Annotated in this window: 50 protein-coding genes, 2 pseudogenes and 1 riboswitch (2 of these 53 running past the window's edge); of the genes and pseudogenes, 33 read left to right on the forward strand and 19 right to left on the reverse strand. The window is 74.0% G+C overall.

The window, feature by feature from the left end; all coding sequences use genetic code 11:
- Window positions 1–358, reverse strand: partial view of an alpha/beta hydrolase gene (locus ACZ7JZ_RS04725; protein WP_470933153.1) — the start only. It extends 422 nt beyond the left edge of the window; only the first 358 of its 780 coding nucleotides appear in the window; the start codon lies at window positions 356–358; its stop codon lies off the left edge, out of view.
- A gap of 200 nt (window positions 359–558) precedes the next feature.
- On the opposite strand from ACZ7JZ_RS04725, the gene ACZ7JZ_RS04730 reads away from it, so the two are divergent.
- The 6 genes from ACZ7JZ_RS04730 to ACZ7JZ_RS04755 all read left to right on the forward strand — a co-directional run bounded on the left by ACZ7JZ_RS04730 (window position 559) and on the right by ACZ7JZ_RS04755 (window position 5,993).
- Window positions 559–1,359 carry a lysophospholipid acyltransferase family protein gene (locus ACZ7JZ_RS04730; protein ID WP_470933411.1) on the forward strand — a complete coding sequence of 267 codons (801 nt, stop codon included), beginning with the start codon at window positions 559–561 and terminating at the stop codon, window positions 1,357–1,359.
- 34 nt (window positions 1,360–1,393) lie between these two features.
- Window positions 1,394–2,614: a MacS family sensor histidine kinase gene (gene macS, locus ACZ7JZ_RS04735; protein ID WP_470933155.1), complete on the forward strand. Its 1,221-nt coding sequence runs from the start codon at window positions 1,394–1,396 to the stop codon at window positions 2,612–2,614.
- Entirely contained in the window at window positions 2,611–3,297 is a 687-nt protein-coding gene (locus tag ACZ7JZ_RS04740) for a response regulator (RefSeq protein WP_470933157.1), read from the forward strand. Before macS ends, ACZ7JZ_RS04740 begins: the two co-directional genes overlap by 4 nt.
- A gap of 148 nt (window positions 3,298–3,445) precedes the next feature.
- Window positions 3,446–4,474, forward strand: a complete 1,029-nt coding sequence (locus ACZ7JZ_RS04745; RefSeq protein ID WP_470933159.1) for a 6-phosphofructokinase — start codon at window positions 3,446–3,448, stop codon at window positions 4,472–4,474.
- A 123-nt stretch (window positions 4,475–4,597) separates the two neighbouring features.
- Complete coding sequence (locus ACZ7JZ_RS04750) at window positions 4,598–5,602, forward strand: 2-hydroxyacid dehydrogenase (protein WP_470933161.1); 1,005 nt, start codon at window positions 4,598–4,600, stop codon at window positions 5,600–5,602.
- 40 nt (window positions 5,603–5,642) lie between these two features.
- Entirely contained in the window at window positions 5,643–5,993 is a 351-nt protein-coding gene (locus ACZ7JZ_RS04755; protein WP_470933163.1) for a hypothetical protein, read from the forward strand.
- Here ACZ7JZ_RS04755 and ACZ7JZ_RS04760 read toward each other — a convergent pair.
- On the reverse strand, window positions 5,920–7,842 hold the full coding sequence (locus ACZ7JZ_RS04760) for an anthranilate synthase family protein (RefSeq protein WP_470933165.1): 1,923 nt from the start codon (window positions 7,840–7,842) through the stop codon (window positions 5,920–5,922). The two genes, ACZ7JZ_RS04755 and ACZ7JZ_RS04760, sit on opposite strands and share 74 nt — an antisense overlap.
- Before the next feature lie 98 nt (window positions 7,843–7,940).
- Window positions 7,941–7,997, reverse strand: a complete 57-nt coding sequence (locus ACZ7JZ_RS04765; protein ID WP_470933413.1) for a trp operon leader peptide — start codon at window positions 7,995–7,997, stop codon at window positions 7,941–7,943.
- Between the two features lie 119 nt (window positions 7,998–8,116).
- On the opposite strand from ACZ7JZ_RS04765, the gene ACZ7JZ_RS04770 reads away from it, so the two are divergent.
- On the forward strand, window positions 8,117–9,472 hold the full coding sequence (locus ACZ7JZ_RS04770) for a class II 3-deoxy-7-phosphoheptulonate synthase (protein WP_470933167.1): 1,356 nt from the start codon (window positions 8,117–8,119) through the stop codon (window positions 9,470–9,472).
- A 155-nt stretch (window positions 9,473–9,627) separates the two neighbouring features.
- A complete protein-coding gene (locus ACZ7JZ_RS04775; RefSeq protein ID WP_470933169.1) occupies window positions 9,628–9,876 on the forward strand; it encodes a (2Fe-2S)-binding protein in 249 nt (82 codons plus the stop codon).
- Between the two features lie 31 nt (window positions 9,877–9,907).
- Here the strand turns inward: ACZ7JZ_RS04775 and bfr are convergent, their stop codons facing one another.
- Complete coding sequence (bfr, locus tag ACZ7JZ_RS04780) at window positions 9,908–10,384, reverse strand: bacterioferritin (RefSeq protein ID WP_470933171.1); 477 nt, start codon at window positions 10,382–10,384, stop codon at window positions 9,908–9,910.
- Between the two features lie 166 nt (window positions 10,385–10,550).
- Here bfr and ACZ7JZ_RS04785 point away from each other — a divergent pair, with 166 nt between their 5' ends.
- Window positions 10,551–11,183 (forward strand): sulfite oxidase-like oxidoreductase, encoded by a 633-nt coding sequence (locus ACZ7JZ_RS04785; RefSeq protein WP_470933173.1) that lies wholly within the window; start codon window positions 10,551–10,553, stop codon window positions 11,181–11,183.
- A gap of 43 nt (window positions 11,184–11,226) precedes the next feature.
- Here ACZ7JZ_RS04785 and ACZ7JZ_RS04790 read toward each other — a convergent pair whose 3' ends face one another.
- From ACZ7JZ_RS04790 to thiO, 5 genes are all read right to left on the reverse strand, one after another.
- Complete coding sequence (locus ACZ7JZ_RS04790; RefSeq protein ID WP_470933414.1) at window positions 11,227–12,084, reverse strand: deoxyribonuclease IV; 858 nt, start codon at window positions 12,082–12,084, stop codon at window positions 11,227–11,229.
- Between the two features lie 71 nt (window positions 12,085–12,155).
- Window positions 12,156–14,096, reverse strand: a complete 1,941-nt coding sequence (gene pknB / locus ACZ7JZ_RS04795; protein WP_470933175.1) for a Stk1 family PASTA domain-containing Ser/Thr kinase — start codon at window positions 14,094–14,096, stop codon at window positions 12,156–12,158.
- Between the two features lie 142 nt (window positions 14,097–14,238).
- Entirely contained in the window at window positions 14,239–15,033 is a 795-nt protein-coding gene (locus ACZ7JZ_RS04800) for a thiazole synthase (RefSeq protein WP_470933177.1), read from the reverse strand.
- Window positions 15,034–15,038: 5 nt separating this feature from the next.
- Window positions 15,039–15,260 carry a sulfur carrier protein ThiS gene (gene thiS, locus ACZ7JZ_RS04805; RefSeq protein ID WP_470933179.1) on the reverse strand — a complete coding sequence of 74 codons (222 nt, stop codon included), beginning with the start codon at window positions 15,258–15,260 and terminating at the stop codon, window positions 15,039–15,041.
- Entirely contained in the window at window positions 15,257–16,483 is a 1,227-nt protein-coding gene (thiO, locus tag ACZ7JZ_RS04810; protein WP_470933181.1) for a glycine oxidase ThiO, read from the reverse strand. The genes thiS and thiO overlap by 4 nt, the downstream gene beginning before the upstream one ends.
- Window positions 16,481–16,593: riboswitch (TPP riboswitch) on the reverse strand. (Overlaps the previous gene by 3 nt.)
- A 215-nt stretch (window positions 16,594–16,808) precedes the next feature.
- Between thiO and ACZ7JZ_RS04815 the strand changes: the two genes are divergently transcribed.
- The 5 genes from ACZ7JZ_RS04815 to ACZ7JZ_RS04835 all read left to right on the forward strand — a co-directional run bounded on the left by ACZ7JZ_RS04815 (window position 16,809) and on the right by ACZ7JZ_RS04835 (window position 21,215).
- The gene (locus tag ACZ7JZ_RS04815; RefSeq protein ID WP_470933416.1) at window positions 16,809–17,978 is read left to right on the forward strand and encodes an NAD(P)/FAD-dependent oxidoreductase; all 1,170 of its coding nucleotides are present in this window, start codon (window positions 16,809–16,811) and stop codon (window positions 17,976–17,978) included.
- 89 nt (window positions 17,979–18,067) lie between these two features.
- Window positions 18,068–18,433: an Rv2175c family DNA-binding protein gene (locus ACZ7JZ_RS04820; protein ID WP_470933183.1), complete on the forward strand. Its 366-nt coding sequence runs from the start codon at window positions 18,068–18,070 to the stop codon at window positions 18,431–18,433.
- 106 nt (window positions 18,434–18,539) lie between these two features.
- Window positions 18,540–19,208, forward strand: a complete 669-nt coding sequence (thiE, locus tag ACZ7JZ_RS04825; RefSeq protein ID WP_470933185.1) for a thiamine phosphate synthase — start codon at window positions 18,540–18,542, stop codon at window positions 19,206–19,208.
- Window positions 19,209–19,310: 102 nt separating this feature from the next.
- A complete protein-coding gene (metF, locus tag ACZ7JZ_RS04830; RefSeq protein ID WP_470933187.1) occupies window positions 19,311–20,225 on the forward strand; it encodes a methylenetetrahydrofolate reductase [NAD(P)H] in 915 nt (304 codons plus the stop codon).
- Between the two features lie 42 nt (window positions 20,226–20,267).
- On the forward strand, window positions 20,268–21,215 hold the full coding sequence (locus ACZ7JZ_RS04835; RefSeq protein WP_470933189.1) for a hypothetical protein: 948 nt from the start codon (window positions 20,268–20,270) through the stop codon (window positions 21,213–21,215).
- A gap of 153 nt (window positions 21,216–21,368) precedes the next feature.
- On the opposite strand, the gene ACZ7JZ_RS04840 is transcribed toward ACZ7JZ_RS04835, so the two are convergent.
- The 5 genes from ACZ7JZ_RS04840 to ACZ7JZ_RS04860 all read right to left on the reverse strand — a co-directional run bounded on the left by ACZ7JZ_RS04840 (window position 21,369) and on the right by ACZ7JZ_RS04860 (window position 25,579).
- Complete coding sequence (locus tag ACZ7JZ_RS04840; protein ID WP_470933191.1) at window positions 21,369–22,805, reverse strand: phytoene desaturase family protein; 1,437 nt, start codon at window positions 22,803–22,805, stop codon at window positions 21,369–21,371.
- Window positions 22,806–22,827: 22 nt separating this feature from the next.
- Entirely contained in the window at window positions 22,828–23,466 is a 639-nt protein-coding gene (locus tag ACZ7JZ_RS04845; protein WP_470933193.1) for a DUF4126 domain-containing protein, read from the reverse strand.
- Window positions 23,467–23,566: 100 nt separating this feature from the next.
- On the reverse strand, window positions 23,567–23,971 hold the full coding sequence (locus tag ACZ7JZ_RS04850; protein WP_470933195.1) for a DUF3040 domain-containing protein: 405 nt from the start codon (window positions 23,969–23,971) through the stop codon (window positions 23,567–23,569).
- A gap of 281 nt (window positions 23,972–24,252) precedes the next feature.
- Entirely contained in the window at window positions 24,253–25,011 is a 759-nt protein-coding gene (locus ACZ7JZ_RS04855; RefSeq protein WP_470933197.1) for a methyltransferase, read from the reverse strand.
- A gap of 97 nt (window positions 25,012–25,108) precedes the next feature.
- Window positions 25,109–25,579: an SAV_6107 family HEPN domain-containing protein gene (locus ACZ7JZ_RS04860; RefSeq protein ID WP_470933199.1), complete on the reverse strand. Its 471-nt coding sequence runs from the start codon at window positions 25,577–25,579 to the stop codon at window positions 25,109–25,111.
- Window positions 25,580–25,718: 139 nt separating this feature from the next.
- On the opposite strand from ACZ7JZ_RS04860, the pseudogene ACZ7JZ_RS04865 reads away from it, so the two are divergent.
- From ACZ7JZ_RS04865 to ACZ7JZ_RS04875, 3 genes and pseudogenes are all read left to right on the forward strand, one after another.
- A pseudogene (locus ACZ7JZ_RS04865) lies at window positions 25,719–26,510 on the forward strand (ATP-binding cassette domain-containing protein); the annotation flags it as partial.
- Between the two features lie 382 nt (window positions 26,511–26,892).
- Window positions 26,893–28,974, forward strand: coding sequence for a YhgE/Pip family protein (locus ACZ7JZ_RS04870; RefSeq protein WP_470933201.1), 2,082 nt, complete (start codon window positions 26,893–26,895; stop codon window positions 28,972–28,974).
- A gap of 19 nt (window positions 28,975–28,993) precedes the next feature.
- Window positions 28,994–29,641, forward strand: a complete 648-nt coding sequence (locus ACZ7JZ_RS04875) for a TetR/AcrR family transcriptional regulator (protein ID WP_470933203.1) — start codon at window positions 28,994–28,996, stop codon at window positions 29,639–29,641.
- An 854-nt stretch (window positions 29,642–30,495) separates the two neighbouring features.
- Here the strand turns inward: ACZ7JZ_RS04875 and ACZ7JZ_RS04880 are convergent.
- The 4 genes and pseudogenes from ACZ7JZ_RS04880 to ACZ7JZ_RS04895 all read right to left on the reverse strand — a co-directional run.
- Window positions 30,496–32,907, reverse strand: a complete 2,412-nt coding sequence (locus ACZ7JZ_RS04880) for a transglutaminase TgpA family protein (RefSeq protein WP_470933205.1) — start codon at window positions 32,905–32,907, stop codon at window positions 30,496–30,498.
- Window positions 32,904–34,349 carry a DUF58 domain-containing protein gene (locus ACZ7JZ_RS04885; protein WP_470933207.1) on the reverse strand — a complete coding sequence of 482 codons (1,446 nt, stop codon included), beginning with the start codon at window positions 34,347–34,349 and terminating at the stop codon, window positions 32,904–32,906. Before ACZ7JZ_RS04885 ends, ACZ7JZ_RS04880 begins: the two co-directional genes overlap by 4 nt.
- Window positions 34,349–35,377 (reverse strand): AAA family ATPase, encoded by a 1,029-nt coding sequence (locus ACZ7JZ_RS04890; RefSeq protein ID WP_470933209.1) that lies wholly within the window; start codon window positions 35,375–35,377, stop codon window positions 34,349–34,351. The genes ACZ7JZ_RS04885 and ACZ7JZ_RS04890 overlap by 1 nt, the downstream gene beginning before the upstream one ends.
- Before the next feature lie 192 nt (window positions 35,378–35,569).
- Window positions 35,570–35,686: pseudogene (locus ACZ7JZ_RS04895) on the reverse strand (carbonic anhydrase); the annotation flags it as partial.
- A gap of 353 nt (window positions 35,687–36,039) precedes the next feature.
- Between ACZ7JZ_RS04895 and rsmH the strand changes: the two are divergent.
- The 16 genes from rsmH to ACZ7JZ_RS04975 all read left to right on the forward strand — a co-directional run bounded on the left by rsmH (window position 36,040) and on the right by ACZ7JZ_RS04975 (window position 54,267).
- The gene (rsmH, locus tag ACZ7JZ_RS04900) at window positions 36,040–36,996 is read left to right on the forward strand and encodes a 16S rRNA (cytosine(1402)-N(4))-methyltransferase RsmH (RefSeq protein ID WP_470933211.1); all 957 of its coding nucleotides are present in this window, start codon (window positions 36,040–36,042) and stop codon (window positions 36,994–36,996) included.
- 34 nt (window positions 36,997–37,030) lie between these two features.
- Window positions 37,031–37,783: a cell division protein FtsL gene (gene ftsL, locus ACZ7JZ_RS04905; RefSeq protein WP_470933212.1), complete on the forward strand. Its 753-nt coding sequence runs from the start codon at window positions 37,031–37,033 to the stop codon at window positions 37,781–37,783.
- An 81-nt stretch (window positions 37,784–37,864) separates the two neighbouring features.
- Window positions 37,865–39,835, forward strand: a complete 1,971-nt coding sequence (locus tag ACZ7JZ_RS04910; RefSeq protein ID WP_470933214.1) for a peptidoglycan D,D-transpeptidase FtsI family protein — start codon at window positions 37,865–37,867, stop codon at window positions 39,833–39,835.
- Between the two features lie 9 nt (window positions 39,836–39,844).
- On the forward strand, window positions 39,845–41,569 hold the full coding sequence (locus ACZ7JZ_RS04915) for a UDP-N-acetylmuramoyl-L-alanyl-D-glutamate--2,6-diaminopimelate ligase (RefSeq protein ID WP_470933216.1): 1,725 nt from the start codon (window positions 39,845–39,847) through the stop codon (window positions 41,567–41,569).
- The gene (locus ACZ7JZ_RS04920) at window positions 41,566–42,984 is read left to right on the forward strand and encodes a UDP-N-acetylmuramoyl-tripeptide--D-alanyl-D-alanine ligase (RefSeq protein WP_470933218.1); all 1,419 of its coding nucleotides are present in this window, start codon (window positions 41,566–41,568) and stop codon (window positions 42,982–42,984) included. The genes ACZ7JZ_RS04915 and ACZ7JZ_RS04920 overlap by 4 nt, the downstream gene beginning before the upstream one ends.
- A complete protein-coding gene (gene mraY / locus ACZ7JZ_RS04925; protein WP_470933220.1) occupies window positions 42,981–44,051 on the forward strand; it encodes a phospho-N-acetylmuramoyl-pentapeptide-transferase in 1,071 nt (356 codons plus the stop codon). Before ACZ7JZ_RS04920 ends, mraY begins: the two co-directional genes overlap by 4 nt.
- Complete coding sequence (gene murD, locus ACZ7JZ_RS04930; RefSeq protein WP_470933222.1) at window positions 44,033–45,493, forward strand: UDP-N-acetylmuramoyl-L-alanine--D-glutamate ligase; 1,461 nt, start codon at window positions 44,033–44,035, stop codon at window positions 45,491–45,493. The genes mraY and murD overlap by 19 nt, the downstream gene beginning before the upstream one ends.
- A gap of 53 nt (window positions 45,494–45,546) precedes the next feature.
- Complete coding sequence (ftsW, locus tag ACZ7JZ_RS04935) at window positions 45,547–46,929, forward strand: putative lipid II flippase FtsW (RefSeq protein WP_470933224.1); 1,383 nt, start codon at window positions 45,547–45,549, stop codon at window positions 46,927–46,929.
- A 6-nt stretch (window positions 46,930–46,935) separates the two neighbouring features.
- On the forward strand, window positions 46,936–48,030 hold the full coding sequence (gene murG / locus ACZ7JZ_RS04940; protein WP_470933226.1) for an undecaprenyldiphospho-muramoylpentapeptide beta-N-acetylglucosaminyltransferase: 1,095 nt from the start codon (window positions 46,936–46,938) through the stop codon (window positions 48,028–48,030).
- Between the two features lie 41 nt (window positions 48,031–48,071).
- Window positions 48,072–48,917, forward strand: a complete 846-nt coding sequence (locus ACZ7JZ_RS04945; protein WP_470933228.1) for a cell division protein FtsQ/DivIB — start codon at window positions 48,072–48,074, stop codon at window positions 48,915–48,917.
- Window positions 48,918–49,208: 291 nt separating this feature from the next.
- Complete coding sequence (gene ftsZ, locus ACZ7JZ_RS04950; protein WP_470933230.1) at window positions 49,209–50,429, forward strand: cell division protein FtsZ; 1,221 nt, start codon at window positions 49,209–49,211, stop codon at window positions 50,427–50,429.
- Entirely contained in the window at window positions 50,426–51,163 is a 738-nt protein-coding gene (gene pgeF, locus ACZ7JZ_RS04955; protein ID WP_470933232.1) for a peptidoglycan editing factor PgeF, read from the forward strand. The genes ftsZ and pgeF overlap by 4 nt, the downstream gene beginning before the upstream one ends.
- The gene (locus ACZ7JZ_RS04960; protein ID WP_470933234.1) at window positions 51,160–51,882 is read left to right on the forward strand and encodes a YggS family pyridoxal phosphate-dependent enzyme; all 723 of its coding nucleotides are present in this window, start codon (window positions 51,160–51,162) and stop codon (window positions 51,880–51,882) included. The genes pgeF and ACZ7JZ_RS04960 overlap by 4 nt, the downstream gene beginning before the upstream one ends.
- Before the next feature lie 148 nt (window positions 51,883–52,030).
- Window positions 52,031–52,639 carry a cell division protein SepF gene (locus ACZ7JZ_RS04965; RefSeq protein ID WP_470933236.1) on the forward strand — a complete coding sequence of 203 codons (609 nt, stop codon included), beginning with the start codon at window positions 52,031–52,033 and terminating at the stop codon, window positions 52,637–52,639.
- 73 nt (window positions 52,640–52,712) lie between these two features.
- Entirely contained in the window at window positions 52,713–53,003 is a 291-nt protein-coding gene (locus ACZ7JZ_RS04970) for a YggT family protein (protein ID WP_366478412.1), read from the forward strand.
- A gap of 70 nt (window positions 53,004–53,073) precedes the next feature.
- A complete protein-coding gene (locus ACZ7JZ_RS04975) occupies window positions 53,074–54,267 on the forward strand; it encodes a DivIVA domain-containing protein (RefSeq protein WP_470933238.1) in 1,194 nt (397 codons plus the stop codon).
- Window positions 54,268–54,659: 392 nt separating this feature from the next.
- On the opposite strand, the gene ileS is transcribed toward ACZ7JZ_RS04975, so the two are convergent.
- Window positions 54,660–56,295, reverse strand: the 3' portion of a protein-coding gene (ileS, locus tag ACZ7JZ_RS04980) for an isoleucine--tRNA ligase (RefSeq protein WP_470933240.1). Its footprint extends 1,511 nt past the window's final position; only the last 1,636 of its 3,147 coding nucleotides appear in the window; the start codon falls outside the window, past its right edge; it ends in the stop codon at window positions 54,660–54,662.

Below are 56,295 nucleotides of genomic sequence, written 5' to 3' on the forward strand. Positions count from 1 at the left end.
TGGCCGGGTTCACCACCACGATCCCGCTGATGGCGTCGCCGTACTTCGCGGCCAGCCGCAGGGTCAGCGCCCCGCCCATCGACAGCCCGAAGACGAACACCTGCCCGCACCGGTCCCGCAGCTCGCGCAGCGCCCGGTCCACCTCGGCGTACCAGTCCTCCCAGCCCGTGAGCTGCATGTCCTGCCAGCGGGTGCCGTGCCCCGGCAGCAGGGGCAGGGAGACCGTCAGCCCGCGCTCGGCCAGGAACTCGGCCCAGGGGCGCAGGGACTGGGGCGAGCCGGTGAAGCCGTGGCAGAGGAGGACGCCCACCTCTCCGCCCTCGTGGCGGAACGGCTCGGCTCCAGGGAGGACGGGCACCAGGATCTCCTGTTCGATCAGATGGATGAGGGGGTGCGCTCAGTGTGTACTTCACGGTACGCGACCGGACCGGCACCGACCAGGGCCGTCACGGCGGCTCGGGCCCGCCGCGCCCCCCTGGCGGGCGGGAGCGCAGGCCCGCCAGGGGTTAAGGTCTGTTCGACAGACACAGGAAGGCATTCGAGTTGATCTACGGCGCAATGAAGTTCTCCATCGGGGGATCCCTGAAGCTCGCCTTCAGGCCCTGGGTGGAGGGCCTCGAGAACATTCCCGCCGAGGGGCCGGCGATCCTCGCGAGCAACCACCTGTCCTTCTCGGACTCCTTCTTCCTGCCTGCCGTACTCGACCGGAAGGTGACCTTCATCGCGAAGGCCGAGTACTTCACCTCCCCGGGGGTCAAGGGCAAGCTGACGGCCGCCTTCTTCAAGGGCGTGGGCCAGCTCCCCGTGGACCGCTCGGGGGCCCGCGGCGCGGGTGAGGCGGCCATCAGGAGCGGTATCGAGGTCATCGAGCGCGGCGAGCTCTTCGGCATCTACCCCGAGGGCACCCGCTCGCCCGACGGCCGGCTCTACCGGGGCAAGCCCGGCGGCCTGGCCCGGGTGGCCCTGGCCACCGGCGCCCCCGTGATCCCCGTGGCGATGATCGACACGGAGAAGATCCAGCCGCCCGGCAAGGTGGTCCCCAAGCTCATGCGCCCCGGCATCCGGATCGGCAAGCCGCTCGACTTCAGCCGCTACCAGGGCATGGACGGCGACCGCTTCATCCTGCGCTCGGTGACCGACGAGGTCATGTACGAGATCATGAAGCTCTCGGGGCAGGAGTACGTGGACATCTACGCCACGGCCGCCAAGCGCCAGATCGCCGACGCCGAGAAGGCCGCGAAGGCGGAGAAGGCGGAACTCGAAAAGGCCGAGAAGGCCGAGAAGGCGGAAAAGGCCGAGAAGGCCGACAAGGCTGCCGGGTCTGCGCAGGCCGGCGACGCGGAGGCTGCGGACCGCTAGGTCCGCTGTGGCCCGTACGGGTCTGGGGGTGGGGATGGCCAAGCGCGAGCGGGTCGTGCGCATGTCGGTCGAGCAGCCGCTGTGGCGTGCGCTGACCGCCTACCGCGTGCTGACGCTGGTGTACGCGGTGCTGCTGTTCGCCTCCGCCTACCGGGAGTTCGTCCGCCCGTGGGTGGCGGTGGGCTACCTCGCCGTACTCGCGGTGTGGACCCTGGCCACCCTGTCCCGGGTCTCCGGTGCGGCGGCCTGCACCCGGCGCTTCCTCGCGGCCGACCTCTCCCTCGCGGTCACGGGCATCCTGCTGACCCCGGTGGTGGACTCGGCCGAGCGGATCGCCGCGGGCGGCCCGACCCTGCCCTCGATCTGGACGGCCGGCTCCGTGCTGGCCTTCGCGATCAAGGGCGGCTGGCGCTGGGCCCTGGCGGCCTCCACCCTCGTCGCGGTGGCCAACGTGGCCCAGCGCGGGGAGGTCACCCGGGACACCGTCCACAACGTGCTCCTGGTCTGGGTCGCCTCCATCGCCATCGGGTACGTGGTCGAGGTGGCCCGCGCCAGTGAGGCCACCCTCGCCCGGGCCCTGGAGATCGAGGCCGCCACCCGCGAGCGGGAGCGGCTGGCCCGGGACATCCACGACGGGGTGCTCCAGGTCCTCGCCATGGTCCAGCGCAAGGGCACCGCCCTCGGCGGCGAGGCCGCGGAGCTGGGCCGGATGGCCGGGGAGCAGGAGGTGGCGCTGCGCACGCTGGTCTCCAGCGGGCTGGTGCCCGCGTCCCGGATCTCGCGGGACGCGGCCCGAGGCGCCTTCGTCACGGCCGTGGACGTTCCCGATGCGGAGGCCGCGGAGGCAGCGGAGTCCGCCGAGCTGGACCTGCGGGCCCTGCTGGCCCCGTACGCCGGCCAGAGGGTGAGCTTCGCCGAGCCCGGCGCCCCCGTGGTGCTGCCCGCCCGGGCCGCCCGGGAGCTGGCGGCGGCGGTCGGTGCGGCCCTCGACAACGTCCGGCGGCACGCGGGCGAGGGGGCCGGGGCGTGGATCCTGGTCGAGGACTGGCCGGACGAGGTGATCGTCACGGTCCGCGACGACGGCCCGGGCATCCCGGCGGGCCGGCTGGCCCAGGCCGAGGGGGAGGGCCGGCTCGGGGTGGCCCAGTCGATCCGGGGCCGGCTGCGGGACCTGGGCGGCACGGCCGACCTGGTCTCCGTACCGGGGCAGGGAACAGAAGTGGAGCTGAAGGTTCCGAAGGGGGACGCACGATGAGCGGCGAGAGCACGGCGGCAGGGAGCCCGATCAGGGTGATGGTCGTGGACGACCACCCGATGTGGCGGGACGCGGTCGCCCGCGACCTGGCCGCCGCGGGCTTCGACGTGGCGGCCACCGCCGGGGACGGCCCCCAGGCCGTGCGCCGGGCCCAGGCGGTCGGCCCCGACGTCCTGGTCCTCGACCTGAACCTGCCCGGGATGCCCGGGGCGCAGGTCTGCAAGGAGCTGGTGGGCGCGAACCCGGCCCTGCGGGTGCTGGTGCTCTCCGCCAGCGGCGAGCACGCCGACGTGCTGGAGGCCGTCAAGTCCGGGGCCACCGGCTACCTGCTCAAGTCCGCGGGCGCCGAGGAGCTCATCGACGCGGTCCGCCGGACGGCCGCCGGGGACCCGGTGTTCACCCCCGGGCTGGCCGGGCTGGTGCTCGGCGAGTACCGGCGGCTGGCCACGGACCCGGCCCCCGCCGCCCCCGACCTGCCCAAGGCCCCGCAGCTGACCGACCGCGAGACCGAGGTGCTGCGGCTGGTCGCCAAGGGCCTGTCGTACAAGCAGATCGCCGAGCGGCTCGTGATCTCCCACCGCACGGTCCAGAACCACGTGCAGAACACCCTCGGCAAGCTCCAGCTGCACAACCGGGTGGAACTGGTGCGGTACGCGATAGAACGCGGTCTTGACGACGCCTAGTTCCCCGTACGAGTGAACGGGCCTGCGCAACGACCCGTAATTCCACCGGAATTACCCCTTCACCCCCGTCCGGTGTGACCCGCGTCACCACTAGCGTGGCCGCCGTGCGGGCCCGGCGCCCCGGGCCCCGTGGCGAAGGGACGATTCCATGAAGGTCGGAGTGCTGACCGGCGGCGGAGACTGCCCCGGGCTCAACGCGGTCATCCGCGCGGTGGTGCGCAAGGGTGTCCAGGAGTACGGGTACGAGTTCACCGGCTTCCGGGACGGCTGGCGCGGCCCCCTCGAAGGGGACACCACCGCCCTCGACATCCCGGCCGTCCGCGGGATCCTGCCCCGCGGCGGCACCATCCTCGGCTCCTCGCGCACCAACCCCCTCAAGGTCCCGGACGGCATCCGCCGCATCAAGGAGAACCTCGCCAAGCACGAGGTCTCGGCCCTGATCGCGATCGGCGGCGAGGGCACCCTCGGCGTGGCCGCCCAGCTGTACGGGGAGTACGGCGTGCCCTGCGTCGGCGTGCCGAAGACCATCGACAACGACCTCTCGGCCACCGACTACACCTTCGGCTTCGACACCGCGGTCGGCATCGCCACCGAGGCCATCGACCGGCTGCACACCACCGCCGAGTCCCACATGCGGGTCCTCGTCGTCGAGGTCATGGGCCGCCACGCCGGCTGGATCGCCCTGCACTCCGGCCTGGCCGGCGGCGCGAACGCCATCCTCATCCCCGAGCAGCGCTTCGACGTGGAGAAGGTCTGCGCCTGGGTGGCCTCCCGCTTCAGGGCGAGCTACGCGCCGATCGTGGTCGTCGCCGAGGGGGCCGTGCCCAAGGACGGGGACATGGTCCTCAAGGACGGCACCCTCGACTCCTTCGGGCACGTCCGGCTGTCGGGCGTGGGGGAGTGGCTGGCCAAGGAGATCGAGTCCCGGACGGGCAAGGAGGCCCGTACCAGCGTGCTCGGGCACGTCCAGCGCGGCGGCACCCCCAGCGCCTTCGACCGCTGGCTCGCCACCCGCTTCGGGCTGCACGCCATCGACGCGGTCCGGGACGGGGACTACGGGAAGATGGTCGCCCTGCGCGGCACCGACGTGGTCCGGGTCCCGATCGCCGAGGCCACGGCCCGCCTGAAGACCGTGGACCCCGCGCTCTACGCCGAGGCGGGCGTCTTCTTCGGCTAGGCCGTCTCTTCCGGACCTTGGCGGTCCCCTCCCCCTGCCCCGCCCCGGGGCGCAGACGCGGACCATGGCCCGTATCGTGACAAAAGGTCCATGGTCCGTGATCGGCGGGAAGCGGGTGCAAGCGTGGAGATCCTGGCATTCGGTGTGACGGCCGACGAGAAGCCGCTCCTGGAGAAGGCCTTCGAGGGCGTCCACGAGGTCCGCTGCCTGGAGGTCTTCCTCAGCGAGGACACCGCCCCCATCGCCGCCGGCTACGAGGTGGTCAGCGCCAGCGTCAACGCCGACCTCGGCGCGCGGGTCCTGCGCACCCTCCACGCGGGCGGCACCCGGATGATCGCCCAGCGCTCCACCGGCTTCAACAACGTCGACCTGCCCGTGGCCCGGCAGCTCGGCCTCACGGTCAGCCGGGTCTCGTACTACTCGCCGTACTCCGTGGCCGAGTTCGCCTGGACCCTCGCCATGGCCGTGAACCGGCGGATCGTGCGCGCCTCCAACCGCACCCGCGACTTCGACTTCCGCCTCAACGGGCTCCTCGGCCGCGATATGCACGGCCGCACCGCCGGGGTCCTCGGCACCGGGAAGATCGGCGAGGCCTTCGCCCGGATCGCCCACGGCTTCGGCATGGAGCTGCTCGGCTGGGACACGGCCGAGAACCCGGCGTGCGTGGAGCTGGGCATGAAGTACGTGGCGTACGAGGACAAGGAGCAGCTGCTCGCCGCCGCTGACCTGGTCAGCCTGCACGTACCGCTGCTGGACGCCACCCACCACCTCATCGACGCCGCGGCCCTGCGCGCGATGAAGGACGACGCCATCCTGGTGAACTCCAGCCGCGGCGGGCTCGTCGACACCGAGGCCCTGGTCACCGAGCTGCGGGCGGGCCGCTTCACCGGGGTGGGGCTGGACGTGTACGAGGCCGAGGCGGGGGTCTTCTTCCTCGACAAGTCCCTGGAGGCGGTCGAGGACGACACCCTGGCCCGGCTGATCAGCTTCCCCAACGTGCTCGTCACCTCCCACCAGGCGTACTACACGCACGACGCGGTCGGCCAGATCATCGACACCACCGCCGCCAACGTGGCCGACTACCTCGCCGGCCGCCGCTCGGAGAACACCCTCTCCCCGGCCGTGTGACGTTCGCCGGGCGTTCAGCGGCGGCCCCTACGGTCGCGGTGTGCAGATACCCGACTGGCTCCGCTGGACCCTCGCCGTCTGGGGCGCGCTGCTCGCCGCCGGCACCCTCGACCACCTGCTCCGCGCCCTGCGCGCGGCCCCCGGCCGCGGCCGCGCCCACCGGGCGGCGGAGGCCGGGGACTGGGCGGGCTCCGCCGCCTTCGCCCTGGGGCTGGCCGCCGAGTCCCTGCCCGCCGCGGCCGCGGGGCTCGCCGCGTACGCCGTGCTGGCCGTCCGGCGGCGGCTCGCGGACCGGGCCCCGGCCGGCCGGCCCGGCCCTACGCCGTCCGGGTGGCCGCCGGGCGGATCACCGCCAGCAGCTCGCGGAGCAGGTCCACGCCCTGGAGGGTGAGCACCGACTCCGGGTGGAACTGCACCCCCGCGAACCCGCGGGCCGAGCGCAGCGCGTGCACCTCCCCGCTGTCCGGGTCCCGGGAGACCTCCACCCCGTGCAGCGCCAGCCCGGCCGCCGCCTCCTCGTCGCAGGAGGCCGTGAAGGTGTTGTAGAAGCCGACCGTCCGGTCCCTTCCGAAGAGCCGGACGGTGGTCTGGGCGCCCTGGGCCGGCTCCGCCTTGCGCACCAGCGGCAGCCCCAGCTCCGCGGCGATCAGCTCGTGGCCCAGGCACACCCCCAGCAGGCCGTGCCGGTGCGAGGCCAGCAGCTCCGCCGCCAGCGGGCGCAGCAGCCGCATCCGCGGATCGGCGGGGTCCTGCGGATCGCCGGGCCCCGGGCCCAGGACCACCGGGCCCCCGTGGGAGAGCGCCGCCTCCCGCAGCCCCGGCTCGTCGTACCGGCGGACGGTGACCTCCAGCCCGGCGGCCCGCAGCACGTGCGCCAGCATCGCCGTGAAGGTGTCCTCCGCGTCGATCACCAGCGCGTGCCCGTCCGGCGCCACCGCCTCCTGGTCCTGCATCCGCAGCCAGAACGGCGCCAGCCCGTCCCGCCGCGCGGCGAGCGCCGCCTGCACCCGCGGGTCCCCGGCCAGCCGCGGCCGGTCCGCCGCAGGCTGCGCCGCCCCCGGCCGCACGCCCAGGGCCGCCAGCACCGCGGCCGCCTTGGCGTGGGTCTCGGCCACCTCCCCGGCGGGGTCGGAGTGCCGCACGAGGGTGGCGCCCACCGGGACCTTCAGGCGGCCGTCCGGGGCGATGTCGGCCGTGCGGATCAGGATGGGGGAGTCCAGCGTCTGCGCCCCGGAGGAGTCGTGCCCGAGCAGGGCCAGCGCCCCGGCGTAGTACCCGCGGCCCGCGCCGCCGGGGCCCGCGGGTTCGTGCCGCTCGATGACCCGGCAGGCGTTCTGCACCGGGGATCCGGTGACGGTGGCCGCGAACATGGTCTCGCGGAGCACCTCGCGCACGTCCAGCGAGGACCGGCCGCGCAGCTCGTACTCGGTGTGCGCCAGATGGGACATCTCCTTCAGGCGGGGGCCGACCACCACCCCGCCGCGGTCCCCGACCGTGCACATCATCTTCAGCTCCTCGTCGACCACCATCGACAGCTCCTCGGTCTCCTTGCGGTCGCCGAGGAAGTCGAGGAGGGACTCGGCGGTGGGGCCGCCCGGGGGGTAGCGGTACGTGCCGCTGATCGGGTTCATGACCACCGTCCCCCCGGACATCCGGACGTGGACCTCGGGGCTGGCGCCGACCAGGGTCCGCTCCCCGGTGTGGACCACGTACGTCCAGTACGCCCCCCGCTCGGCCGTCAGCAGCCGCCGGAAGAGGGCCAGCGCGTCGGCGGGGCCGTACCCGGGGATCTCGCCGGTGTACGTGCGGCGGATGACGAAGTTCGCCCCCTCGCCGCGGCCGATCTCCTCCTCCAGCACCCGGCGGACGATCCGCGCGTACTCCCCGTCCGACACGTCGAACCCGCCGCCCTCGACCCGCACCGCACGCCCGGGCAGCGCCTCCAGCACGGAGCCGAGCGGCAGCTCGTACCGCTCCGCGGCCACCAGCACGCTCAGCGGGGTGCCGTCGTCGCGCACGTCGAACCCGCGCTCGCGGATCTGGCGGAAGGGGATCAGGGCCAGGGTGCCGAGCTCCCCGATCGGGATCCCGGCCAGCAGCCCGGCCTCGTGGACCGGGCCGAGCAGCAGCTCGACGGTGTCGTGGCCGCGGCCGGGGGTGCGGCGGCGCAGCAGGGCGAAGGGCGGGCAGCCGGGCTCGGTGAGCCGGGCGAGCAGGGCAGCGGTGTCGCCGACGGGCATGGCGGGGGTTCCTTCCGGTGAAGAGGAGAGGAACGGCCCCGTACATGCAGGAAGGCCGCCCCTCGGGCGGCCTTCGCGTCAGTTTCGGGAACGCGCAGTCAGTGGGCCGCCGGGAGAGCGGTCCACCACCAGTTCTGGTCGGAGTGCGCGTACATGGCGGCGATCGTAGCCCACGGGAGCCGCCACGGAAGGGTTACCGACCGGTCATGAGAACTCCGTCTCACAAGGCGGGCACCGGAGAATCCGGCTCCGGCGAACCCGTACTGTTGTCTGCGTGACCGTGAACGCAGAAACCCACGCCCTCGCCGCCAAGGCGACCTGGCGAGACCTTCCCGCGGCGCAGCAGCCTTCGTACCCCGATGCCGAGGCCCTGCGCGCTGTCGTCGCGGACCTCGAGTCGTATCCTCCGCTCGTCTTCGCGGGCGAGTGCGACCAGCTGCGCGCCCGCCTGGGAGCCGTCGCCAAGGGCGAGGCGTTCCTGCTGCAGGGCGGCGACTGCGCCGAGGCCTTCGACGCCGTGTCGGCCGACCACATCCGGGCCAAGCTGAAGACGCTGCTCCAGATGAGCGCCGTCCTCACCTACGCCGCCTCGGTGCCGGTGGTCAAGATCGGCCGGATCGCCGGCCAGTACTCCAAGCCCCGTTCGAAGGACACCGAGACCCGCGACGGAGTCACCCTCCCGACGTACCGCGGCGACTCCGTCAACGGCTTCGACTTCACCTCCGAGGCCCGCGTCCCGGACCCCGAGCGGCTGAAGCGGATGTACCACGCCTCGTCCTCGACGCTGAACCTGGTGCGCGCCTTCACCACCGGCGGGTACGCCGACCTGCGCCAGGTGCACGCCTGGAACCAGGACTTCGTGAAGTCCTCGCCGTCCGGTCAGCGGTACGAGCAGCTCGCCCGCGAGATCGACAACGCCCTCAACTTCATGAAGGCGTGCGGCACCGACCCGGCCGAGTTCAAGGCGGTCGAGTTCTACGCCTCCCACGAGGCCCTGCTGCTCGACTACGAGTCGGCGCTGACCCGCACGGACTCCCGCACGGGCAAGCTCTACGACACCTCGGGCCACATGGTCTGGATCGGCGAGCGCACCCGGCAGCTGGACCACGCGCACATCGAGTTCTGCTCGCAGATCGCCAACCCGATCGGCATCAAGCTCGGCCCCACCACCAGCGTGGACGAGGCGCTCACCTACATCGACCGCCTCGACCCGGACCGCGAGCCGGGCCGCCTGACCTTCATCGTCCGCATGGGCGCCGACAAGGTCCGCGACAAGCTCCCCGAGCTGGTCGAGAAGGTCACGGCCTCCGGCGCCACCGTCGCCTGGGTCACCGACCCGATGCACGGCAACACCTTCGAGGCGGCCTCCGGCCACAAGACCCGCCGCTTCGACGACGTGCTCGACGAGGTCAAGGGCTTCTTCGAGGTCCACAAGGCCCTGGGCACCCACCCGGGCGGCATCCACGTGGAGCTCACCGGCGACGACGTCACCGAGTGCGTGGGCGGCGGCGACGAGATCTTCGTCGACGACCTGCACCAGCGCTACGAGACCGCCTGCGACCCGCGGCTCAACCGCAGCCAGTCCCTGGACCTGGCCTTCCTGGTCGCCGAGATGTACCGGGACCAGTAGCGATCAGTAGGTAGGTACCTACGAGTGTGGGGCGCGGATCGATGTGATCCGCGCCCCACAGTCGTTGACGGGGCTTTTAGGCCAGGGCCCCGGCGGGTAAGGTTAGGTTAGCCTCACCGAAAGACGGGAAGGCGCCACCGAATCCTGCCCGGGAGGTGAACCGCGTGTACGTCTGCTCTTGTTTCGGGATCACCGACAAGCAGGTCAAGGACCACGCGGAGGCGGGTGCCTGCACCCCCCGCCAGATCGCCTCGGCCACGAAGGCGGGCACGGACTGCGGATCCTGCGTCCGCGCCATCCAGGGCATCCTCGGCCGGGGAGCCTGCCCGCGCCGCCGCCTGCTGGACCAGGACGCCGCCGCGCAGGTGCTCGTCGCCGAGACGGAGCTCGCGGAAGCCGCCTGAGGCGCTCCGCGGCGTACGGGCCGGCCCGCTGCTAGCTGGGCTGCTCGATCAGCTGGGACAGGTACAGGGCCTCGCCCAGGGTCTCGATGAGCTCCAGCTGGGTGTCGAGGTAGTCGATGTGGTGCTCCTCGTCGGCGAGGATCTCCTCGAAGAGGTTGGCCGAGGTGAAGTCGCCCTTGCCCCGCATGACCTCGATACCGCGCTTGAGGCGGTCGATGGCCTCGACCTCCACCTGCCGGTCGGCCTGGAACATCTCGGTGATGGTCTGGCCCACGCGGACGTGGAAGAGGCGCTGGTAGTTCGGCAGCCCGTCGAGCATCAGGATGCGCTCGGTGATCTTGTCCGCGTGCTTCATCTCGTCGATGGATTCTTCGCGGGTGTACTTGGCGAGCTTCGTCCAGCCCTTGTTGTCCTGGATGCGGTAGTGCAGCCAGTACTGGTTGATCGCCGTGAGCTCACCGGTGAGCTGTTCGTTCAGAAACTCGAGGACCTCGGGGTCGCCCTGCATCGCAGAGGCTCCTTCCAAGCGGCAAGAGACCGGGTAGTGCGCGCATCCTTGCACCGCTTCAGGAGGCCGTCCAGTAAGTGCCTCCTTAGTAGGAGATGCTGGTAGTTGCCCTGAATCGGGGCCAACCTGGTCATGACCACCCCGGCCAGTCTGTCACCATGGAGTCATGGGTCAGCCGGAAAGCCGGGAATCTCCGGGAGCAGAGCAGCTGGAGCTCCCGCCGGGGCAGCGGCTCCAGCGCGGATGGCCCGTCACCCACTACGGTCCTGTACCCAAGTTCAAGCCGGACCGCTGGGAGTTCAGGGTCTTCGGGGCCACCGCCGACGGCGAGAAGCACTGCTGGAACCACGAGGAGTTCGCGGCCCTCCCCTTCTCCTCGGTCCTCGCCGACCTCCACTGCGTGACGAAGTTCAGCATGGTCGGCGCCGAATGGGGCGGCGTCCTCGCCCGCACCGTCCTGGAGAAGGCCCCGCCGGCCCCGGGCGTCACCCACGTCATGGTCTGGGCCGAGTACGGCTTCAGCTCCAACATGCGCCTGGCCGACTTCGCCTCGGAGCGCACGGTCTTCGCCACCCACCAGGGCGGCGAGCCCCTCACCGCCGAACACGGCTTCCCGCTGCGGCTGGTGGTCCCGCACCTGTACGCGTGGAAGGGCCCCAAGTGGGTCCGCGGGGTGGAGTACATGACCGCCGACCGCCGCGGCTTCTGGGAGGAGCGCGGCTACCACAACATCGGCGACCCCTGGCGAGAGCAGCGCTTCTCGTACCAGGAGGAGCCGGGCGACGGCCCGGAGCTCTAGGCCGTCCCTCTCCGTCCGTCCCTCTTCCGTCCGCGCGCGGGCGCTACGGGATCTCGCGGAGCCCCTTCAGCCGCGCCACGTCCGCCGCGTGGCCCTCCTTGCCGCCCGGGGTCTCGATCACCAGCGGCACCCCCGCGGTCTCGGGATGCGTGAACAGCTCCCGGAAGCCGTCCTCCCCGATGTGGCCCGCGCCGATGTTCGCGTGCCGGTCCTTGTGCGCGCCCACGCCCTCCTTGGAGTCGTTGGCGTGGATCAGCTTCAGCCGGCCGGGGCCCACGGTCTGCGCCAGCAGGTCCAGGGTCTCCTTCGTGCCGCCCGGCGCCGCCAGGTCGTGGCCCGCGGCGAAGACGTGGCAGGTGTCCAGGCAGATCCCGAGCTTCGGATGGGCCTCCAGCGCCTCGAAGTACGGGCCGAAGTCCCAGGTGCGCGAGCACAGCGAGGAGCCCTGCCCGGCCGTGGACTCCAGCAGCAGGAACGGGTCGTCCTCGTGCACCAGTTCGTCCAGCAGCGGCAGCATGTGCTCCCGTACCTGCGCGAAGGCCTCCTCGCGGGGCCGGCCCCCGGTCGCCGAACCGGTGTGCACGACCACGCCCAGCGCGCCGATCTCCCGGCCCCGGCGCAGCGAGTGGCGCAGCGACTCCACCGACTTCTCCACGGTGGCCGCGGTGTGCGAGCCGAAGTTGATCAGGTACGGGGCGTGGACGTACGCGGGGACGCCCTCCCGGGCGCAGGCCTCGCGGAACAGCTCGTCCTGCGCCGGGTTCCCGGCCGGGGTGGCCCAGCCGCGCGGGTTCGCGACGAAGACCTGTACGGCCTCGGCACCCATCTCCCGCGCGTACGCCATTCCCACCCGGTCCAGCCCCCCGGCCACGGGAACGTGCCCGCCCACCGGATTGCGCAGGGCGGCGGTGGTGCGGCCGACGGCGGTCTCGTTCGCCGTCTCCGTCTTCGTCTTCGTCGTCATGCGGAGGTTCACAGTCCCTTGATGCGGAGGGTGACGGTGCTGCCCTCGGGGGCGCTCTCGCCGCCCTTGACCGACTGGCTCGCCACGTCGTCGCTGAAGGAGATGAAGGGCTTGTCCACCTTCACCTCGAAGCCGGCGTCCCTCAGCAGCCGCCTGGCCTCGTCCACATGGCGGCCGGTGACGTCCGGCACCTGGACCATCCGCGGGCCCTTCGACACCGTCAGCACGACCGTGTCCCCGGTGGCGGCACGCGAGCCGGCGGCCGTGGACTGGTTGGCCACGGCGCCCGCGGGCTGCGGGGAGTGGATCCGCTCGGGGGCCGTCGCGACCTTCAGCCCCAGGGCCTCCAGGGCGGCGCGGGCCTGCTCCTCTGAACCGCCGACCACGTCCGGTACGGTCACCGGCCGGCCCTTGCTGACCAGCAGGGCGACCGCCGTGTCCGGGGCCCGGCGGGTGCCGGCGGGCGGGTCGGTGCCGAGCACCGAGCCCGCCGGGACGTCCTGGCTGAACGCCTGCGTGACCTGGCCCGGGGCCAGCCCCGCCGCCTCCAGCTCGGCCTTCGCCGCCGCCAGGCTCCGGCCCTTCACGGCGGGGACGGTCACGATCTCGGGCCCGCGGGAGAGGGTCAGAACCACGGAGCCGTTGCCGCGGATCCGGGCGCCGCTGCCGGGGTCGGAGCCCATCACGGTGCCGCGCTCGAAGGTCCCGCTGAACTCCCGCCGGACCTCCTTCACGTCCAGTCCGGCCCCCGAGAGCCGCTCCCGGGCCTGCGCCTCGGTCTTCCCGAGCAGGTTCGGCACCCGCGTGAACTGCCCGGTGCTGATGTACCAGACCCCGGCGCCCAGCCCCAGGACCAGCAGCACGGCGGCCGCCACCAGGGCCGGGCCGCGCGGCGGCCTGCGCAGCCGGACGCGGCGCGGGCGCCCGGCGGGCGCGGCCGGGGCGGCGGGCGGCGGGGACTGGAGCCGGGCCGTGTGGTGGACGGAGGCGCGCTCGGCCGCGACCGGGCGGGGCAGCACGCCGGTGCGGTCCTCGGAGCCGGTCCGCTCCCACGCGGGTCCCCTGCCGCCGCGGGCCTGCGGCGGTACGGCGTCCAGCTGCTCCTCCGTCAGCCCGGAGCGGGCCTGCCGGGCCAGGCCCAGCAGGGCCACCGCGTCCTGCGGGCGCCCGGCCGCCTGCCGGGCGGCCGCCGCGGCGACCAGCGCGTCCAGGGCGGCGGGCAGCCCCGGCACGGCGACGGAGGGGGCGGGCACGTCCTCGTTCAGGTGCCGGTAGAGCACCTGGGCGGGGGTGTCCCCAGAGTGCGGCTTGGTGCCGGTCAGCATCTCGTAGAGGACGACACCGCAGGCGTACACGTCGGCGCGGGCGTCGGTGAGACCGTTCTCGATCTGCTCCGGGGCCAGGTAGGAGATGGTGCCGAGGACCGAGCCGGTGGTGCTGGTGACGGCGTCGACCGAGCGGACCAGGCCGAAGTCGGCCACCTTGACGCGGCCGTCGTCGCCGATCAGCACGTTCTCGGGCTTCATGTCGCGGTGCACGAAACCGGCCCGGTGCGCGGCGCCGAGCGCGGCGAGCACGGGCTCCAGGATGTCGAGGGCCGCCCGCGGCTGGAGCGCACCGCGCTCGCGCAGGACGTCGCGCAGGGTGCAGCCGGACACGTACTCCATGGCGAGGTAGACGTACGGGCCGTCGGTGCCCTGGTCGAAGACGGCGACCACATTGGGGTGCGCGAGCCGCGCCACGGACTTGGCCTCGCGGATGAAGCGGCCCACGAAGGCGGTGTCCGCGGCCAGGGCCGGGTGCATCACCTTCAGCGCGAGGACGCGGTCGAGGCGGAGGTCCACGGCGCGGTAGACCGTGGCCATGCCGCCGACCGCGATCCGGGCGTCTATGCGGTAGCGGCCGTCGAGCGTCTGCCCGACGAGCGGGTCGTCCAGGGTCGTGTCCACCCCGGAATTCTACGAGCGCCCCCACCCGCCCCCGCCCGCCCGGCCCGCCTTGCGGCACGACTGTGACGCGGCTCAACAACCGCGGGCCGCTCCCGAAGACCCGCCCCGGACCCCCGGGACCGGCCCCGCCCAGCGGAGCCGGTCAGAAGGCCGGGCGTTCCGGGTCGAGGGTGGCGCGGCCCTCCGTGGGGGAGGAGGCCAGGGCGAACCGGCGTACCGGGATCCGCCCGGCCCGGTACGCCAGCCGCCCCGCCGACACGGCGTCCCGCATCGCCGCAGCCATCAGCACCGGCTCCTGCGCCCGCGTCACCGCCGAGGCCAGCATCACCGCCGCACACCCCAGCTCCATCGCCAGCGCCGCGTCCGACGCGGTCCCGGCCCCCGCGTCCAGGATCACCGGGACCCCGGCCCGCTCCACGATCAGCTCGAAGTTGTGCGGGTTGCGGATGCCGAGCCCGGAGCCGATGGGGGAGCCCAGCGGCATGACGGCCGCGCAGCCCACGTCCTCCAGCTTCCGCGCCAGGACGGGGTCGTCGTTCGTGTAGGGGAGGACGGTGAAGCCCTCGTCCACGAGGACCTCGGCCGCGTCGAGCAGCTCCACCGGATCCGGCAGCAGCGTCCGCTCGTCCGCGACCACCTCCAGCTTGATCCAGTCCGTCCCGAGGGCCTCCCGCGCCAGCCGCGCGGTCAGCACCGCCTCGCCGGCCGTGAAGCAGCCTGCCGTATTGGGCAGCACGTCGATGCCGAGCTTCGAGAGCACGGAGAAGACCGAGCCCTGCACGGTGGGGTCCAGCCGGCGCATGGCCACGGTCGTCAGCTGGGTGCCGGAGGCCGCCAGGGCGCGTTCGAGCACGTCGAGGCTGGGGGCCCCGCCGGTGCCCATGACCAGCCGGGAGGAGAAGGTCCGCCCGCCGAGGGTCAGGAGGTCGTCCGCCATCGCGCTCAGCCCCCCTGCACTGCGGTGAGGACCTCGACGCGGTCCCCCTCGCCCACCGGGGTCGCGGCCCACTGCCTGCGGGGTACGACGGTCTCGTTGAGGGCCGCGGCCACTCCGGACGGGGCCTGCGTGAGGGTGGCGACCACCGCGTCGAGGGTGGTGCCTTCGGCGAAGGAGCGGGACTCCCCGTTGACCGAGACGTTCAGGGGGGCGGCCGTGGCGGTCATACGAGGAACTCCTCGGGAGCGGTGGAGCGGGGGGCGGGCACGGGGGCGGCCGGGCGGGCGGCCGTGAAGCGTCCCGGGGTGAAGGGCCGTACGGTCTCGGGTAGTTCGCCGCCCGTCAGTACCTCGGCCAGTACCTCCCCGGTCAGCGGGGTCAGCAGCACGCCGTTGCGGTAGTGGCCGGTGGCCAGGTGCAGTCCGGGCAGGGCCGAGGGGCCCAGCAGCGGGGCGTTGTCGGGGGAGGCCGGGCGCAGTCCGGCCAGGGTCTCGGTGAGGGGGAGTTCGGTGATGCCGGGCACCAGCTCGTGGGCGTCGCGCAGGAGTTCGTACACCCCGCCCGCGGTCACCGTGGTGTCCCAGCCCTGCTCCTCGCTCGTCGCGCCGACGACCAGCTCGCCGTTCTCCCGCGGTACGAGGTACACGTGGCTGCCGCGCACCACGGCCCGTACGGTCCGCTGGAGGAAGGGCGCGTACGACGGGGGCACCGCCAGCCGCAGCACCTGCCCCTTGACGGGCCGCACCGGCGGTACCGCCTCCGGCGGCACCCCGGCCAGCCGCCCGCTCAGCGAACCGCCGGCCAGGACCACCTGGCCCGCGCCGACCCGGGTCCCGTCGGCCAGCACGGCTCCGGCGGCCCGGCCGCCCCGGACGTCGAGCCGCTGTGCGGAGGTCCGGTGGAAGACCACGCCCGCCCGCTCGCAGGCGGCCAGCAGCGCCGCCGCCAGCCGCCGCGGGTCGACCTGGTGGTCCCCGTCCACGCGCAGCCCGCCGCGCACCCCCGGCGCGAGCATCGGCTCCAGGCGCCGGCACTCGCGGCCGGTCAGCCACTGGGAGTCCAGCCCGCAGCGGCGCTGGAGGGCGTGCAGGTCCCGCAGGTGGGCCCGGTCGTCGGCGTCGAGGGCCACGGCGAGGGTGCCGCAGGCCCGGTAGCCGATGTCCAGGCCGCCGGAGGCCTCGGCCAGTTCGGCCGCGAACTGCGGATAGCGCGCGGCCGAGGCCAGGTTCAGCCCGAGCAGGGTCTCCTCGCCATAGTGCAGCTCGGTGACGGCGGCCAGCATGCCCGCCGCGACCCGGGCGGCCCCGCCGCCCGGCGCCGGGTCCGCCACCGCGGTGCGCAGACCGCGCTGCGCGGCCCGCCACGCGGTGACCAGTCCGATGATCCCGCCCCCGATGACGAGGACGTCCGCCCCCGGATCCCCCGGGGAACGCCGTATGGATGCAAGCATGGGCGTCCAGCCCCTCCCTTCGCCGGCATGACCCGGATCAGGTTCGTACGGTCGGAGGCCGGCCAGCCTCCCTCTCAGCCCGGTCCGCCCGGGCTCCCGCGATAGGTACGGTGGCCAGATTAGCCCCCGCCCGGAACCGCGGGTAAGGCCGGTCGCCCCGCCCGCACCGCCCGGCCCGGGGCGGCGGCGGGCCGGGCCGCCGCCGAACCCTCCCCTCACGGGGCGTCAGATGGCTAGGGTGGCCGACGTGACCGATCACGTGACCGAACAGCGCAGCAGCAGCCCGGGCGGGGCCCGGCGGGGCGTCGTCATCGTCGGCGCCGGAATGGCCGGCGTGCAGACCGCCGTGGCCCTGCGCGAGGCCGGGTTCACCGGCCCGGTGACCCTCCTGGGCGCCGAACCCCACCAGCCCTACGACCGGCCCCCGCTGTCCAAGGCCGTCCTCCTCGGCAAGGCCGAGCACTCCGCCTTCGACGTGGACTTCGAGGAACTCGGCGTCGAGCTGCGCCTCGGCACGGACGTCTCCGCGCTGCGCCCCGCCGACCGCGAGCTCGACACCCCGGCCGGCCCGGTGCCGTACGACGTCCTGGTCCTTGCCACCGGCGCCGAACCGCTCACCCTGCCCGGCAGCGGCTCCGTACCCGGCGTGCACCTGCTGCGCACCCTCGACGACGCGGCCCGGCTGCGCCCGGTGGTCGAGGGCGGGCACGACGTGGTCGTGGTCGGCGCGGGCTGGATCGGCGCCGAGTTCACCACCGCCGCCCGCGAGGCGGGCTGCACCGTCACCGTGGTCGAGGCCGCGGACCGGCCGCTCGCCGGGGCCCTGCCCGCCGAGGTCACCGCCCCCATGGCCGCCTGGTACGCCGCCGCCGGAGCCCGCCTCCTGACCGGCACCAGGGTCACCGCCGTCGAAGAGGGCCGCGTCCGGCTCTCCGACGGCACCGAACTGCCCGCCGACGCCGTCGTCGTCGGCATCGGGGCCCGGCCCGCCACCGGCTGGCTCGCCGGCTCGGGCATCGCGCTCGGCCCCGACGGCTCCGTCACCGCCGACGACCGGCTGCGGACCTCCGTACCCGGGGTGTACGCCGTCGGGGACTGCGCCTCCTTCCCCTCCGCGCGCTACGGCGAGCGGCTGCTCGTCCACCACTGGGACAACGCCCTCCAGGGGCCGCGGACCGTCGCCGCCGCCGTGCTCGCAGAGGACGGCGGGCCCGCGTACGACCCCGTGCCCTACTTCTGGTCCGAGCAGTTCGGCCGCTTCGTGCAGTACGCCGGGCACCACGCGGGCGGCGACACCGTGCTGTGGCGCGGGGACCCCGCCGAGGACACCTGGTCGGTGCTGTGGCTGCGCGAGCGGGTACCGGTGGCCCTGCTCGCCGTGGGCCGCCCGCGGGACCTGGCGCAGGGCCGCAAGCTGATCGAGGCCGGGACCCCGGTGGACCCGGCCAGGGCCGCCGATCCGGCCGTACCCCTGAAGACGGCCGCCGCGCAGTAGCCCGGCGGGGGCGGGGGTGCGCGCCGGTGCGCCCCCCGTCCGCACCGGCCCGGGTACCGGCCGCCGTTCCGGGATGGCAGGCTTGTTCCGTGACCGAGATTGACGCAAAGACCGATGCTCTCGTCCCCGACTGGCTCTACCTCCCCGATATCGCGGAGATGCTGGACGTCGAGGTGACCCGAGTCCGCCAGCTGGTCAAGGAGGGCCAGCTGATCGCCGTACGCCGCGGGGAGAACCGCGCGCTGCAGGTGCCCGCCGCCTTCATCGACGGCGACAAGGTGGTCAAGGGCCTCGTGGGCACCCTGACCCTGCTCCGGGACGACGGCTTCAACGACGAAGAGATCCTGGAGTGGCTCTTCACCGCCGACCCCTCCCTGCCCGGCACCCCCGCGCAGGCGCTGAGCGAGAACCGCGGCACGGAGGTGAAGCGCCGCGCCCAGGCGCTCGCCGTCTGACCTGACCGGCTGCACCCAGCCGCACCCAGCTCCACTGCTCCACTCCGCTCCACGCGGTGTACGGGCCGCCGGCCCGTACACCGCCACGCCCCGGGGGGTTTCCCGCATGTCCCAGGCCACCGGCCGCGCCGCCGCGCGCGCCCTGCTGTCCGACGCCCGCCTCTACCTGTGCACCGACGCGCGCAAGCGCCAGGGCGACCTCCCGGAGTTCCTCGACGCGGTCCTCGCCGGCGGGGTCGACATCGTGCAGCTGCGCGACAAGGGCATGGAGGCGGGGGAGGAGCTCGAGCACCTGGAGGTGTTCGCCGAGGCCGCCCGCCGGCACGGCAGGCTCCTCGCGGTGAACGACCGCGCGGACGTGGCCCACGCCATCGGCTCCGGCGTGCTGCACCTGGGCCAGGGGGACATCCCGGTGCCGGCCGCCCGCGCGATCCTGGGCCCGGACGTGCTCGTCGGCCGCTCCTGCCACGCCGAGTCCGAGGTGGACGGCGCCGCGGCCGAGCCGGGCGTGGACTACTTCTGCACCGGCCCCTGCTGGCCGACCCCCACCAAGCCCGGCCGCCACGCCCCCGGTCTCGACCTGGTCCGCTACGCCGCCGGGCTGGCCCAGGACCGGCCCTGGTTCGCCATCGGCGGGATCGACGCCGGGAACCTGGACGAGGTCCTGGACGCCGGAGCCACCCGCGTGGTGGTGGTCCGCGCGATCACCGAGGCCTCCGACCCCGGCGCCGCGGCCGCCGCACTCGCCCAGCGGGTCCGCGCCCGTACGGCCTGAGCCCGCGTGGGCCGGCCGGGGCCCCGCCCGAAGGTGTCCAAAATCGTGTCCGACAGGTGGACGCTTCTTTGGGGGATCATGGACCGCGTCTAACCTGCCGGTATGGCCCTTGGAACCGCGTCCACCCGGACGGACCGCGCACGTACGGTCCGTGACATCCTCGCGTCCGGAAAGGCCTCGTACTCCTTCGAGTTCTACGCCCCGCGGACCGAGAAGGGCGAGCGGACCCTCTGGAACTCCCTGCGCCGCGTCGAGGCCGTCGGCCCGAGCTTCGTCTCCGTCACCTACGGCGCCGGCGGCTCCACCCGGGGCGGCACCGTCAAGGCCACCCAGGACATCGCCGCCGACACCACCCTGACCCCGGTCGCGCACCTCACCGCCGTCGACCACTCGGTGGCCGAGCTGCGCAACGTCCTCGGCCAGCTCGCCGACGCCGGGATCCGCAACCTCCTCGCCCTGCGCGGGGACCCGCCCGGCGACCCCCTGGGCGAGTGGGTCGAGCACCCCGAGGGGGTCGCGTACGCCGCCGACCTGGTCCGGCTGATCAAGGAGTCCGGGGACTTCTGCGTGGGCGTCGCCGCCTTCCCCGAGATGCACCCCCGGTCCACGGACTGGGACACGGACATCCGGCACTTCGTCGACAAATGCCGTGCGGGTGCCGACTACGCGATCACGCAGATGTTCTTCCATCCCGAGAGCTACCTGCGGCTGCGCGACAGCGTCGAGAAGGCCGGCTGCGAGACCCCGATCATCCCCGAGGTCATGGCCGTTGTGAACGCCCGGACCCTCGACCGGCTGCCCCAGCTGAGCACCGCCGCCTTCCCGGACGATGTGAAAGAGCGCATCCTCGCGGTCAAGGACGATCCGGCCGCTGTACGCTCCATTGGCATCGAGTTCGCCACGGAGTTCTGCGCGCGGCTGCTCGCCGAGGGCGTCCCGGGGCTGCACTTCATCACGAACAACTCCACGGCGACCCTCGAGATCTACGAAAACCTGGGCCTGCACCAGCGGCCCTGACCGGTCACGCGCACGCGTCGGCCGTACCGAGAGGGGCCATGCATGGGCTGGACGGTCCTCTACATCGCGTTCGGCTTCGTCGCGTTGTGGCTGCTGGCTGAGGTTCTGCTGCAGAACAAGGCCCGGCTGCGCTGGCGGGTGCTGGCCTTCGCCGGCTTCCTCGGCGTGGTCGCGGGAGTCCTGCTGCCCTCCGTGATCGTCATCGGGATCGGCGCGACGGCCTTCGCCGTGGGCCAGACCCTGGTCACGCTCTCCTTCCGGCGGGGCTTCGAGGCGGGCTGGTCGGTCGGCAAGAAGAAGAAGCCGGCCGCCCCCAAGCGCCGCAGCGGCCGCCCGGCCCGCGAGGAGCCCGCGCTGGAGGTCTCCGGCCTGGAGGCCATCGAGCCCGTCGAGGTCGCAGGCCCCCCCGCCCACGGCGATCCCGGCGAGACCTCTGCCTTCGCCTCTCCCTTCGCGGACCCCGCCGCGGACGCCCCGTACGGCGACCAGTCCGGCTACGCCTACGCAGGCGGCGCCGCCCAGGACCCCGGTTACGCCTACTCCGGCTACTACGACCCGCAGGCCCCCGCCGACGGCGCCCCGCAGGACGCGTACGCCCAGGGCGGTCAGGGCGGGTACGACTACGGCACCGGCGAGCACCCCTCCTACGCGGCCTACGCGGACCCGTACGGCGGGGCGGGCGCCCAGCCCCCCGGCAGCCAGGACCAGACGGGCTACCCGGGCTACGGCGCGCAATACCACGGCACGGGCCAGGAGGGGTACCAGAACCCCCAGGACCCGTACACGAGCCACCACTACGCCATGGACACCCCGCCCGGCGGGGTCTGGGTCCCGGCGCAGCGCGGAACGGAGCAGCCGTACCCCGAGCAGCAGGCGTACCCGTACCAGCAGCCCCAGGGCGGCTACCCGGCCCAGGACCCCGCGGCCGGGCAGCCCGCGGCCCCCGGGTACGAGACCCCGACGGGCGAGTACGAGCAGTACCGCTACTGAGCGGGACGCCGCCGGGCGGCCCCGGCGGCAGCGCAGCGGGTCCGGCCCGCAGGAGGACTCCTCCTGCGGGCCGGACCCGTTCCACCGCCCGCGGACCCGGAGCCCCGGCGCGGGCCGTGCTCCCGGGGCCGGCGCTCCCGGCGCGCCCCCGGCTCACTGCGAGCCGCGGAACCCGTCGCCCTCGACGATCAGCCCGGCCACCAGGGCCCCCGACATCCCGGCGTGCGCGAGCCCGCCGCCGGGGTGGGCCCCACCGCCGGCCAGGTAGAGGCCGGGCAGGGCGGTGGTGTTCGCGGGGTGCAGCAGGGCGCCGCCGGCCCCGGCCAGGGCGGGCGCCGGTACGGTCCCGTCCGCCCAGCCGGTCGCCGCGGCCGTATCGGCCGGGGTGTGCACCTCGTGCCACAGCAGCCGCTCGCGCAGGTCCGGTACGGCCGCCCCGGCCGCCGCCAGGACCTCCGCGGCCCCGGGGGCGGTCCCGGCGGTCCCGCCGGGGACCACGGCCCGCAGCACCACGGCCTCGTGCCCCGCATCCGGCCGGCCGGCCGGGTCGTCGGGGCGCAGCACGGTCACGGCGGGCAGCCCGGGGGCCGCGTGGACCAGCGTGCGGTGCACCGCGTCCTGCGGGCGGGCCCCGCGCAGGGCGCAGAACACCGTGAGCCGGCCGGCGGCGGGGGCCCCCGGCCCCCGGGCGCCCGCGGGCCACAGGGTGCGGTCCGGCAGCAGGGCGGCCAGGGCCCGCGGGTCGGTCCCGCACACGACGGCGTCGGCGGGGGTTTCGGTGCCGTCGGCCAGCACCACCCCGGCCGCCCGGCCGCCGCGCTCGGCCACGGCGGCCACCGCGGCCCCGAAGACGAACTCCACGCGCCGCTCCCGGCAGCGCTCGTACACGGCCGTCGCGAGGGTGCGCATCCCGCCGCGGACGTACCAGCTGCCGAAGGTCTGCTCCATGTACGGCAGGACGGCGGCGGAGGCGGGGACGGCCTGCGGGTCCAGCCCGTAGGCCAGCACCCGGTGCTCCAGCAGGGAGCCGAGGGGGCCGCCCAGCTCCCGCGCGGCCACCTCGGCCAGGGTGGGCGGGCGGCGGCGCAGCAGCCCGCTCCGGCGCAGGGCGGGGTAGGGGTCGCGGCCCAGCACCGGCCAGTCGGGCCACAGGGGTTCCTCCAGCAGCGGCCGGCGGGTGGCGTCCCAGGCGTCCCGGGCCCGGCCCAGCACGGCAGCCCAGCGCTCTCCGGCGCCGGGGCCGAAGGCCCGGTCGAGGGCGGCGGCGGTTCCGCCGCGGGAGGCGTTGGGGAGGCGGACACCGGTCCCGCCGGGCAGGACGTGCCGGACGGCCGGGTCGACCTGGACGGTCTCCACGCAGTCCTCGAGCGGCCGCTTGCCGGTTTTGACGAACAGGTCCCGGTAGACGGCCGGCAGGTGCAGCAGTCCGGGCCCGGTGTCGAAGGCGAAGCCCTCGCGCTCGAAGCGGCCCACCGCCCCGCCGTAGGTGTCCGCCCGTTCGTAGACCGTGACCCCGTGGCCTGCCACGGCCAGCCGGGCGGCCGCCGCCATCGCGCCCATCCCGGAGCCGATCACCGCAATTCGTGCCATGCGGCGACCCTATCGGCCGGGGTCAGCGGGGCGGCGGCCCGGCCCCCGGACCCGGCCCGGCGGGGGCCTCCCGGGCCAGCTGCCGCTCCTCCCGCCGCTGGGCGCGGCGGCGCAGGAAGCGGCGGATCCGGCTCCACAGGAACACCAGCAGGGCGATGCCGGCCAGGAGCAGCACCCCGGCGATGACCGCCGCGGCCTCCGGGTAGAACATCGCGAAGGTGACGAGCCCGCCCACGCCGAGGTCCTCGGCGGTGCTCATGACGATATTGCTGACCGGCTCCGGCGAGGTGTTGATCGCCATCCGGGTGCCGGCCTTCACGAAATGGCTGGCCAGGGCGGTGGTACCGCCCACCGCCCCGGCGGCGAGGTCGGAGAGCGAGCCGCTCTGCCCGGCCAGCAGCGCCCCCACGACGGCCCCGGAGACCGGCCGGACCACGGTGTGGACGGCGTCCCAGGCCGAGTCCACGTACGGGATCTTGTCGGCCACGGAGTCGCAGAGGAAGAGCACGGCCGCGGCGATGAGCACGTCGGTGCGCTGGAGGGAGGCGGGCACCTCGTCGGTCAGCCCGGTGGCGCCGAAGATGCCGAGCAGCAGGACCACGGCGTACGCGTTGATCCCGCTGGCCCAGCCGCTGGTGAAGACCAGGGGGAGCACACTCATCCGGTCATCATGCCGCACGGTGTGGCGGAGGGGGTGCCCGTCCGGTGGACGGGCACCCCCTCATGCACGGGTACTGCGGGTACTGCGGGTGCGGCGGTGCTCAGTGGCCCTGTTCGTCGCGGCGGCGCTGCCACCGCTGCTCGATGCGGTTCATCATCGACCGGCGCTGCCTGTTCTGGCCGCTGCGGCCCGGACCGCCGGCACTGCCGGGGGCGGGCTGCTCACCGGGTTTGGGTGCCTTGCGCCATCCGGTGACCGCGAGAACAGCACAGCCCAGCATGACGAGGAAGCCCACCACACTGATCCAGAGCAGGTTCGGCGCGACCATTCCGGTCATGAGGAGCGCGATACCCACCAGAAAGCCTGCGACTGCCTGGTAGACCCGTCGTCGGGTGTACGTACGCAGCCCGCTTCCCTCAAGCGCTGTCGCGAACTTGGGATCTTCGGCGTACAGCGCTCGCTCCATCTGCTCGAGCATTCGCTGCTCGTGCTCCGAGAGCGGCACGGGAGTCCTCCTCATCCGTCGGTCGCGGGGGGTAGCGACCGGGGGTCCCCTCCAGGATAGGCAGGGAATCGCCCCCGTGAAACCCGCCCTCTACGCCACGTTTCCTGAATAAGCCCTGCGTAAGAACCGTACCGTCGTGCGGGCGGTTGCTGAGGCCCTTATTCCCCAACCGCCGGTCCGCCATGCCGGGACGTGTCCCCCGATCATACGGGGCCGACCGGCTGAACGGAGGGTCTGCGGCACACGGCGTCCGACTCGGCCCCCGTGTGCCGCGCCGCAGATCAGGACTGCTTCTTGCCCAGGACGTGCAGCTGGGTGGCGACGGCGTGGAAGGCGGGCAGCTCCGCGGCGGCCTCCTCCAGCCTCAGCAGGGCCTCCACGGCGCCCGGCTCGGTGTCCACGAGGACCCCGGGGACGAGGTCCGCGAAGACCCGTACGCCGTGCACCGAGCCGACCTCCAGGCCGGCCGCGGCGACCAGGCCGGACAGCTGCTCGGCGGTGAAGCGGCGCGGCACCGGGTCGCCCGCGCCCCAGCGCCCGGCCGGGTCGGTGAGGGCGGTGCGGGCCTCCGTGAAGTGCCCGGCGAGGGCCCGCGCGAGCACGGCGCCGCCCAGGCCCGCCGCGAGCAGGCTCAGCGTGCCGCCGGGGCGCAGGGCGGCCACGGTGTTGGCGAGGCCCTCGGCGGGGTCGTCGAGGTACTCCAGGACCCCGTGGCACAGCACGACGTCGTAGGACTCGCGCTCGACCACGTCCAGCAGGCCCTGGGCGTCGCCCTGCACGCCCGTGACGAGGTCGGCGACGCCGGCCTCGGCCACCCGGCGCTCCAGGCCGAACAGGGCGTTGGGGCTCGGGTCCACGACCGTGACGCGGTGGCCCAGGCGGGCGAGCGGCACGGCGAACTTGCCCGTGCCGCCGCCGGTGTCCAGCACGTCCAGAGCCTCCCGCCCGGCCGCCTTGGCCCGGTCGTCCAAGGCCTCCTTGAGGACCTCCCACACCACGGCGGTGCGGAGGGAGGCGCGGGGGCGGGAAGTGTCCGACACGGCTGATGACTCCTCGGCGCGGGAACCGCCGCGGGCGGCGGGGTGGGTACGGGCGTGCAGTGCACAGCCACCCTATTGCCTCCCGCGGCGCTGCCCGTCATCCCGCGTCGGGCTGCTCCGTCCGGGGGGTCGGGAGCGTCGGCGCCAGCGCGAGCATCCGCTCGACCAGCCGGAGGAACATCGCGGACGCGCGGAGCAGGTCGTCCGCCTCCCGGGGGCTGGCCGCCCCCGGTATGCCGGCCTCGGCCCGGGCCCGGCGGGCCGCCCCGGAGGCGAACAGGGCGCTCCACTCGGCGAGCTCGGGGGCGAGCTCCGGCAGCACTTCCCAGGCGCTGCGGATCCGGGGCCGGCGGCGCGGGCGGACGGGCTCGGGGCGGGCCCGGGCGGCGAGGACCGCCGCGGCGGTGCGCAGGGCGGCGAGGTGGGCGGTGGCGTAGCGCTCGTTCGGCCGGTCCGTGGCGGCTGCTTCGTCGAGGCCGCTGCGGGCCTTGGCGAGCAGGTCGAGGGCCGCGGGCGGAGCCGGGGCCCGGCGGAGGACGGGGTGGACATCGGCGGCTTGTGTTGCCATGACGTACCTCCTGTCTTCGTCGTGTCCCCCCATCGTGACGGGCCCCACTGACAGTCCCCCCGAGCTGGGATTTTGACGACCCGTCCGGCGCGGGCTAGTTTTTAGACTGACCGGTCAGTTCAAAAGGAGGGGGAGGGGTGTGGACAGCCCGTTCGGCGCGGCCGTCAAGGCCGCGGACTTCGGACTGAAGGGCCCGCGCGGCTGGGTCTTCCAGGGCGTGGACCTGGACGCCGGAGCCGGTTCGCTCATCGCGGTGGAGGGTCCCTCCGGATCCGGCCGCACCTGCCTGCTGCTGGCCCTCACCGGTCGCATGAAGCCGACGGCCGGATCGGCGGAGGTCGCGGGTCTCCCGCTGCCGAAGAAGATGGCCGCCGTACGCCGCCTCAGCGCCCTCGGCCCGGTCCCCGGGGTCACCGATCTCGACCCGGCCTTGACCGTCGCCGAACAGCTCCGCGAGCGGGCGCTCCTCCAGCGCCGGTACGACACCCCCGTACGGGCCCTCCTGCGGCCCCGCGCGCAGCGGGCCGCGCAGCTCGCGGAGCGGATCGACGAGGCCCTGGCCCTCGTCGGCCTCGACGTGTCCGCCCTCCCGAACGGCCCCCGCACCTCCGTGCGGAGCCTGGAGCGGCTGCAGGAGGTCCGGCTCTCCCTGGCGCTGGCCCTGATCGCCCGCCCCCGGCTGCTGGCGATGGACGACGCCGACCTGAAGCTCTCCGACGCCGAGCGCACCGAGCTGTGGGACCTGCTGCGCGCGGTCGCGGCCCGCGGCACCACCGTCCTGGCGGTGTGCAGCGAGGCCCCCGCCGGCGCGGTGGTCCTGCGGACGGCGGCCCCCGGCACCGGGGTGCAGGTGGCGCCGGGGGGCACCACCTTCACCCCGGCCGCGGACTCGGCCGCGGGCTCGGCTGCCGCCCCGGTTCCGGATCCGGCCGGGGGCCGCAGCCGTCGGCTCCGCGCCCGGCGCGCGGCCGCCGCCGAGGCGGCAGCCGCGTCCGCCGCGCCCGCCGCGTCCGCCGCGCCCGCGTCCCGCGAGACCGAAGTGCCCGGGTCCGGCGCCGGGGTCGCCCCGGTACAGGCCGATGAGGCCGTACCCGCGCCCACCGCCGGGGCCGGATCCGCGCCGGTCGCCGAAGCCGGTGCGGCCGCGACCCAGGCCGCGACCGAGACCGATTCCGCGACCGCGGCCGAGACCGCGACGGCGGCCGAAGCCGGTGTGACCGAGACCGCCACCGAGACCGAGACCGCGGCCGAAGCCGCGCCCGAATCCGCGCCCGCCGCCGCAGGCGACCGCACCGTACAGAAGGGGGCGGCCGATGCGCTCGCCGAAGCTCGCCGCTCTTGAGCTGAAGAGGTTCGCCCGGGGCAAGATGCCCCGCGCCGCCCTCGTCGCGCTCCTGCTCCTGCCGCTGCTGTACGGCGCGCTCTACCTCTGGTCGTTCTGGGACCCGTACAGCCGCCTCGACAAGGTGCCCGTCGCCCTGGTCAACGCCGACAAGGGCGCCGTCGTCGACGGCAAGCGCGTCACGGCCGGGGACGAGATCACCAAGGGGCTCCGCGAGAGCCGGACCTTCGACTGGCGGGAGGTGGACGCCGACGAGGCCCGCGAGGGGCTGGAGAAGGGCCGGTACTACCTGTCCCTGACCATGCCGGAGGACTTCAGCACCCGGATCGCCTCCAGCTCCGGTGACTCCCCGGAGACCGGCGCCCTCCAGGTCCGTACGAACGACTCCAACAACTACGTCGTCGGCTCCATCTCCAAGACCGTCTTCTCCGAGGTGCGGGCCTCCGCCTCCTCGAACGCCTCCCGGGGCTTCCTCGACAAGATCTTCATCTCCTTCTCCGACCTCCACGGCAAGACCCAGGAGGCCGCCGACGGCGCCACCCGCCTGAGCGACGGCATCGGCGAGGCCAAGAAGGGCTCCGAGAGCCTGGCCAGCGGCCTCGGCACCGCCAAGGAGAAGACCGGCGAGCTCGCCGGGGGCCTGCGCAAGCTGGACGCGGCCGCGGGCCGGCTGGAGACCGGCGCCCGCGACGTGGCCGGCGGCACCCAGAAGGTCGCCGACAAGGTCACCGGGGCGGCGGACCGGGCCCGGCCGTTCCTGAAGGAGAACGCCCAGCAGATCGCCGACACCGCCGCGGTCGTCGCCGACACGGCCGCCACCGTCCGCAAGCACCTCGACGAGATCTCCGGGGCGGCCGCCGCGGCCGACGAGAAGGCCAAGGCCGCCTCCGCGAACCTGGACACCGCGTACGGCGAGCTGTGCACGGGCGGCGAGGCCCCGCAGGGCTGCACCGCCCTGAAGAAGGCCAAGGACGCCGCCGCGGAGGCCGCCGGGCTCACCGGCAAGGCCGCCGACCGGGTCTCCGCCTCCAACGGCAACCTCGACAAACTGGACTCCCAGCTGAAGAAGCTGGAGCGGCAGGCCCGCGAACTGGCCCGCAGGGCCCCCGGGCTCGCCGACGACCTGGACGCGGCCGTCGCCGGGGTCAACGCCCTGAACAAGGGCGCCCACAAGGTCGCCGACGGCATGGACCAGCTGCACGCCGGCCTGTCCTCCGCCGCCTCCGGCTCCGCCGGCATCGACAGCGGCGTGGGCAAGCTCGGTGCGGGCGCCCGCAGCCTCGACGGCGGCATCTACAAGCTCGTCGACGGCTCCGGCGAACTGGCCGGCGGGCTCCACGACGGCGTGGACCGCATCCCCGACTACGACAAGCAGCAGCGCGAACAGCGCACCGAGGTCATGGCCGACCCGGTCCAACTGGCCGCCCAGTCCCTGCACAAGGCCCCGAACTACGGCACCGGCTTCGCCCCGTACTTCATCCCGCTGTCCCTGTGGGTCGGCGCGATGGTGGCGTACATGCTGATCCAGCCGATGAACCGGCGGGCGCTCGCCGCGGGCGCCTCGGCCTGGCGGATCGCCCTCGCGGGCTGGCTGCCGGTCGCCGCCCTCGGCACCCTCCAGGTCTGCGCCCTGATGTCCGTCCTGCACTGGGGACTCGGCCTGGAGATGGCCCGGCCCGCCGGGACCGTCGCGTTCCTGGTCCTGGTCACCGGCTGCTTCGCGGCCATCGTGCAGTGGCTGAACGCCAAGTTCGGCGCGGCCGGCCGGATCCTGGTCCTCGCCGTGCTGATGCTCCAGCTGACCTCGGCGGGCGGCACCTACCCGGTGCAGACCAGCCCCGGCTTCTTCAACGCCCTCCACCCCTACCTGCCGATGTCGTACGTCGTCGAGAGCCTGCGCCGGCTCATCACCGGCGGCGACCTCACGCCGGTCTGGCAGGGCGCGGTGGTCCTGGCCGCGTTCACCGCCGGAGCCCTGGCCCTGACCGCCCTCGCCGCCCGCGGCAAGCAGGTATGGACCATGGACCGGCTGCACCCCGAACTGAGCCTGTAGACCTGTGAGAATCAGCGCCATGGAAAGCAGCGGCAGCGCAAGCGCCACCAGCTCCGGCAGCGGCACCGGTACGACGCGACGCCAGGCCACCCGGCAGAAGCTCTACGAGGCGGCCGTCACCCTCATCGCCGAACAGGGGTTCTCGGCCACCACGGTGGACGAGATCGCCGAGCGGGCCGGGGTCGCCAAGGGCACGGTCTACTACAACTTCGCCAGCAAGACCGAGCTCTTCGAGGAGCTGCTGAGGCACGGGGTGGGCCTGCTGACGGCCTCCCTCACGGACGCCGCCGAGCGCACGGAGGCCCGCGGCGGCACCCGGGTCGAGGCCCTCGACGCCATGGTCCGGGCCGGGCTGGAGTTCATCGCGGCCTACCCGTCCTTCACGCAGCTGTACGTCGCCGAGCTGTGGCGCACCAACCGCGCCTGGCAGTCCACCCTCATGGTCGTCCGCGGCCAGGCCGTCGCCGTGATCGAGAAGGTGCTGGGCGAAGGGGTCGAGCGGGGTGAGCTGAGCCCGGAGATCGACGTACAGCTCACCGCGGCGGCGCTGGTCGGGATGGTGCTCGTCGCCGCCCTCGACTGGCAGTCCTTCCAGCGGGAGCGGTCCCTGGACGACGTCCACTCGGCGCTGTCGCTGCTGCTGCGGGGGCGGGTCGGCGGGGGCTGACACCCCTGCCGCCGCGGGCCGACACCCCCCGGTCGGCGGTGCCGCCGGACGGGGGCGGGCGCGTAGAACTGAGTATCCGTACCTAGACGCAGAGATGAGTAGGTACGCGGATGGGCTCCCGCCCGCGCAGACGGGAGAGTGGTGCCAACGGAAAAGGGGCGCCCGTCCCGCACCGCCGACACGGGGCGGCGGTGCGGGACGGGCCGCCCTGCCGTCGGGGCCCGGGGGACCGGGCCGGGGGAAACGGGGATCCCGTGACACAGGGATCCCCGGCGGGGGAGCGGCGGCCGGGGCAGTCCGGCCGCCGGGGGAGGGGCCGCACGGTCCGCCGGACGCACAGCCGGCCGGGCCGGGCCCCTGCCCCGCCGGTGCGGCCCCGACCCGCGGTCGCGCCGCACCGGCGGCCCCGTCCAATGGCTCCGCCCCGCGGCCCCGCTGCACTGGCGCCCCCGCGTAGGGCTGCTCCGGAGCCGCGGGCCCTTGCCTGCCCCGCCGTGGCGTCTCGTGCCGTGCAGTGCCGCTGCGCGGGCATTCCCCCACCCCGCCCCTTCCCGAAACCGGGGCTCGGCCCCGGGCCCCCGGCAGTGCCCCCGGGCTTCGCCCGGGGAACCCCTTCGGGGGGCCGGGGGCGGCCCGGGATCCGTGCGCTGCCGCGCACGGTGCGCTCAAACGCCGCGCGGGCTGGATGTGGCCGCTGCGGGCGGGACGGTGTGCGTGTCGCCTGGTGCCCCGCAGTGAACTCTCCAGCCCGCCAGCCCGCCAGCCCGCCAGCCCGCCAGCCCGCCAGCGTGATGGCCACCCGCCCCGTCGGCGTTTGAGGCGCCAGGTGTGGGGCGGAGGCCCGTGGGCCGGGGTCAGCCTCGGTGGAGGAGGGTGCGGGTGCGGGTAGTGATGGCTGCGGCCAGGGCGGTGCGGCGGTCCGTGGCGGCCCAGACGAAGCGGACCGCCGAGCGCGGCGCCAGCCGCGCCCGCAGGCGGGGCCAGCGGGTGAGGGCGGCCAGCAGGGCGGCCCGTACCAGCAGGACGTCCTCCCGCAGGCCGGCCACCGGCGGAGCCGCCGGTGCGTACAGCGTCCGCTCGACCGCCCCGGCCACCCGGTGCACGGCCTCCGCCGCCCCGGTGTCCAGGCCGCCCAGCCGGACGATCCGCTCGGCGGCCCGCCGCGGGGACAGGGCCTCGTCCGGGGTGATGCCCACGTCCCAGGCCGCGTCCGTCAGCTCCTCCCAGACGGCCAGCACGTGCCGGGCGGAGGGGGAGCCGGCAGGGGAGGGGTCCGGCTCGTGTACGGAGGCGGTCGCGGACGCCGGGGCCAGGCGCCTTCGGCGGACGGCGAGCCGCCACAGGTACGGGAGGAGCAGCAGCAGGACCGCCGCCGCCGTCACGGCGAGTACCAGCAGCGCCGTCGCCCACCAGGGCGTGCCCGTGTCCGCGGCGGCCGCCCCGGCGCCCGCGGTGGGCCCGCAGTCGCCCAGCCGCCGCATCTGCGCGGTGCACGCGGCGGAGGCCGACGGCGCGGGCGCCGCCGCGCTCGGCTGCCCGGCGGACTGCTCCGGTGCGGGGCCCGAGGTCCGGCCCGGGGCGGGCTCGGCCACCGTGTAGCCGGGGGTGCTGCCGCGGGTCGGGGTGGGCTCGAAGCGGGTCCAGCCGACGCCCTCGAAGTACAGCTCGGGCCACGCGTGCGCGTCCCGCAGCCCGACCGACATGGTGCCGTCCGGCTGCTTGGTGCCCGGGGTGAAGCCCACGGCGACCCGCGCCGGGATGCCCAGTTCGCGGGCCATCGCGGCCATCGAGAAGGAGAAGTGGACGCAGAAGCCCCGCTTCTCCTGGAGGAAGCGGACGATGGCCTCCGAGCCGGTGCCCGAGGACACGCTCGTGTCGTACGCGAACCCGCCCTTCGAGGCGAACCAGTTCTGGAGGGCCACCGCGCGCGCGTAGTCCGTGTGCGCGCCCTTGGTGACGTCGCGGGCGGTGCGCCGCACCACCTGCGGCAGGTCGTCGGGCAGCGCCGTGTACTCGGCCACGACGGCCTCCGGTGCCGGCGGGGCCGCCGCCAGCTGCTTCGCGGTCGGCTGTACCAGCAGGCTGCGCACGGTGTACTGCGCCCCGCGCGTGTCCTGCTTGCGGTCGCCGACGAGGGTCCGCCCCTCCGGTTCGAAGCGCCAGTCCCCGCCGATGTCCACCCGGGTTGCCGGATAGGGCAGGGGCAGGTACGTCTGCCCGTACCAGCCCGCCGCCGACAGGCTGGTCCGCACCTCGGTGGTCTTGACCCCGGTGCTCAGCCCGGCCGGTGCCGGGAGCTCCTCCGGGACGTCCGTGATCTTCCGCTCGGAGGTCCGCCAGGAGGTGCCGTCGAAGGAGTCGAGGGCCACGATCCGCAGGTACTGGCCCGTGACCTCGCTGCTGTCGGTGCGGTAGCGCAGCACCTCGCGGTTCTCGGGCTGGTTCAGGTTGCTCTTGAGGGACACCAGCGGGTTGACGGCGGAGATGGTGCCGCCGCCGAAGCCGCCGCCCCCGCTCCCGCCGCTGCCGCCCAGCGCCCCGCCCTCCAGGGCGGGCAGCAGCAGCGGCACGGCCAGGGCGATGCCGAGGGCCGCCACGCCCAGGCGGCCGCCGGTGCGGGCCGGGGCGGGACCGGCCGAGGGGCCGCCGGTGCCGCGGCCGCCGCGCGGGGCGCCGCCGAAGACCCGGCCCCACTGGGAGAGCCGGTCGCGGCTCTCGGCCAGCAGCAGCAACAGGTACCCGGAGGCCGCCAGCACGAAGTACACCCAGTGCGCGCCGCCCGCGGTCAGGCCCGCGGCGACCGAGTACAGGGCGAGCAGCGGCAGCCCGGAGGCGGCCGCGGTGCGCATGGTCACCGCGAGGAAGTCCACGAGCAGCCCGATGACCAGCACGCCGGAGACCAGCAGCAGGCCGATCCCGTCGGTCAGCGGGGCCGGGGAGGCGTAGTGCGCCACGTCCTCGACGCCCTGCGCGTACTGGTCCGCCAGCTCCCCGAGCACCCCCGGCCCGGGCAGCACGCCCGCGAGGGCGCGCTCCCCGGCGTACAGCAGGGTGATCAGCAGCAGGGAGGCGAGCAGCTGGCACAGCACGGTCAGCGGGCGGGCCAGCGGGACCCGCCGGGTCAGCGCGCCCACCCCGCTCTGCACGCCCAGCAGCAGGCCCGCGCGCAGCAGCCAGCTGTCCGGGTGCACCAGCGGCATCATCGAGCAGGCCGTCAGCAGGGTCGCCAGCAGCGCGAACAGCGTCAGTCTCGCCCGGCCGCTCATGCCCAACCCCCCGGGGCGCCCGCGGCGCCCGATGCTTCCGATGCGCCCGTCTCCGGGCCGTACCCGCCGTAGTGGTCCCCGCCGCGGCCCGCCGCGCGGCCGCCGGTCGCGCTGCCCGCCGCCTGCCGCCAGAGGTCGGCGAAGGCCGCGCCGGGCGGTACGGGCACGGCGGCCCAGCCCGTCTCCTGGAGCTGCCGCAGCCGGTCCGGCCCGCCGCCCTGCGCCGGTTCCTCCGCGTCCGGGGCCGCGGCGGCCCAGGTCCCGGAGTCCAGTACGAAGGCCACGGCGGCCCCGTTGCGCCGCCGGGCCTTCGCCAGCAGCGCCGCCTGGGACGCGTCGAGATCGCCGAAGAAGGCGATCAGCAGCCCCTCCTGCCCCGTGCGCAGCACGTCCGCCGCGCGCGAGAGCCCCGCCCCGTCGGAGTGCCCGACCACGGCGAGGGTGTCCATGATCATTCCGGCCGTCTCGGCCGTCTCGGCGCCGCCCGCGGAGAATCCGCCGGCGCCCTCGCCGCCCGCGCCGGTGCAGTCGCCGGTATCGGTCAGCAGCCGGACCGCGTACCCGCGCTCCAGCAGGTGCACCAGCGCGGAGGCGGCCGCGGACACGGCCCACTCGAAGGCCGAGTCGGGGCCGGCGCCCCGGTAGGCGGCCCGCCGGGTGTCCAGCAGCACGGTGGCCTTCGCCCGCTGCGGCTGCTCCTCGCGGCGCACCATCAGCTCGCCGTAGCGGGCCGTGGAGCGCCAGTGGACCCGGCGCAGGTCGTCGCCGTAGCGGTACTCGCGCGGGATCACGTCGTCGTCCCCGGCCAGTGCGAGGGCGCGCTGGCGGCCCTCGCCGTAGCCCCCGGCCTCGCCGGCCAGCCGCACGGGCGGCAGCGGCTCGGTGCGCGGGACCACGGTGAGGGTGTCGTAGGCGCTGAAGGAGCGGGTCAGCTCGACCATCCCGAAGGGGTCGCCGAGCCGCAGCTGGAGCGGGCCCAGCGGGTAGCGGCCGCGCAGGTCGGAGCGGACCCGGTACGAGACCTCGCGCTTGCCGCCCGCCTCGACCCGGTCCAGGACGAAGCGGGGCCGGGGCCCGAGCACGTACGGCACCCGGTCCTGGAGCATCAGCAGCCCGGTGGGCAGCCGGGAGACGTTGTCCATGCGCAGCTGCACCCGGGCCTCGGCCCCGGCGGGCACCCGCGCGGGGGTCAGCCGCCGGCTGGAGGAGACCCGGTAGCGGGTGCGGTGCAGGGCCAGTGCGCACAGCAGCGGCAGTACGGCGAGCAGGACGCCGACCCGCAGCAGGTCGCCCTGCCCGAGCACGTACGCGCAGACGGCCGCCGCGGCCCCCGCGGCCAGGAAGGAGCGGCCGCGGGTGGTCAGCCCCGACAGGGCCGTCCGCAGACCGGTGCGCTCCCCGGCGTCGCGGTCGGCGGCCGCGGGGCGCACCCCGGCAGCCATCAGAACCCCCGGACGCCCGGCGCGCGCTCGCCGTGCCCGGCCGGGGCGCCGATGCCCCGGGCGCCCGCGGTCGGGACCGGCGTGCGCTGCAGGATCTCGGCGACGACCTGCTCGGCGGTGCGGCGGTTGAGCTGGGCCTGCGCGGTGGGCAGCAGCCGGTGCGCGAGCACCGGGGCGGCCAGGGCCTGGACGTCGTCGGGCAGGACGTAGTCCCGGCCGGCCAGGGCCGCGGAGGCCTTGACCGCGCGCAGCAGGTGCAGGGTGGCCCGGGGGGAGGCGCCGAGGCGCAGGTCGGGGTGCGAGCGGGTGGCGGAGACCAGGTCGACGACGTAGCGCCGGACGGGCTCGGCCACGTACACCTCGCGGACCGCGTCGATCAGCTTGACGATGTCGTGGGCGTGCGCGACGGGCGCGAGGCCGTCGAGCGGGGAGAGCCCGCCGTGCACGTCGAGCATCTGGAGCTCGGCCTCGGGGCTGGGGTAGCCCACCGACACCCGGACCATGAAGCGGTCGCGCTGGGCCTCGGGGAGGGGGTACGTGCCCTCCATCTCGACCGGGTTCTGCGTGGCCACCACCATGAAGGGGCTGGGCAGCTCGTAGGTCTTGCCGTCCGTGGTGACCTGGCGCTCCTCCATGGACTCCAGGAGGGCGGACTGGGTCTTCGGCGAGGCGCGGTTGATCTCGTCGCCGATCACGATCTGGGCGAAGACCGCGCCCGGCTTGAACTCGAACTCCCCGCGCGCCTGGTCGTAGACGCTCACGCCCGTGATGTCCGAGGGCAGCAGGTCCGGAGTGAACTGGATCCGCTGCACCGAGCAGTCGATGGACTTCGCCAGGGTCTTGGCCAGCATGGTCTTGCCGACGCCGGGCACGTCCTCGATGAGGAGGTGGCCCTCGGCGAGCAGCACGGTCAGCGCGAGCCGAACGACCTCGGGCTTGCCCTCGATCACGCTCTCCACCGACCGGCGCACCCGGTCGGCAGTGGTGGTCAGATCAGCGAGGCTCGCTCGATCGTCATAGGTCGTCACCCGGCCCTCCTCGGCCCTTTCACTGGGCCGACGCCCGCTCGCGCTTGACCGGCCCACCCCGAAAACACAGGAGGCTGCGGGGGCAGGGACCCCCGGAACCTCAGGAACGCGGCGCGCCGGCCGGGCGGGATCGGAGATCCTCCCGGGAGGGCGCCACACCGCATTCTTGACGGCAGGACGCCCTTGTGTCACTCACGGGGCGGGATCGATCTCCCGCAGCAGCCCGGCGGCCGCGTCGAAGACGAAGCCTCGCACGTCCTGACCCTGGCGCAGGAGGGGGGAGGCCCGCACCCGCTGTACGGGACGGCGCGGGTGCCCGGGGCACCCCGGCTGGTCGTGAGCGACCGGACCGTGTCGGACCCGGACGGTCGTGCTCACCGTCGGGCCGGGCAGGTGCGGGGCCGGGCAAAGGGGGTGCCCGGACACCGGTGTGAGCTACCCCACAAGGGTGGGTGCACGGGGCCGGCCGGGTGATCCGCGGGGTTCGCCCGATCACCGCGAGCGGCCCGCACGGCACGCGGGCCGGATCGTTGACCGCGCCGACCCGTGGACTAAAGTGGCGCGAACCGGCCGCGGCCACGGGCCCGCCCCGTACCCCGGCCCCGACAACTTCCCGCGTGCGCGGCGCGTATCGCAGGTCGCGCCACTGTCTGAGAGGGCGCATGAGCGAGACTCGGCATGTCCCGGTGATGCTCCAGCGGTGCCTGGACATGTTGGCCCCCGCACTGGAAGGGCCCGGCGCCGTCGTCGTCGACTGCACCCTCGGCCTCGGCGGCCACAGCGAGGCCCTCCTGACCCGCTTCCCCGAGGCGCGGCTGGTCGCCCTCGACCGGGACAAGGAGGCCCTGCGGCTGTCCGGCGAGCGCCTCGCCCCCTTCGGGGACCGCGCCACCCTGGTCCACGCGGTGTACGACGAGCTCCCCGAGGTCCTCGCCCGGCTCGGCATCCCCCGGGTCCACGGGGTCCTCTTCGACCTCGGCGTCTCCTCCATGCAGCTCGACGAGGCCGACCGCGGCTTCGCGTACGCCCAGGACGCCCCGCTCGACATGCGCATGGACCAGACCACCGGCACCAGCGCCGCCGAGGTGCTCAACACCTACCCGCCCGGCGAGCTCGTGCGCATCCTGCGCGCGTACGGCGAGGAGAAGCAGGCCAAGCGGATCGTCTCCGCGATCGTGCGCGAGCGCGAGAAGGAGCCCTTCAGCAACAGCGCCCGGCTCGTCGAGCTGATCCGCGACGCGCTCCCGCAGGCCGCCAAGCGCACCGGCGGCAACCCCGCCAAGCGCACCTTCCAGGCCCTGCGCATCGAGGTCAACGGCGAGCTGTCCGTACTGGAGCGGGCCGTCCCCGCCGCGGTCGCGGCCCTCGCCGTGGGCGGCCGGATCGCCGTCCTGTCGTACCACTCGCTGGAGGACCGGCTGGTCAAGCAGGTGTTCGCGGCCGGCGCCACCAGCACCGCGCCGCCCGGCCTGCCGGTCGTGCCCGAGAAGTACCAGCCCAAGCTGAAACTGCTCACCCGCGGGGCCGAGCTGCCGACGGAGGAGGAGGTCGCCGAGAACCGGCGCGCCGCCCCCGCCCGGCTGCGCGGGGTCGAGCGGATCCGCGAGGAGGAACTGTGAGCGCCGCTCGACGACCGGGGTACCTGGAGGCACGGTGAGCAAGGGGGCCACGGCCCCGCGCGGGCGCGCGGGGCGGCTCGGGGGAGTCCTGAGGATCGGGCCCGCGGGCCCGCCGGGGGCCGCCCGGACCCCCTTCGTCCTGCTGGTCGTCGTGCTCCTGGCCGGCGGCCTCATCACCCTGCTGCTCCTGAACTCCGCGCTCAACGAGGGCTCGTTCCAGCTCAGCAGGCTGAAGAAGGAGACCACCTCCCTCACCGACGAGCAGCAGGCCCTCCAGCGGGACGTCGACGCCTACTCGGCCCCCGACGCCCTGGAGCGCCGTGCCCGCGAACTGGGCCTCGTACCCGGCGGCAGCCCGGTCTTCCTCGGCCCCGACGGCAAGGTCCACGGGGTGCCGAGCACCGCCGCGGCCCCGCCCGCCGCCCTCCCGCAGCCCGCCACCGCGCCCGCGGCCCCCGCCGCCCGGACCCCCTCCGGCGGCCCCGCCGCCCCGGCTGCCGACCCCGGCGCCGCGGGCCCGCAGCAGGGCTCCCCGCAGGACGGGCCGGCCGCCCCGCAGCAGGACGCGCAGTCCGCCCCGCAGCAGGCCCCCCGGGCCGGCGCGCAGGACGCCCCCGACCCGGCCGCCGTACAGGACGAGCCGTACGGACAGCAGGACCCCGCCCGCCGGGAGCCCGGCGGCGACCCCGCCCGGGACCCCGCCGCCGGCGCCGCCGGCAGCACCGGCACTTCCCCCGGACTCCCCTCCGGCCCCGACGCGAAACCCATCCCGAACCCCGGCAGGTGACGCCGTGACCGCCCCCGATCCCTCCCGCCGCGCGGGGCTCAGCCCCGCCCCGAACCGGCCCGGCGGCCACCGGGAGGCCCCGTGAGCCCCCAGGAGCCCCCGCGCCGCCGCCCGGTCCCCGGCCCCGGCCGCCCCCGCGGCGAGGCCCGCAGCCGCCCCGCCGCCCGCCCGGCCGCCCGGCCCGCGGCCCGCCGCCCCCGGCCCGCCCCCCGCGGCGGCGCCGGCATCCGGCTGGGCAGCCCCAGGCCCCGGCTGCGCCTGGTCGGACTCGGCCTGACCCTGGTCATGCTGGCCTTCGTGGTCCGGCTGCTCCAGGTGCAGGCCGTCGACGCCTCGGAGTTCTCCGCTCAGGCCGAGAAGAACCGGTACGCGAAGCACGTCCTGGCCGCCGAGCGCGGCCGGATCACCGACCGCTCCGGCATCGCCCTGGCCACCAGCGTCGACGCGTACGACATCACCGCCGACCCGACGATGTTCACGCCGAAGGAGAGCAAGGCCCCCGACGCCCCCGAGCAGGCCGCCGCCCTCCTCGCCCCCATCCTCGGCAAGGACGCCGCCGGGCTCACCGCCCGCCTGAAGACCCCCCACACCAAGTACGTGGTCCTGGCCCGCCGCCAGACCCCGCAGGTCTGGAACCAGATCAAGGACCTCAAGAAGGCCTTCGCCGACAAGGCCCAGGCCGACAAGCGGGGCAACGGGCCAGGCGCCAACGTCCTCGCCGGCGTCTTCCAGGAGCCCAGCAGCAAGCGGATCTACCCCAACGGCACCCTGGCCGCCGGGATAATCGGATACGTCAACTCCGAGGGCAAGGGCGCCGGAGGCCTGGAGTCCGCCCTCGACGAGAAGCTCGCGGGCCAGGACGGCGAACTGCGCTACGCCCAGGCCGGCGGCCGCCGCGTGCCCACCGCGGGCTCCCGCGAGAAGCCCGCCGTACCCGGCTCGGACATCGAGCTGACCATCGACCGCGACATCCAGTGGGCCGCCCAGAACGCCATCAGCGAGCAGGTGCGCACCTCCGCCGCCGACCGCGGCTACGTCGTCGTCCAGGACACCCGCACCGGCGAGATCCTCGCCATGGCCAACGCCCCCGGCTTCGACCCCAACGACCTCACCCGCGCCCGCTCCGCCGCCATGGGCAACGCGGCGCTCCAGGACGTCTACGAGCCCGGCTCCACCGCCAAGGTCATCTCCATGGCCGCCGTACTGGAGGAGAAGACCGCCCACCCCCTCACCCGGGTCACGGTCCCCAACCGGCTGCACCGCGGCGACCGCCTCTTCAAGGACGACATCGACCACCCGACCTGGTACCTGACCCTCAACGGGGTCCTCGCCAAGTCCAGCAACATCGGCACGATCCTCGCCACCGGGCAGCTCGGCAAGACCCAGTCCGACGCCAACGACGTCCTGTACTCGTACCTGACCAAATTCGGCATCGGGCAGCCCACCGGCCTCGACTACCCCGGCGAGTCCCGCGGCCTGCTCGCCAAGCCCCGCGACTGGTCCACCTCCCAGCAGTACACGATCCCCTTCGGCCAGGGCCTGTCCGTGAACGCCGTACAGGCCGCCTCCGTGTACTCGACCGTCGCCAACGGCGGCGTCCGCATCGAGCCCACGCTGGTCCGCGGCACCAAGGGGCCCGACGGCCGCTTCACCCCCGCCACCGCCCCCCACAAGACCCGCGTCGTCAGCGAGGCCACCGCCAAGACCCTCGCGCAGATGCTCGAATCGGTCGTCGACGACCAGGAGGGTACGGGCACCAAGGCCCGCATCCCCGGCTACCGGGTCGGCGGCAAGACCGGAACCTCCAACCGGGTGGATCCGGCCACCGGCCGCTACAAGGGCTACACCGCCTCCTTCGCCGGCTTCGCCCCGGCCGACGACCCCCGCGTCACCGTCTACTGCGCCATCCAGAACCCCACCAAGGGCAGCTACTTCGGCGGCCAGATCTGCGGCCCCATCTACAAGAAGGTCATGGAGTTCGCCCTCAAGACCCTCCGCGTCGCCCCCAGCGGCACCCCGCCCGCCGGCCTGCCGGTCACCTTCACCCCGTAAGGCACCACAGTGACGACGATCACCCAGGACCCCGGGAACCGGCACGGCCCGGGCCCCTCGATTCCCGGCGGGCCCGGTGCGCCCGGTACGCTCACCGCCGTGCCCCACGCTGATCAGCCCAGAACCGCCCAGAACGACGCCCCGGCAGCGCCGCCGGGAGCACCGAGGCCCGCGACGCCGCGCCCGACCCCGCTGGGGGAACTGGCCGCGCGCGCGGGAGCGGAGCTCCGCGCCCCGGCGGGGGCCTCGGGCCCGGAAGGCGCCGCGGACCCCGCCGCCGCCCCGGTCACCGGCATCACCCACGACTCCCGCGCGGTCCGCCCCGGGGACCTGTACGTGGCCCTCGCCGGAGCCCGGATGCACGGCGCGGACTTCGCCGCGCAGGCCGCCGGGCTCGGCGCCGCCGCCGTCCTGACGGACCCCGCGGGCGCCGACCGGGCCGCCGCCACCGGACTGCCGGTCCTCGTCGCCGCGGACCCCCGCGGCCGCATGGGCGAACTCGCCGCCCAGGTCTACGGGGACCCGGGCACCGGACTCCTCCAGATCGGCATCACCGGCACCTCCGGCAAGACCACCACGGCCTACCTGGTCGAGGGCGGGCTCCGCGCGGCCGGGCACACCACCGGACTCGTCGGCACCGTCGAGATGCGCATCGGCGACGAGCGCATCAAGTCCGAGCGCACCACCCCCGAGGCCACCGACCTCCAGGCCCTCTTCGCCGTCATGGCCGAGCGCGGCGTGGACGCGGTCGCCATGGAGGTCTCCAGCCACGCCCTGGTCCTCGGCCGGGTCGACGGCTGCGTCTTCGACGTGGCCGTCTTCAACAACCTCAGCCCGGAGCACATGGAGTTCCACTCGGGCATGGAGGACTACTTCCAGGCCAAGGCGCAGCTGTTCACCCCGCGCCGCAGCCGGGTCGGCGTCGTGAACATCGACGACGAGTACGGCCGCCGCCTCGCCAAGGAGGCCGGCGTCCCCGTCGTGACCTTCTCCGCCGACGGCGACCCCGCCGCCGACTGGCGGGCCGAGGACGTGGCCAGCGGACCCGTCGACTCCACCTTCACCCTCCTCGGCCCGGCGGGCGAGCGGATCAGCGCGACCGCCCCGCTGCCCGGCCCGTTCAACGTGGCCAACACCGTGGCCGCCGTGGTCACCCTCGCCACCGCCGGGATCGACCCGCAGACCGCCGCCGACGGCGTCGCCGCCGTCCCCGGCGTGCCCGGCCGGCTGGAGAAGGTGGACGCGGGCCAGCCGTACCTGGCCGTCGTGGACTACGCCCACAAGACCGACGCCGTCGACTCGGTGCTGCGCGCCCTGCGCACCGTCACCGGGGGCAGCCTCCACATCGTGATCGGCTGCGGCGGCGACCGCGACACCACCAAGCGCGCCCCGATGGGCGCCGCCGCGGCCCGGCTCGCCGACACGGCCGTCCTGACCTCCGACAACCCCCGCTCCGAGGACCCCCTCGCGATCCTCGCGGCGATGCTCGACGGGGCGGTCTCCGTGCCCGCCGCCGAGCGCGGGCACGTCCTCGTGGAGCCCGACCGGGCCGCCGCCATCGCCGCGGCGGTGGCCCGCGCCCGCCCCGGGGACACCGTCCTCGTGGCCGGAAAGGGCCACGAGCAGGGCCAGGAGACCGCCGGAACGGTCCGCCCCTTCGACGACCGCCTGGTCCTGCGCGCCGCCATCGAGCAGCAGCAGGAGCAGGTCCGACAGGCCGAGGTGACCCAGTGATCGCCCTCTCCCTCGCCGAGATCGCCGACATCACCGGCGGGCTGGCGCACGACATACCGGATCCGTCCGTACGGATCACCGGCCCCGTCGTCATCGACTCCCGCAAGGTCGGGGCCGGAAGCCTGTTCGCCGCGTTCGACGGCGAGCACGTGGACGGCCACGACTACGCGGAGCGGGCCGTGGCCGCCGGCGCCGCCGCCGTCCTGGCCGCCCGGCCGGTCGGCGTGCCCGCCGTGGTCGTCCCGGACGTCGAGGCCGCCCTCGGCGCCCTCGCCCGCGCCGTCGTCGCCCGGCTGGGCACCGACGTCGTGGCCCTGACCGGATCCGCCGGGAAGACCTCCACCAAGGACCTGATCGCCCAGGTGCTCCAGCACCACGCGCCCACGGTCTACACCCCCGGCTCCCTCAACAACGAGATCGGCCTGCCCCTCACCGCCCTCCAGGCGACGGCGGAAACCCGCCACCTCGTCCTGGAGATGGGCGCCCGCGGCATCGGCCACATCCGCTACCTCACCGGGCTGACCCCGCCCCGCATCGGCGTGGTCCTCAACGTCGGCACCGCCCACATCGGCGAGTTCGGCGGCCGCGAGGCCATCGCGCAGGCCAAGGGCGAGCTGGTCGAGGCCCTGCCCGCCGAGGCGGAGGGCGGGGTGGCCGTGCTCAACGCCGACGACCCGCTCGTCCGCGCCATGAGCTCCCGTACGAAGGCCCGCACGGTGCTCTTCGGAGAGGCCCCGGACGCCGAAGTGCGCGCCGAGGACGTGCGCCTGACGGCAGCGGGACAGCCTTCCTTCACGCTTCACACACCCACCGGGTGCAGCGCGGTGACCTTGCGGCTGTACGGTGAGCACCACGTGTCGAACGCGCTCGCCGCGGCCGCCGTCGCCCATGTGCTGGGCATGTCCGTCCAGGAGACCGCCCGTGCGCTCTCCGAAGCGGGCACGCTCTCCCGCTGGCGCATGGAGGTCACCGAGCGCGCGGACGGCGTGACGGTCGTCAACGACGCCTATAACGCGAACCCCGAGTCCATGCGGGCAGCGCTGCGTGCGCTGGTCGCCATGGGCGGCGCCTCCCGGGCGCAGGGGGGGCGCACATGGGCGGTGCTCGGTCCCATGGCCGAGCTCGGGGACGATTCGCTCGCCGAACACGACGCGGTCGGACGGCTTGTCGTCCGGCTCAACGTGAGCAAGCTCGTCGCGGTCGGGGGCAGGGAAGCCTCCTGGCTGCAACTGGGCGCATATAACGAGGGTTCGTGGGGTGAGGAGTCCGTGCTCGTGTCCGACGCGCAGGCGGCGGTCGACCTGTTGCGCAGTGAACTGCGCCCGGGTGACGTCGTGCTGGTGAAGGCTTCCAGGTCCATCGGTCTGGAGCGGGTCGCGCAGGCGCTGCTCGAGGGCGAGGTCGCCGGGCGATGAGGCAGATCCTGTTCGCCGGTGTCATCGGCATGTTCCTGACCATCGTCGGCACGCCGCTGCTCATCAAGCTGCTGGCCCGCAAGGGCTACGGCCAGTTCATCCGCGACGACGGCCCCCGCGGCCACGCGGGGAAGAAGGGCACGCCCACCATGGGCGGCATCTCCTTCATCCTGGCCACGCTCGCCGCGTACGGCCTGACGAAGCTGATCACGGGCAGCGAGCCGACGTACTCCGGCCTGCTCGTGCTCTTCCTGATGGCCGGCATGGGCCTGGTGGGCTTCCTCGACGACTACATCAAGATCGTCAAGCAGCGCTCGCTGGGCCTGCGGGCCAAGGCCAAGATGGCCGGCCAGCTGATCGTCGGCGTGGCCTTCGCCGTACTCGCCCTCCAGTTCAAGGACTCCCGCGGACTGGCCCCGGCCTCCACCAAGCTGTCCTGGGTCTCCGACTTCGGCTGGCAGATCGGCCCGGTGCTGTTCGTCGTCTGGGCGCTGTTCATGATCCTCGCGATGTCGAACGGCGTGAACCTGACCGACGGCCTCGACGGCCTCGCCACCGGCGCCTCCGTGATGGTCTTCGGCGCGTACACCTTCATCGGCGTCTGGCAGTACCAGGAGTCCTGCGTCAACGCGGAGACCCTCACCAACCCGGCCGCCTGCTTCGAGGTCCGCGACCCGCTCGACCTCGCAGTCGTCGCCTCCGCCCTGATGGGAGCCTGCTTCGGCTTCCTGTGGTGGAACACCTCGCCCGCGAAGATCTTCATGGGCGACACCGGTTCGCTCGCGCTCGGCGGCGCCCTCGCGGGCCTCGCCATCTGCTCGCGCACCGAACTGCTCCTCGCGCTCCTCGGCGGCCTGTTCGTCCTCATCACCATGTCCGTGGTGATCCAGGTCGGCTCCTTCCGCCTCACCGGCAAGCGCGTCTTCCGGATGGCCCCGCTCCAGCACCACTTCGAACTCAAGGGGTGGTCCGAGGTCCTTGTCGTGGTCCGCTTCTGGATCATCCAGGGCATGTGCGTGATCGTGGGCCTCGGCCTCTTCTACGCAGGATGGGCAGCCGACAAGTGACCTCCCCCGCCCCCGGCCGCACCTGGCAGGGCATGAACATCACCGTCGCCGGCCTCGGCGTGAGCGGCGTCAGCGCCGCCCGCGCCCTGGCCGGCCTCGGCGCCCGCGTGACCGTGGTCGACGGCGGCGACAGCGAGGCGCTGCGCGCCCGCGCCGCCGAACTCGCCGGGCACGGGGTCTCCGTACGCCTCGGCGACGCCGAGACCCTGCCCGGGGGCACGGACCTGGTCGTCACCTCGCCCGGATGGAAGCCCGACAGCCCGCTGTTCGAGGCCGCCGCGGCCGCGGGCACGGACGTGGTCGGGGACGTGGAGGTCGCCTGGCTGCTGCGCGGGCCGGACAGCCCGCCGTGGCTCGCGGTCACCGGTACGAACGGCAAGACCACCACCACGCAGATGCTGGCCTCGATCCTGCGGGCCGCCGGCCTGCGGACCGCCGCCGTCGGCAACATCGGCACCCCGATCGTGGACGTGGTCCTCGCCGCCGACCCCGAGTACCAGGACCTCGACGTCCTGGCCGTGGAGCTCTCCAGCTACCAGCTGCACTGGGCCCCCAGCCTGCGCGCCCACTCGGCGGCCGTGCTCAACCTGGCCCCCGACCACCTCGACTGGCACGGCTCCATGGAGGCGTACGCCGCCGACAAGGGCCGCATCTACGAGGGCAACACGGTCGCCTGCGTCTACAACGCCGCCGACAAGGCCACCGAGCACCTCGTCGAGGAGGCCGACGTCGAGGAGGGCTGCCGCGCCATCGGCTTCACCCTCGGCGCCCCCGGCCCCTCCATGCTCGGCGTGGTCGACGGCATCCTCGTGGACCGGGCCTTCGTGCAGAACCGGCAGAAGAACGCGCAGGAGCTCGCCGAGGTCGCGGACGTCAACCCGCCCGCCCCGCACAACATCGCCAACGCCCTCGCCGCCGCGGCCCTCGCCCGCGCCTTCGGGGTCCCGCCGCGCGCCGTCCGCGACGGACTGCGCAGCTTCCGGCCGGACGCGCACCGCATCGCGCACGTCGCGGACGTGTCCGGGGTCGCGTACGTGGACGACTCCAAGGCCACCAACACCCATGCCGCGGAAGCCTCCCTGGCCGCCTACGAGCCGGTGGTGTGGATCGCCGGCGGGCTCGCCAAGGGCGCGGAGTTCGACGAGCTCGTCAGCCGGTCCGCGAAGCAGCTGCGGGCGGCCGTCCTCATCGGCGCCGACCGGGCGCTGATCCGCGACGCGCTGGCGCGACACGCCCCCCAGGTCCCGGTGGTCGAGCTCGACCGGACCGACACTGGGGCGATGCGTGCGGCGGTCCGGGAAGCGGCCCGGCTCGCGGAGCCCGGCGACACGGTCCTGCTGGCCCCGGCCTGTGCCTCGATGGACATGTTCGCGAACTACAACAAGCGGGGCGAGGCGTTCGCCGAGGCCGTACGCGAACTGGCCGCCGAGAGCAGCACCTAGGCGCGGACGGGGTCTGTCCGGCCGGCTGCTCGTCCGAGTGGAGGGGAACAGACATGCAGCGCCTGGCGGTGGGCTCAGGGCGGCGGCCGTCCGTACCGAAGGCACCGGTGCGCCGGCGTCTGCCGGGATCCCCGGGGTCCCGGCGGCCCCGGCCGCCGCGCTCCGGCGGACGCGGTCCCCTGGAGCGGATCCGGCGTACGCACGGGCAGTTGAAGCGGACCTGGGACCGGCCGCTCACGGCGTATTACCTGATCTTCGGCAGCGGGCTGCTGATCACGGTGCTCGGCCTGATCATGGTGTACTCCGCATCGATGATCAAGGCGTTGCAACTGGGACTGTCCGCCTCGTTCTTCTTCCAGAAGCAGTTCCTCGCCGCCCTCCTGGGCACCGGGCTGCTGCTGCTCGCCTCCCGGATGCCGGTCAAGCTCCACCGGGCGCTGGCCTATCCGGCCCTCGCCGGAACCGTGTTCCTCATGGCGCTGGTCCAGGTCCCCGGGATAGGGGTCTCGATCAACGGCAACCAGAACTGGATCTCGCTCGGCGGCCCCTTCATGCTCCAGCCCAGCGAGTTCGGCAAGCTCGCCCTGATCCTGTGGGGCGCCGACCTGCTGGCCCGCAAGGGCGACCGGCAGCTGCTCGGCCAGTGGAAGCACCTGCTGGTGCCCCTGGTCCCGGTGGCCTTCCTGCTGCTCGGACTGATCATGCTCGGCGGGGACATGGGCACCGCCATCGTCCTGACGGCCATCCTCTTCGGGCTGCTGTGGGTCGCGGGCGCGCCCACCCGGCTGTTCGTCGGGGTCCTCGCCCTGGCCGCCGTACTCGTCGCCGTCCTCATCAAGACCAGTCCGCACCGCATGGAGCGGCTCGCCTGCATCGGCGCCACCAACCTCGGCCCCGAGGGGGACTGCTACCAGGCGGTCCACGGGATCTTCGCCCTCGCCTCCGGCGGATGGTTCGGTTCCGGCCTCGGCGCCAGTGTGGAAAAATGGGGCCAACTGCCCGAAGCCCACACGGATTTCATCTTCGCCATCACCGGTGAGGAACTGGGGCTCGCGGGGACGCTGTCGGTCCTCGCCCTGTTCGCGGCCCTAGGCTATGCGGGTATCCGCGTGGCGGGACGCACGGAGGACGCCTTCGTCAGGTACGCCGCGGGAGGAGTGACCACCTGGATCATGGCCCAGGCCGTGATCAACATCGGTGCGGTCCTCGGTCTGCTGCCGATCGCAGGGGTCCCGCTCCCGCTGTTCTCCTACGGGGGCTCCGCCCTGCTGCCGACGATGTTCGCGGTCGGACTGCTCATCGCGTTCGCGCGCGACGAGCCGACCGCCCGCGCCGCCCTCGCGATGCGGCAGCCGCGCAACGGCCGTAAGCGGACCGGGCCGGGATGGAAGTCGATGAGACGGCGCGTCAAGAAGCGTCCGTCCGGAGAGCGGTGAATTTCGGTGCATGTCGTACTCGCCGGTGGGGGGACCGCCGGCCACATCGAGCCGGCGCTCGCCCTTGCGGACGCCCTGCGCAGGCAGGACCCGGCCGTGGGCATCACGGCCCTCGGCACGGAGCGCGGACTCGAGACCCGCCTCGTCCCCGAACGCGGCTACGACCTGGGGCTGATCCCCGCCGTACCGCTGCCGCGCAAGCCCACCCCCGAGCTGATCACCGTCCCCGGACGGCTGCGCGGCACCATCAAGGCCGCCGAGGAGATCCTCACCCGCACCAAGGCCGACTGCGTGGTCGGCTTCGGCGGGTACGTGGCCCTGCCCGGCTACCTCGCGGCCAAGCGGCTCGGCGTGCCGATCATCGTCCACGAGGCCAACGCCCGCCCCGGACTGGCCAACAAGATCGGCTCCCGCTACGCCGCCGCCGTGGCCGTGTCCACCCCGGACAGCAAGCTCCGCGGCGCCCGCTACGTCGGCATCCCGCTGCGCCGCAGCATCGCCACCCTCGACCGGGCCGCGGTCCGCGCCGAGGCCCGCGCCGCCTTCGGCCTCGACCCCAACCTGCCGACCCTGCTGGTCTCCGGCGGCTCCCAGGGCGCCCGCCGCCTCAACGAGACCGTCCAGCAGATCGCCCCGGCCCTCCAGCGCTCCGGGATCCAGATCCTGCACGCCGTCGGCCCGAAGAACGAACTGCCGCGTGTCGACCACATGCCCGGGATGCCGCCCTACGTCCCGGTACCGTACGTGGACCGGATGGATCTCGCGTACGCCGCGGCCGACATGATGCTCTGCCGCGCGGGCGCCATGACCGTCGCCGAACTCTCCGCCGTCGGGCTCCCCGCCGCCTACGTACCGCTGCCGGTCGGCAACGGCGAACAGCGGCTCAACGCCCAGCCGGTGGTCAAGGCCGGCGGCGGGATGCTCGTCGACGACGCGGAGCTCACGCCGGAGTGGGTCCAGAGCCGGATCGTCCCCGTGCTCGCCGATCCGCACCGGCTGTACGAGATGTCCCGCGCCGCCGCCGAGTTCGGCCGCCGGGATGCCGACGAGCTCCTCGTCGGCATGGTGTACGAGGCGATCGCCGCACACGCAGGCCGCTGACGCCTGGTTCGCGGCAAGCACGGACGCAGGAGGCGACAGCAGTGGCCGGACCGACGACCGCACGGCGCGGCGGAACCAAGCCGGGGGCCGAGCCCCCCAGGCCGCCCGGGGCACCGGGACCGGCCGGCTCCGGGCGCGGTCCGGGAGGGCCGGGCGGACCCGGGGCGCAGGGCCGCCGGCCGCTCGGGCGCAAGGCCGTCCTGCTGGCGGGACTCGCCGCCGCGGCCGTCCTCGCGGGCGGCGGTGCCTGGGCCCTGTACGGCTCCTCCTGGCTGCGCGTCGAGAAGGTCGGGGTCTCGGGCACGGCCGTGCTGACGGAGGCGCAGGTCCGCTCGGCCGCCGCCGTGCCGCTCGGCGCCCCCATGGCGGGCGTGGACACCGACGAGATCGAGCGGCGGCTGCGCGGCGCGCTCCCGCGGATCGAGACCGTGGACGTCGTCCGCGCCTGGCCGCACGGCATCGGACTGAAGGTCACGGAGCGCAAACCCGTCCTTCTGCTGCGCAAGGGGGCGCAGTACGTGGAAGTGGACGCGAAGGGTGTGCGATTCGCCACGGTGGACCGCGCCCCCGCCGGCGTGCCCGAACTCCGCCTGGAGGCGCGGAACTCGCCCAGCCTGCGCCGCTTCGACGAACAGCGGCTGCTGCACGAGGCGGTGACCGTGGCGGACCGGCTCCCCGCGGCGGTGGCCGCGGACACCCGGGTGGTGCGGGTGCGCTCGTACGACAGCGTGGTACTGGAGTTGACCAAGGGTCGTACGGTCGTCTGGGGAAGCCCCGATGACGGTGAGGCGAAGGGCCGGGCGCTGAGGTCTCTGATGAAGGCCGCACCGACCGCTTCGCGCTTCGATGTGAGCGCCCCCAGCGCCCCTGCGGCGAGCGGGAGTTGACGCGGGATCCAACAGGAACGCACCCTGGTTGGCCAGCGATACGGGTGATCACATAGGGTGAAAAGAAAAACGGGAGGTTCGGCGTGTTCGTTGAACGCGCGCGGCTTGTCGACTTAGTGTCCTGTTCGGAAGAGTCCAAGGAACAGACACCCAGTTAACCCTAAACTTCAGGGTTAGGGTTCGGGTCGGCGGCAACCGGACGTGGTCGAGCCGCCCCCCAATTCGGCATCAGTCGTCGCCCCGCAGGCCCGCGGAGCGGCGACACGTAACTCGAGGCGAGAGGCCTTCGACGTGGCAGCACCGCAGAACTACCTCGCAGTCATCAAGGTCATCGGTGTCGGCGGCGGTGGTGTCAATGCCATCAACCGAATGATCGAGGTCGGTCTCAAGGGCGTCGAGTTCATCGCCATCAACACGGACGCACAGGCGCTGTTGATGAGCGACGCCGACGTCAAGCTCGACGTCGGCCGCGAACTCACCCGCGGCCTCGGCGCCGGCGCCAACCCGGATGTGGGGCGCAAGGCGGCAGAGGACCACCGCGAGGAGATCGAGGAGGTCCTCAAGGGGGCCGACATGGTCTTCGTCACCGCCGGCGAGGGCGGCGGCACCGGCACCGGCGGCGCCCCCGTCGTCGCCAACATCGCCCGCTCGCTGGGAGCCCTGACGATCGGCGTGGTCACCCGCCCCTTCACCTTCGAGGGCCGCCGCCGGGCGAACCAGGCGGAGGACGGCATCGCCGCCCTGCGCGAAGAGGTCGACACCCTCATCGTCATCCCCAACGACCGGCTGCTGTCGATCTCGGACCGCCAGGTCTCCGTGCTCGACGCCTTCAAGTCGGCCGACCAGGTCCTGCTCTCCGGCGTCCAGGGCATCACCGACCTCATCACCACCCCCGGTCTGATCAACCTCGACTTCGCCGACGTCAAGTCCGTGATGTCCGAGGCCGGCTCGGCCCTCATGGGCATCGGCTCCGCCCGCGGCGACGACCGCGCGGTGGCCGCCGCCGAGATGGCGATCTCCTCGCCGCTCCTCGAGGCGTCCATCGACGGTGCCCGCGGCGTGCTCCTCTCCATCTCCGGCGGCTCCGACCTCGGCCTGTTCGAGATCAACGAGGCCGCCCAGCTGGTCAGCGAGGCCGCCCACCCGGAGGCGAACATCATCTTCGGCGCCGTCATCGACGACGCCCTCGGCGACGAGGTCCGGGTGACGGTCATCGCCGCCGGCTTCGACGGCGGACAGCCCCCGGCCCGCCGGGACAACGTCATCGGCGCCGCGTCCACCAAGCGCGAGGAGCCCCCGGCCCCCGCCCGGACCCCCGAGCCCCCGCGCCCGGCCTTCGGCGGGCTCGGCTCGGTCACCCCGCGCGAGGAGGCCCCGGCCCCGGCCGAGGCCGCCCCGGTGGCGGAGGCCCCGGCTCCGGCCCCGGCCGTCTCGACCCCCCAGGTCCCGACGGCCCGTCCCTACCAGGACAGCCCCGCCGAAGAGCTGGATGTCCCGGACTTCTTGAAGTGATAGACGAGCAGCACACCGCGAGCGGCGCGCACTTCGCCTTCACCGACAGGTGGGGCGGGGTGAGCGCCGTTCCGTACGAGGAGCTCAACCTCGGCGGCGCCGTGGGCGACGACCCCGCCGCCGTGACCGCCAACCGCGGGCGCGCCGCCCGGCAGCTGGGCATCGACCCCGACCGGGTCGTGTGGATGAACCAGGTGCACGGCCGGGACGTGGCCGTGGTCGAAGGCCCCTGGGGGGACCGGCCGGCCGCCGCCGTCGACGCCGTGGCCACCGCCCGCCGCGGACTTCCGCTCGCCGTCCTCACCGCGGACTGCACCCCGGTCCTGCTGGCCGACCCCGTCGCCGGAGTGGCCGCCGCCGCCCACGCCGGGCGCCCCGGACTCCTCGCCGGAGTGGTCCCGGCCGCCGTCGGGGCGATGGTCGCGCTCGGCGCGGACCCCGCGCGGATCATCGCCCGTACCGGCCCCGCCGTCTGCGGGCGCTGCTACGAGGTCCCCGCCGGGATGCGGGACGAGGTCGCCGCGTCCGTACCCGCCGCCTACGCCGAGACCAGCTGGGGAACCCCCGCGGTCGACGTGGTCGCCGGAGTGCACGCCCAGCTCGCCGACCTCGGGGTGACCGACCTCGGCCGCTCCCCGGTCTGCACCCTGGAGTCCCGGGACCACTTCTCGTACCGCCGCGACCGGGTGACCGGACGGCTCGCCGGATATGTCTGGTTGGACGCAAAGAGATGACGACGGACCGCAAGGCACAGCTCGCCGCCAACCTGGCACGGGTGGAGGAGCGCATCTCCGCCGCCTGCGCCGCGGCAGGCCGGGACCGCGGGGAGGTGACGCTCATCGTCGTCACCAAGACCTACCCCGCGAGCGACGTACGGATCCTGGCGGACCTGGGGGTCCGCCATGTGGCGGAGAACAGGGACCAGGACGCCGCCCCCAAGGCCGCGGCCTGCGAGGATCTGCCGCTGACCTGGCACTTCGTCGGCCAGTTGCAGACCAACAAGGTCCGCTCCGTGGCCGGATATGCGCATCTCGTGCAGTCCGTCGACCGCCCGAGGCTCGTCACCGCCCTCTCGGCGGCGGCGGAGAAGGCCGGCCGGGAGCTCGGCTGCCTCCTGCAGGTGGCGCTCGACGCCGGGTCGGGCACCCGCGGCGAGCGCGGCGGCGCTGCCCCCGACCAGATCGGGGAGCTGGCGCAGCTCGTGGCGGAGGCCCCGGGGCTGCGGCTCGGCGGGCTCATGACGGTGGCCCCGCTCTCGGGCCCGTACGCGGGACGCGAACAGGCGGCGTTCGAGCGGTTGGTGGAATTGTCATCCCGCCTGCGCACTGCTCATCCGACTGCCACGATGGTCTCGGCGGGGATGAGCGGTGATCTGGAACAGGCCGTTGCGGCCGGGGCGACACACGTACGCGTCGGTACTGCGGTACTCGGAGACCGACCCCGGCTCGGGTAACGTCGCCAAACAAGTCGGACCACAGCAGAAAATATGGTCAATCCCACTGATATGCGGGCGGACCACGTGGATCGCGGACACTTGGCACCCTTGGTGACACGGTGGCCTGGGCGCCAGACGATCCACCACAGAGCGGAGGACTCAGAGCATGGCCGGCGCGATGCGCAAGATGGCGGTCTACCTCGGCCTCGTGGAGGACGATGGGTACGACGGCCCGGGGTTCGACCCCGACGACGAGTTCGAGCCCGAGCCCGAACCGGAGCGGGACCGCAGGCGGCACCAGCCCCCGCATCAGCCCGTACAACAGGACGAACCGGTACGAGCCGTACAGCCGCCGGCCCCCCGCGAACCCGTGTCGCTGCCGGTAGAAAACGGGCGTCCGGCGCGAATCGCCCCCGTGGCATCCATCACACCTGAACGACCGAGCCTGGAGAAGAACGCCCCCGTGATCATGCCCAAGGTCGTCTCCGAGCGGGAGCCGTACCGCATCACGACTCTGCACCCCCGGACCTACAACGAGGCCCGTACCATCGGGGAACACTTCCGTGAGGGCACCCCGGTGATCATGAATCTCACGGAGATGGACGACATCGACGCGAAGCGACTTGTCGACTTTGCGGCCGGTCTCGTCTTCGGCCTGCACGGCAGCATTGAACGCGTGACCCAGAAGGTGTTCCTGCTGTCTCCTGCTAACGTCGATGTCACGGCGGAGGACAAGGCCCGTATTGCAGAGGGCGGGTTCTTCAACCAGAGCTAGACCCGGAACGAGAAAGAACGGCCCGGCCGGACCCGGCCGGGCAGCATGAGCAAGGGGAGAGGGAAGCACGGGGATGGGCGTTGCACTGCAGGTGGTCTACATCGCTCTGATGTGCTTCCTCATCGTGCTGATCTTCCGACTGGTGATGGACTACGTCTTCCAGTTCGCACGTTCATGGGAACCCGGCAAGGCGATGGTGGTCGTTCTGGAGGCCACTTACACTGTCACCGATCCACCGCTCAAGCTCCTCCGGCGGTTCATCCCGCCGTTGCGTCTCGGGGGCGTGGCACTCGACCTGTCCTTCTTCGTTCTGATGATCATCGTCTACATCCTGATCTCCGTCGTGAGCGGCTTCGCCAGATGACCGAGATCGAGATGACCGCGGACGATACGGTCTTGCCGACTGCCGACGACTACGTAGAGGTGAAGAAGACATGCCGCTGACCCCCGAGGACGTGCGGAACAAGCAGTTCACGACCGTCCGCCTCCGAGAAGGCTATGACGAGGACGAGGTCGATGCCTTCCTCGACGAGGTCGAGTCCGAACTGACGCGCCTGCTCCGCGAGAACGAGGACCTGCGCGCCAAGCTGGCCGCGGCCACGCGTGCCGCCGCGCAGAACCAGCAGCAGGCCGCCATGCGCAAGCCGGAGCCCCAGGACCAGCGCGGTCCCGGCGCCCCCGTGCCCGCCGCCATATCCGGCCCGCCGGTCCAGCAGCAGCCCCCGCAGATGGGCCCGCCGCAGCTGCAGGGCGGTCCCCCCCAGCTTCCGGGCGGAGCCCCGCAGCTCCCGCCCGGCCCCGGCGGACACGGCCCGCAGGGCCCCGGTCCGATGGGCCCCGGCCCCATGGGCGGCCCCATGCAGCACAGCATGGGCGGCCAGAACCCCATGGGCGGTCCGAACCCGATGGGCGGCCCCATGGGCCAGCCGATGCAGCAGCAGATGCAGCAGCAGATGCAGCAGCCCCCGATGCAGCAGCAGATGCAGCACCAGCCGCCGCAGCTGCCGCAGGCCGGCCAGGGCCCCGGCGGCGACAGCGCCGCCCGCGTCCTGTCGCTCGCGCAGCAGACCGCCGACCAGGCGATCGCGGAGGCCCGCTCCGAGGCCAACAAGATCGTCGGCGAGGCCCGGTCGCGCGCCGAGGGCCTGGAGCGGGACGCCCGCGCCAAGGCCGACGCGCTGGAGCGGGACGCGCAGGAGAAGCACCGCGTCGCGATGGGCTCCCTGGAGTCCGCCCGCGCCACGCTGGAGCGCAAGGTCGAGGACCTGCGGGGCTTCGAGCGCGAGTACCGCACGCGTCTGAAGTCGTACCTGGAGAGCCAGCTGCGCCAGCTGGAGACCCAGGCCGACGACTCGCTCGCGCCGCCGCGGACCCCGGCGACGGCCTCGCTGCCGCCCGCCTCGGCCCCGTCGATGGCCCCCGCCGGATCCATGGGGCACTCCATGGGCGCGCCCGCGCCGATGAGCCCGCCGGCTCCCATGCCGGCCGGACCGTCGTACGGCGGTCAGCAGCAGATGTCTCCGGCGATGACGCAGCCGATGGCTCCGGTGCGGCCGGCTGCGCCGCAGCCGATGCAGCAGGCGCCGTCGCCGATGCGGGGCTTCCTCATCGACGAGGACGACAACTAGGGCCGCCGCCGTCCTCGCGTCGGCAGTCGCACCGTTACGGGCCGGGCCCGGGTTCCCTCTGGAACCCGGGCCCGGCCCGTTCCCGTCCCCGGGTGCCGGCAGCCGCTGCGCGGGGCCGCCTGTTCCCCACCCCGCCCCTTCCCGAAACCGGGGCTCCGCCCCGGACCCCGGTTCCGTGCGCTGCGCGCACGGTGCGCTCAATCGCCGCGCGGGCTGGATTGTGCTGCGCAAAATCATCAGCCCTGCGCGGCGGCAAAATCCAGCCCCGCCAGGGGGTCCCCCCGGACGAAGTCTGGGGGAGTTTGAGGCGCGGGGTCCGGGGCGGAGCCCCGGGAAAAGGGAACGGCGCCCCGGAGGGCGCCGTTCGGGGTGGGGCGGGGCCCCGGGGAGGGTCAGGCCTTGCGGAGGGCGAAGGTCAGGGACAGGGGCTCGTCCGTGAACGGGGCCCCGTACGAACCGTCCGCCGCACCGGCCGCGAAGTCCGTGGCCAGCACCTCGTCCGCGATCAGCGCCGCATGGTCCGTGAGGGCCGTCACGACCTCCGGGTCCGCGGAGGACCACCGCAGGGCGATCCGGTCGGCGACGTCCAGGCCGGAGTTCTTCCGGGCCTCCTGGATCAGGCGGATCGCGTCCCGGGCGAGCCCGGCGAGCCGCAGCCCGGGGGTGATCTCCAGGTCGAGGGCGACCGTCGCACCCGACTCGGAGGCCACGGACCAGCCCTCGCGCGGGGTCTCCGTGATGATGACCTCCTCGGGGGAGAGGGCCACCTCCTCGCCGTTCACCGTGACCACGGCCTCGCCGGTCCGCAGCGCCTGCGACAGGGCCGCGGCGTCGGCGGCGGCCACGGCCTTGGCCACGTCCTGCACGCCCTTGCCGAAGCGCTTGCCCAGCGCCCGGAAGTTCGCCTTCGCCGTCGTGTCGACCAGCGAGCCGCCGACCTCCGAGAGGGAGGCCAGGGAGGAGACGTTCAGCTCCTCCGTGATCTGGGCCTGGAGCTCCGGCGACAGGGCGTCGAACCCGGCCGCCCCGACCAGGGCCCGGGACAGCGGCTGGCGGGTCTTGACCCCGGACTCCGCGCGCGTGGCGCGGCCCAGTTCGACCAGCCGGCGGACCAGCGCCATCTGCTGGGACAGCTCGGTGTCCACGGCCGCCGCGTCCGCCGCCGGCCAGGTCGACAGGTGCACCGACTCGGGGGCGTCCGGCGTGACCGGGACCACCATGTCCTGCCAGACCCGCTCGGTGATGAACGGGGTCAGCGGGGCCAGCAGCCGGGTGACCGTCTCGACCACCTCGTGCAGCGTGCGCAGCGCCGCCTTGTCGCCCTGCCAGAAGCGGCGGCGGGAGCGGCGCACGTACCAGTTCGACAGGTCGTCGACGAAGGCGGACAGCAGCTTGCCGGCCCGCTGGGTGTCGTAGGCCTCCATGGCCTCGGTGACCTCGCCGACGAGCGCGTTCAGCTCGGAGAGCAGCCAGCGGTCGAGAACGGTGCGCTCGGCCGGGGCCGGGTCGGCGGCCGAGGGGGCCCACTGCGAGGTACGGGCGTACAGGGCCTGGAAGGCCACGGTGTTCCAGTACGTCAGGAGGGTCTTGCGGACCACTTCCTGGATGGTGCCGTGGCCGACGCGGCGCGCCGCCCACGGGGAGCCGCCGGCCGCCATGAACCAGCGGACCGCGTCGGCCCCGTGCTGGTCCATCAGCGGGATGGGCTGGAGGATGTTGCCCAGGTGCTTGGACATCTTGCGGCCGTCCTCGGCGAGGATGTGGCCCAGGCAGACCACGTTCTCGTAGGAGGACTTGTCGAAGACCAGGGTGCCGACGGCCATCAGCGTGTAGAACCAGCCGCGGGTCTGGTCGATGGCCTCCGAGATGAACTGCGCCGGGTAGCGCTTCTCGAAGACCTCCTTGTTCTTGTACGGGTAGCCCCACTGCGCGAACGGCATCGAACCCGAGTCGTACCAGGCGTCGATGACCTCCGGCACGCGCACCGCTTCGAGGGAGCAGCCCTCGGCGGTGCAGGTGAAGGTCACG

Source organism: Streptomyces sp. NPDC038213, assembly GCF_055600495.1.

Excerpts from the sequence above, each read along its gene's own strand:
- ACZ7JZ_RS04730 (WP_470933411.1), top strand. The coding sequence starts at position 559 with ATGAAGTTCTCCATCGGGGGATCCCTGAAGCTCGCCTTCAGGCCCTGG.
- macS (WP_470933155.1), top strand. The coding sequence starts at position 1,394 with ATGGCCAAGCGCGAGCGGGTCGTGCGCATGTCGGTCGAGCAGCCGCTG.
- ACZ7JZ_RS04740 (WP_470933157.1), top strand. The coding sequence starts at position 2,611 with ATGAGCGGCGAGAGCACGGCGGCAGGGAGCCCGATCAGGGTGATGGTC.
- ACZ7JZ_RS04745 (WP_470933159.1), top strand. The coding sequence starts at position 3,446 with ATGAAGGTCGGAGTGCTGACCGGCGGCGGAGACTGCCCCGGGCTCAAC.
- ACZ7JZ_RS04760 (WP_470933165.1), bottom strand. The coding sequence starts at position 7,842 with ATGCCCGTCGGCGACACCGCTGCCCTGCTCGCCCGGCTCACCGAGCCC.
- bfr (WP_470933171.1), bottom strand. The coding sequence starts at position 10,384 with ATGCAGGGCGACCCCGAGGTCCTCGAGTTTCTGAACGAACAGCTCACC.
- ACZ7JZ_RS04785 (WP_470933173.1), top strand. The coding sequence starts at position 10,551 with ATGGGTCAGCCGGAAAGCCGGGAATCTCCGGGAGCAGAGCAGCTGGAG.
- ACZ7JZ_RS04800 (WP_470933177.1), bottom strand. The coding sequence starts at position 15,033 with ATGGCGGACGACCTCCTGACCCTCGGCGGGCGGACCTTCTCCTCCCGG.
- thiS (WP_470933179.1), bottom strand. The coding sequence starts at position 15,260 with ATGACCGCCACGGCCGCCCCCCTGAACGTCTCGGTCAACGGGGAGTCC.
- thiO (WP_470933181.1), bottom strand. The coding sequence starts at position 16,483 with ATGCTTGCATCCATACGGCGTTCCCCGGGGGATCCGGGGGCGGACGTC.
- ACZ7JZ_RS04815 (WP_470933416.1), top strand. The coding sequence starts at position 16,809 with ATGGCCGGCGTGCAGACCGCCGTGGCCCTGCGCGAGGCCGGGTTCACC.
- thiE (WP_470933185.1), top strand. The coding sequence starts at position 18,540 with ATGTCCCAGGCCACCGGCCGCGCCGCCGCGCGCGCCCTGCTGTCCGAC.
- metF (WP_470933187.1), top strand. The coding sequence starts at position 19,311 with ATGGCCCTTGGAACCGCGTCCACCCGGACGGACCGCGCACGTACGGTC.
- ACZ7JZ_RS04835 (WP_470933189.1), top strand. The coding sequence starts at position 20,268 with ATGGGCTGGACGGTCCTCTACATCGCGTTCGGCTTCGTCGCGTTGTGG.
- ACZ7JZ_RS04840 (WP_470933191.1), bottom strand. The coding sequence starts at position 22,805 with ATGGCACGAATTGCGGTGATCGGCTCCGGGATGGGCGCGATGGCGGCG.
- ACZ7JZ_RS04845 (WP_470933193.1), bottom strand. The coding sequence starts at position 23,466 with ATGAGTGTGCTCCCCCTGGTCTTCACCAGCGGCTGGGCCAGCGGGATC.
- ACZ7JZ_RS04860 (WP_470933199.1), bottom strand. The coding sequence starts at position 25,579 with ATGGCAACACAAGCCGCCGATGTCCACCCCGTCCTCCGCCGGGCCCCG.
- ACZ7JZ_RS04870 (WP_470933201.1), top strand. The coding sequence starts at position 26,893 with ATGCGCTCGCCGAAGCTCGCCGCTCTTGAGCTGAAGAGGTTCGCCCGG.
- ACZ7JZ_RS04875 (WP_470933203.1), top strand. The coding sequence starts at position 28,994 with ATGGAAAGCAGCGGCAGCGCAAGCGCCACCAGCTCCGGCAGCGGCACC.
- ACZ7JZ_RS04880 (WP_470933205.1), bottom strand. The coding sequence starts at position 32,907 with ATGAGCGGCCGGGCGAGACTGACGCTGTTCGCGCTGCTGGCGACCCTG.
- ACZ7JZ_RS04885 (WP_470933207.1), bottom strand. The coding sequence starts at position 34,349 with ATGGCTGCCGGGGTGCGCCCCGCGGCCGCCGACCGCGACGCCGGGGAG.
- rsmH (WP_470933211.1), top strand. The coding sequence starts at position 36,040 with ATGAGCGAGACTCGGCATGTCCCGGTGATGCTCCAGCGGTGCCTGGAC.
- mraY (WP_470933220.1), top strand. The coding sequence starts at position 42,981 with ATGAGGCAGATCCTGTTCGCCGGTGTCATCGGCATGTTCCTGACCATC.
- murD (WP_470933222.1), top strand. The coding sequence starts at position 44,033 with ATGGGCAGCCGACAAGTGACCTCCCCCGCCCCCGGCCGCACCTGGCAG.
- ftsW (WP_470933224.1), top strand. The coding sequence starts at position 45,547 with ATGCAGCGCCTGGCGGTGGGCTCAGGGCGGCGGCCGTCCGTACCGAAG.
- ACZ7JZ_RS04960 (WP_470933234.1), top strand. The coding sequence starts at position 51,160 with ATGACGACGGACCGCAAGGCACAGCTCGCCGCCAACCTGGCACGGGTG.
- ACZ7JZ_RS04965 (WP_470933236.1), top strand. The coding sequence starts at position 52,031 with ATGGCCGGCGCGATGCGCAAGATGGCGGTCTACCTCGGCCTCGTGGAG.
- ACZ7JZ_RS04970 (WP_366478412.1), top strand. The coding sequence starts at position 52,713 with ATGGGCGTTGCACTGCAGGTGGTCTACATCGCTCTGATGTGCTTCCTC.
- ACZ7JZ_RS04975 (WP_470933238.1), top strand. The coding sequence starts at position 53,074 with ATGCCGCTGACCCCCGAGGACGTGCGGAACAAGCAGTTCACGACCGTC.